53 protein-coding genes, 2 tRNA genes, 1 pseudogene and 1 other annotated feature (2 of these 57 only partly in view) are annotated in these 57,671 nt (G+C 30.7%); of the genes and pseudogenes, 14 read left to right on the top strand and 42 right to left on the bottom strand.

What is annotated here, in order from left to right:
• The 14 genes and pseudogenes from rpoB to MARPI_RS08380 form a co-directional block, all read right to left on the bottom strand.
• Window positions 1–2,252 carry the 5' portion of a DNA-directed RNA polymerase subunit beta gene (gene rpoB / locus MARPI_RS08445; protein ID WP_014297176.1) on the bottom strand. 1,357 nt of this gene lie to the left of the window's left edge, so the window shows 2,252 of its 3,609 coding nt (coding positions 1–2,252); its start codon is at window positions 2,250–2,252; the stop codon falls past the left edge of the window.
• A gap of 110 nt (window positions 2,253–2,362) precedes the next feature.
• Window positions 2,363–2,746, bottom strand: coding sequence for a 50S ribosomal protein L7/L12 (gene rplL / locus MARPI_RS08440; protein ID WP_014297175.1), 384 nt, complete (start codon window positions 2,744–2,746; stop codon window positions 2,363–2,365).
• Between the two features lie 28 nt (window positions 2,747–2,774).
• Window positions 2,775–3,323 (bottom strand): 50S ribosomal protein L10, encoded by a 549-nt coding sequence (rplJ, locus tag MARPI_RS08435; RefSeq protein ID WP_014297174.1) that lies wholly within the window; start codon window positions 3,321–3,323, stop codon window positions 2,775–2,777.
• Between the two features lie 11 nt (window positions 3,324–3,334).
• Window positions 3,335–3,477: a sequence feature (ribosomal protein L10 leader region), on the bottom strand.
• Between the two features lie 19 nt (window positions 3,478–3,496).
• Window positions 3,497–4,198, bottom strand: coding sequence for a 50S ribosomal protein L1 (gene rplA, locus MARPI_RS08430; RefSeq protein WP_014297173.1), 702 nt, complete (start codon window positions 4,196–4,198; stop codon window positions 3,497–3,499).
• A 14-nt stretch (window positions 4,199–4,212) separates the two neighbouring features.
• The gene (gene rplK, locus MARPI_RS08425) at window positions 4,213–4,641 is read right to left on the bottom strand and encodes a 50S ribosomal protein L11 (RefSeq protein WP_014297172.1); all 429 of its coding nucleotides are present in this window, start codon (window positions 4,639–4,641) and stop codon (window positions 4,213–4,215) included.
• Window positions 4,642–4,686: 45 nt separating this feature from the next.
• The gene (locus tag MARPI_RS08420) at window positions 4,687–5,745 is read right to left on the bottom strand and encodes a transcription termination/antitermination NusG family protein (RefSeq protein WP_014297171.1); all 1,059 of its coding nucleotides are present in this window, start codon (window positions 5,743–5,745) and stop codon (window positions 4,687–4,689) included.
• Between the two features lie 21 nt (window positions 5,746–5,766).
• Entirely contained in the window at window positions 5,767–5,994 is a 228-nt protein-coding gene (gene secE, locus MARPI_RS08415; RefSeq protein ID WP_014297170.1) for a preprotein translocase subunit SecE, read from the bottom strand.
• A gap of 70 nt (window positions 5,995–6,064) precedes the next feature.
• Window positions 6,065–6,229, bottom strand: a complete 165-nt coding sequence (rpmG, locus tag MARPI_RS08410) for a 50S ribosomal protein L33 (protein WP_014297169.1) — start codon at window positions 6,227–6,229, stop codon at window positions 6,065–6,067.
• Window positions 6,230–6,265: 36 nt separating this feature from the next.
• A tRNA-Tyr gene (locus MARPI_RS08405) sits at window positions 6,266–6,352 on the bottom strand.
• Window positions 6,353–6,377: 25 nt separating this feature from the next.
• Window positions 6,378–6,453: transfer RNA gene (locus MARPI_RS08400), tRNA-Thr, on the bottom strand.
• A gap of 120 nt (window positions 6,454–6,573) precedes the next feature.
• A complete protein-coding gene (locus MARPI_RS10815) occupies window positions 6,574–9,540 on the bottom strand; it encodes a DEAD/DEAH box helicase (RefSeq protein WP_014297168.1) in 2,967 nt (988 codons plus the stop codon).
• 18 nt (window positions 9,541–9,558) lie between these two features.
• A pseudogene (locus tag MARPI_RS08390) lies at window positions 9,559–11,145 on the bottom strand (ATP-binding protein).
• Window positions 11,146–11,229: 84 nt separating this feature from the next.
• Window positions 11,230–11,901, bottom strand: a complete 672-nt coding sequence (locus MARPI_RS08385; protein ID WP_014297167.1) for a thioredoxin family protein — start codon at window positions 11,899–11,901, stop codon at window positions 11,230–11,232.
• A 5-nt stretch (window positions 11,902–11,906) separates the two neighbouring features.
• A complete protein-coding gene (locus MARPI_RS08380; RefSeq protein WP_014297166.1) occupies window positions 11,907–12,593 on the bottom strand; it encodes a cytochrome c biogenesis CcdA family protein in 687 nt (228 codons plus the stop codon).
• 208 nt (window positions 12,594–12,801) lie between these two features.
• On the opposite strand from MARPI_RS08380, the gene MARPI_RS08375 reads away from it, so the two are divergent.
• The 4 genes from MARPI_RS08375 (at window position 12,802) to MARPI_RS08360 (ending at window position 17,689) form a co-directional block, all read left to right on the top strand.
• Window positions 12,802–14,013 (top strand): YgeY family selenium metabolism-linked hydrolase, encoded by a 1,212-nt coding sequence (locus tag MARPI_RS08375; RefSeq protein ID WP_041638591.1) that lies wholly within the window; start codon window positions 12,802–12,804, stop codon window positions 14,011–14,013.
• Window positions 14,014–14,077: 64 nt separating this feature from the next.
• On the top strand, window positions 14,078–15,073 hold the full coding sequence (locus MARPI_RS08370; protein ID WP_014297164.1) for an ornithine carbamoyltransferase: 996 nt from the start codon (window positions 14,078–14,080) through the stop codon (window positions 15,071–15,073).
• Between the two features lie 19 nt (window positions 15,074–15,092).
• Entirely contained in the window at window positions 15,093–16,406 is a 1,314-nt protein-coding gene (locus MARPI_RS08365) for a dihydroorotase (RefSeq protein WP_014297163.1), read from the top strand.
• Window positions 16,400–17,689 carry an amidohydrolase family protein gene (locus MARPI_RS08360; protein ID WP_014297162.1) on the top strand — a complete coding sequence of 430 codons (1,290 nt, stop codon included), beginning with the start codon at window positions 16,400–16,402 and terminating at the stop codon, window positions 17,687–17,689. The genes MARPI_RS08365 and MARPI_RS08360 overlap by 7 nt, the downstream gene beginning before the upstream one ends.
• A gap of 31 nt (window positions 17,690–17,720) precedes the next feature.
• Here the strand turns inward: MARPI_RS08360 and rpsO are convergent, their stop codons facing one another.
• The 9 genes from rpsO to MARPI_RS08315 all read right to left on the bottom strand — a co-directional run bounded on the left by rpsO (window position 17,721) and on the right by MARPI_RS08315 (window position 24,637).
• Entirely contained in the window at window positions 17,721–17,996 is a 276-nt protein-coding gene (rpsO, locus tag MARPI_RS08355; RefSeq protein ID WP_014297161.1) for a 30S ribosomal protein S15, read from the bottom strand.
• A gap of 114 nt (window positions 17,997–18,110) precedes the next feature.
• On the bottom strand, window positions 18,111–18,995 hold the full coding sequence (locus MARPI_RS08350) for a DUF1385 domain-containing protein (RefSeq protein ID WP_014297160.1): 885 nt from the start codon (window positions 18,993–18,995) through the stop codon (window positions 18,111–18,113).
• Window positions 18,973–19,227 (bottom strand): hypothetical protein, encoded by a 255-nt coding sequence (locus MARPI_RS08345; RefSeq protein WP_014297159.1) that lies wholly within the window; start codon window positions 19,225–19,227, stop codon window positions 18,973–18,975. The genes MARPI_RS08350 and MARPI_RS08345 overlap by 23 nt, the downstream gene beginning before the upstream one ends.
• A gap of 17 nt (window positions 19,228–19,244) precedes the next feature.
• Window positions 19,245–19,541 (bottom strand): stage V sporulation protein S, encoded by a 297-nt coding sequence (locus MARPI_RS08340; RefSeq protein WP_014297158.1) that lies wholly within the window; start codon window positions 19,539–19,541, stop codon window positions 19,245–19,247.
• Window positions 19,542–19,675: 134 nt separating this feature from the next.
• Window positions 19,676–20,836 (bottom strand): 2-oxoacid:acceptor oxidoreductase subunit alpha, encoded by a 1,161-nt coding sequence (locus tag MARPI_RS08335; RefSeq protein ID WP_014297157.1) that lies wholly within the window; start codon window positions 20,834–20,836, stop codon window positions 19,676–19,678.
• Window positions 20,829–21,050 carry a 4Fe-4S dicluster domain-containing protein gene (locus MARPI_RS08330; RefSeq protein WP_014297156.1) on the bottom strand — a complete coding sequence of 74 codons (222 nt, stop codon included), beginning with the start codon at window positions 21,048–21,050 and terminating at the stop codon, window positions 20,829–20,831. The genes MARPI_RS08335 and MARPI_RS08330 overlap by 8 nt, the downstream gene beginning before the upstream one ends.
• Window positions 21,051–21,078: 28 nt before the next feature.
• The gene (locus MARPI_RS08325) at window positions 21,079–22,215 is read right to left on the bottom strand and encodes a sodium ion-translocating decarboxylase subunit beta (RefSeq protein ID WP_014297155.1); all 1,137 of its coding nucleotides are present in this window, start codon (window positions 22,213–22,215) and stop codon (window positions 21,079–21,081) included.
• 169 nt (window positions 22,216–22,384) lie between these two features.
• Window positions 22,385–23,608 carry a peptidase T gene (gene pepT, locus MARPI_RS08320; protein WP_014297154.1) on the bottom strand — a complete coding sequence of 408 codons (1,224 nt, stop codon included), beginning with the start codon at window positions 23,606–23,608 and terminating at the stop codon, window positions 22,385–22,387.
• A gap of 39 nt (window positions 23,609–23,647) precedes the next feature.
• Window positions 23,648–24,637 (bottom strand): hypothetical protein, encoded by a 990-nt coding sequence (locus MARPI_RS08315; protein WP_014297153.1) that lies wholly within the window; start codon window positions 24,635–24,637, stop codon window positions 23,648–23,650.
• A gap of 48 nt (window positions 24,638–24,685) precedes the next feature.
• Between MARPI_RS08315 and MARPI_RS08310 the strand changes: the two genes are divergently transcribed.
• The 7 genes from MARPI_RS08310 to trxB all read left to right on the top strand — a co-directional run bounded on the left by MARPI_RS08310 (window position 24,686) and on the right by trxB (window position 32,965).
• A complete protein-coding gene (locus tag MARPI_RS08310; RefSeq protein WP_198029610.1) occupies window positions 24,686–25,669 on the top strand; it encodes an alpha/beta hydrolase in 984 nt (327 codons plus the stop codon).
• The gene (locus MARPI_RS08305) at window positions 25,659–26,675 is read left to right on the top strand and encodes an alpha/beta hydrolase (RefSeq protein WP_014297151.1); all 1,017 of its coding nucleotides are present in this window, start codon (window positions 25,659–25,661) and stop codon (window positions 26,673–26,675) included. The genes MARPI_RS08310 and MARPI_RS08305 overlap by 11 nt, the downstream gene beginning before the upstream one ends.
• Window positions 26,676–26,685: 10 nt before the next feature.
• Window positions 26,686–28,344, top strand: coding sequence for a GGDEF domain-containing protein (locus MARPI_RS08300; protein WP_014297150.1), 1,659 nt, complete (start codon window positions 26,686–26,688; stop codon window positions 28,342–28,344).
• Between the two features lie 12 nt (window positions 28,345–28,356).
• Window positions 28,357–30,789, top strand: coding sequence for an HD domain-containing phosphohydrolase (locus tag MARPI_RS10965; protein WP_014297149.1), 2,433 nt, complete (start codon window positions 28,357–28,359; stop codon window positions 30,787–30,789).
• 158 nt (window positions 30,790–30,947) lie between these two features.
• Window positions 30,948–31,307 carry a PadR family transcriptional regulator gene (locus MARPI_RS08285; protein WP_014297148.1) on the top strand — a complete coding sequence of 120 codons (360 nt, stop codon included), beginning with the start codon at window positions 30,948–30,950 and terminating at the stop codon, window positions 31,305–31,307.
• Between the two features lie 20 nt (window positions 31,308–31,327).
• The gene (gene pdo / locus MARPI_RS08280; RefSeq protein WP_014297147.1) at window positions 31,328–32,008 is read left to right on the top strand and encodes a protein disulfide oxidoreductase; all 681 of its coding nucleotides are present in this window, start codon (window positions 31,328–31,330) and stop codon (window positions 32,006–32,008) included.
• 3 nt (window positions 32,009–32,011) lie between these two features.
• The gene (gene trxB / locus MARPI_RS08275) at window positions 32,012–32,965 is read left to right on the top strand and encodes a thioredoxin-disulfide reductase (protein ID WP_014297146.1); all 954 of its coding nucleotides are present in this window, start codon (window positions 32,012–32,014) and stop codon (window positions 32,963–32,965) included.
• A 110-nt stretch (window positions 32,966–33,075) separates the two neighbouring features.
• Here trxB and MARPI_RS08270 read toward each other — a convergent pair whose 3' ends face one another.
• The 10 genes from MARPI_RS08270 to MARPI_RS08225 all read right to left on the bottom strand — a co-directional run bounded on the left by MARPI_RS08270 (window position 33,076) and on the right by MARPI_RS08225 (window position 46,041).
• Complete coding sequence (locus MARPI_RS08270) at window positions 33,076–33,798, bottom strand: N-acetyltransferase (RefSeq protein ID WP_014297145.1); 723 nt, start codon at window positions 33,796–33,798, stop codon at window positions 33,076–33,078.
• Between the two features lie 66 nt (window positions 33,799–33,864).
• Window positions 33,865–34,659 carry a cyclase family protein gene (locus MARPI_RS08265; RefSeq protein ID WP_014297144.1) on the bottom strand — a complete coding sequence of 265 codons (795 nt, stop codon included), beginning with the start codon at window positions 34,657–34,659 and terminating at the stop codon, window positions 33,865–33,867.
• Between the two features lie 12 nt (window positions 34,660–34,671).
• Window positions 34,672–36,075 (bottom strand): YlbE family protein, encoded by a 1,404-nt coding sequence (locus MARPI_RS08260; RefSeq protein ID WP_014297143.1) that lies wholly within the window; start codon window positions 36,073–36,075, stop codon window positions 34,672–34,674.
• Window positions 36,072–37,613, bottom strand: coding sequence for an acyl-CoA synthetase FdrA (fdrA, locus tag MARPI_RS08255; protein WP_014297142.1), 1,542 nt, complete (start codon window positions 37,611–37,613; stop codon window positions 36,072–36,074). The genes MARPI_RS08260 and fdrA overlap by 4 nt, the downstream gene beginning before the upstream one ends.
• Window positions 37,576–38,307: an oxamate carbamoyltransferase subunit AllH family protein gene (locus tag MARPI_RS08250; protein WP_014297141.1), complete on the bottom strand. Its 732-nt coding sequence runs from the start codon at window positions 38,305–38,307 to the stop codon at window positions 37,576–37,578. The genes fdrA and MARPI_RS08250 overlap by 38 nt, the downstream gene beginning before the upstream one ends.
• Entirely contained in the window at window positions 38,300–39,601 is a 1,302-nt protein-coding gene (locus MARPI_RS08245) for a uracil-xanthine permease family protein (protein WP_014297140.1), read from the bottom strand. Before MARPI_RS08245 ends, MARPI_RS08250 begins: the two co-directional genes overlap by 8 nt.
• 45 nt (window positions 39,602–39,646) lie before the next feature.
• On the bottom strand, window positions 39,647–41,995 hold the full coding sequence (locus MARPI_RS08240) for a xanthine dehydrogenase family protein molybdopterin-binding subunit (RefSeq protein WP_014297139.1): 2,349 nt from the start codon (window positions 41,993–41,995) through the stop codon (window positions 39,647–39,649).
• Window positions 41,995–42,465 (bottom strand): (2Fe-2S)-binding protein, encoded by a 471-nt coding sequence (locus tag MARPI_RS08235; protein WP_014297138.1) that lies wholly within the window; start codon window positions 42,463–42,465, stop codon window positions 41,995–41,997. Before MARPI_RS08235 ends, MARPI_RS08240 begins: the two co-directional genes overlap by 1 nt.
• Window position 42,466: 1 nt before the next feature.
• The gene (locus tag MARPI_RS08230) at window positions 42,467–43,333 is read right to left on the bottom strand and encodes an FAD binding domain-containing protein (protein ID WP_014297137.1); all 867 of its coding nucleotides are present in this window, start codon (window positions 43,331–43,333) and stop codon (window positions 42,467–42,469) included.
• A 287-nt stretch (window positions 43,334–43,620) separates the two neighbouring features.
• On the bottom strand, window positions 43,621–46,041 hold the full coding sequence (locus MARPI_RS08225; protein ID WP_014297136.1) for a hypothetical protein: 2,421 nt from the start codon (window positions 46,039–46,041) through the stop codon (window positions 43,621–43,623).
• A 299-nt stretch (window positions 46,042–46,340) separates the two neighbouring features.
• Between MARPI_RS08225 and arcA the strand changes: the two genes are divergently transcribed.
• Entirely contained in the window at window positions 46,341–47,549 is a 1,209-nt protein-coding gene (arcA, locus tag MARPI_RS08220) for an arginine deiminase (RefSeq protein ID WP_014297135.1), read from the top strand.
• A gap of 28 nt (window positions 47,550–47,577) precedes the next feature.
• On the top strand, window positions 47,578–48,987 hold the full coding sequence (locus MARPI_RS08215) for a basic amino acid/polyamine antiporter (protein ID WP_014297134.1): 1,410 nt from the start codon (window positions 47,578–47,580) through the stop codon (window positions 48,985–48,987).
• A 42-nt stretch (window positions 48,988–49,029) separates the two neighbouring features.
• Here the strand turns inward: MARPI_RS08215 and MARPI_RS08210 are convergent, their stop codons facing one another.
• The 9 genes from MARPI_RS08210 to rplU form a co-directional block, all read right to left on the bottom strand.
• On the bottom strand, window positions 49,030–51,006 hold the full coding sequence (locus MARPI_RS08210; RefSeq protein WP_014297133.1) for an ATP-dependent helicase: 1,977 nt from the start codon (window positions 51,004–51,006) through the stop codon (window positions 49,030–49,032).
• Window positions 51,007–51,018: 12 nt separating this feature from the next.
• Window positions 51,019–52,260 carry an RNA polymerase sigma factor RpoD gene (gene rpoD / locus MARPI_RS08205; RefSeq protein ID WP_083635711.1) on the bottom strand — a complete coding sequence of 414 codons (1,242 nt, stop codon included), beginning with the start codon at window positions 52,258–52,260 and terminating at the stop codon, window positions 51,019–51,021.
• Window positions 52,261–52,277: 17 nt separating this feature from the next.
• On the bottom strand, window positions 52,278–54,002 hold the full coding sequence (dnaG, locus tag MARPI_RS08200; protein ID WP_014297131.1) for a DNA primase: 1,725 nt from the start codon (window positions 54,000–54,002) through the stop codon (window positions 52,278–52,280).
• Between the two features lie 88 nt (window positions 54,003–54,090).
• Entirely contained in the window at window positions 54,091–54,498 is a 408-nt protein-coding gene (gene rpsI / locus MARPI_RS08195) for a 30S ribosomal protein S9 (protein ID WP_014297130.1), read from the bottom strand.
• 14 nt (window positions 54,499–54,512) lie between these two features.
• On the bottom strand, window positions 54,513–54,959 hold the full coding sequence (gene rplM, locus MARPI_RS08190; protein ID WP_014297129.1) for a 50S ribosomal protein L13: 447 nt from the start codon (window positions 54,957–54,959) through the stop codon (window positions 54,513–54,515).
• 17 nt (window positions 54,960–54,976) lie between these two features.
• On the bottom strand, window positions 54,977–55,507 hold the full coding sequence (locus tag MARPI_RS08185; RefSeq protein WP_041638581.1) for an ECF transporter S component: 531 nt from the start codon (window positions 55,505–55,507) through the stop codon (window positions 54,977–54,979).
• A 12-nt stretch (window positions 55,508–55,519) separates the two neighbouring features.
• Window positions 55,520–55,795 carry a 50S ribosomal protein L27 gene (gene rpmA / locus MARPI_RS08180; RefSeq protein WP_014297127.1) on the bottom strand — a complete coding sequence of 92 codons (276 nt, stop codon included), beginning with the start codon at window positions 55,793–55,795 and terminating at the stop codon, window positions 55,520–55,522.
• Entirely contained in the window at window positions 55,792–56,088 is a 297-nt protein-coding gene (locus tag MARPI_RS08175; RefSeq protein ID WP_014297126.1) for a ribosomal-processing cysteine protease Prp, read from the bottom strand. Before MARPI_RS08175 ends, rpmA begins: the two co-directional genes overlap by 4 nt.
• Before the next feature lie 8 nt (window positions 56,089–56,096).
• On the bottom strand, window positions 56,097–56,408 hold the full coding sequence (gene rplU / locus MARPI_RS08170; protein WP_014297125.1) for a 50S ribosomal protein L21: 312 nt from the start codon (window positions 56,406–56,408) through the stop codon (window positions 56,097–56,099).
• 302 nt (window positions 56,409–56,710) lie between these two features.
• On the opposite strand from rplU, the gene MARPI_RS08165 reads away from it, so the two are divergent.
• Window positions 56,711–57,671, top strand: the 5' portion of a protein-coding gene (locus MARPI_RS08165; protein ID WP_014297124.1) for a DUF1858 domain-containing protein. It continues 911 nt past the right edge of the window; the window shows 961 of its 1,872 coding nt (coding positions 1–961); it begins with the start codon at window positions 56,711–56,713; its stop codon lies off the right edge, out of view.

Raw genomic sequence — 57,671 nt, 5'->3', positions numbered from 1 at the left:
ATTGGTCTTTGATTTACTGTTGTATCCTGGTTTGATCTTATGAATTTCCATAATGTATATTTGTCCTGAACTGGATTTCCATTTTTATCTAATATTTCATTTCCTTCTTCATCTATTCTATTTATTATTATTGTTTTAGCATCTACGTATGAAACCTTTCCTCTATGTTTTGCCTTAATTACATAACCTGAATCCCTTGCTGCTAACCATTCAACACCTGTCCCAACAAATGGTGCTTCTGTAATCATTAAAGGTACTGCCTGTCTCTGCATGTTTGAACCCATCAACGCACGGTTAGCATCATCGTGTTCAAGGAATGGTATTAATGATGTTGAAACAGATACAATCTGTTTTGGAGTTACTGCTATAAATTCTACATCTTCTCTATGAACATATGTAACTTTACCGGCATGCCTAATTTCAACATATTCAGCTTTAATCATTCCATTTTCATCTATTTCAACAGATGCAGGAGCAATTATTTTTTCTTCTTCCTGATCTGCAGTTAACCAATATACTCCTTTATCATATAAAACCTTACCATCTTTTACTTTATAATATGGTGTTTCAAGGAATCCAAATTCATCAACCCTTGAAAGAATTGCCAATGAAGTAATTAAACCGATATTGGCACCTTCTGGTGTTTCAATAGGACACATTCTTCCATAATGTGAATGGTGAACGTCCCTAACTTCAAACTTTGCATGTTCTCTCTTTAAACCGCCCGGACCTATTGCTGATAATCTTCTTTTATGTGTTAATTCAGAAAGGGGATTTACCTGGTCCATAAACTGCGATAACTGACTTGTTGCAAAGAATTGATTTATTGTTGTCATAATAGCTCTTGAATTAACGAGAGTATTTGGATTTAATTTTTGTATATTTTGAACTATACTTAATTTTTCATTCAACACAGGAAGCATTTTTGAGAATGATCTTTCAAATTCAATTTGCATTAATTCCCCAACTGATCTTACACGTTTATTACCAAGATGATCTCTTGTATCAAGGAGTTCCGGGTTATTTTTCATTTCAAGTAAATGTCTTGATGCAAGAATTAAGTCGAGTTTTGTTAATGTTTTTTCATCTTTATGAGGATATTCTACATCTTCACTTTTATCTATATCTTTTCCCTCTACTTCTATTAAATATTTCCTGTATACATCGCCCATTCTGTTGACGATTTTCTTTCTACCAATTAATGAGAAATCGAATGTATTAGGATTAAAGTAGAGATTATTTATGTAATCTGTAGCTATATTAACTCTTGGAATTTCACCAGGTCTGAGTTTTTTGAATAATTCTTTATAAGCTTCTTCAGGAGTTAATAAATTTCCATCTGATTCATATGATTTTTTAAACATTTCAAGTGTATTTTGCGCTACAATATGTGCAACTTTTATTTCTGTTACATTTAAATCTAAGAGCATTTCAACTATTTTTTCTGTTAATTTTACTCCTCTAAATGTTTTTGTTTCTTTGTATAATTCTGAGCCTTCTGGAACTTTTATGTCTGAAAGGATTGTTACGCCTCTTTCAATATATTCTGTTAGATCATAATTTAAACTAATTGTTTCTGGATAGAGATCTAACAAAGCTAAATCTGAGTCGTAACCCAAAGCCCTTAAGAATAGGAAGTAATTGAATTTTCTTTTTCTATCGATTCTAATTTGTAAGAAATCTTTACCTGGATTTGGATTGTATATTATTTCAAGCCATGCCCCTTTTACAGGAAGGAAATGAGCTACAAAATGTGGTCTTGTTTGTTTCACGCTTTTTTGTTCTTCACTAACAAAGTATACACCAGGCGATCTAACAAGCTGGTTAACTACTACCCTCTCCGCACCATTGATAATAAAGGTGCTTCTATCTGTAATCTTTGGAATATTCCCAAAAAATAACGAATCACTGGGTTCAATGATTTCCCCAGTACTGTGATCTGTTATTCTTATTTTTGCTTTTAGAGGAACTACGTAAGAAAGTCCTTTTTCCTTACATTCCATTTCCTCAAAAAGCGGATCTTCAATCCATACATCTGTAAATTCAAGCGAGATTTTTGCTTTTCTCTTCCCTTTTAATTCAACGGTAATTGGTGCATATTTATCAAGCACCTCTTTAACTCCATGTTTAATAAACCATTCATAGGAGTTAAGCTGAATCTCCAACAAATCATGATAAAGGTTTAAATCTTCCTTTACCTTACCAAAAAAATGCCTTTCTCTTTTACCCACTTTTAACACCCGGGTGTTCACAAAGAATCACCTCGTCTTCCTGAAATTTTATTAGCAAAACAATACCGCATCAGACGTTAGTCTGATGCGGAACAATTATATCATATAAAAGTTTATTTTTCTTTAAGAAATTACTTCAATTCTACTTCTGCGCCAGCTTCTTCTAATTTTTTCTTTAATTCTTCTGCTTCGTCTTTTGAAGCTCCTTCTTTAACTACTGCGTCTGGTGTTCCTGCTTTTTCTACTAAGTCTTTTGCTTCTTTAAGACCTAATCCTGTAATTTCTCTAACTACTTTAATTACGTTTATTTTCTTTGCACCGAAGCTCTTTAATACAACATCAAATGAATCTTTTTCTTCTGCTGCTGGAGCTGCTCCACCTGCTACTGGTGCTGCTGCAACTGCAACTGGTGCTGCTGCTGATACTCCAAATTCATCTTCTAATGCCTTTACTAATTCTGCTAATTCTGCTACTGTCATTTCTTTAATTGCTTGAATTAATTCTTCTCTTGTCATTCCAAAACACCTCCTGAAAATATTTAAATTATTGTTTTTCTTTTTCTTCTTTAATAGCGTTTAAAGCATATACGAACTTTCTCAAGATACCGCTTAATGCACCAACCAAACCTGAAATAGGAGCATTTAAGCCACCAACAAGCATAGCAAGCAACTGTTCCTTTGATGGAAGTTTTGCCAATTCTTCTGCTTCTTCTGGTGTGAAGAGTTTTCCTTCAAGAATACCTGCTTTAATAGCTGGTGTATCCTTCTTTAATTTTTTCTTGAATTCTACCAATACTTTTAATGTTTCAATTGGATCAGCTTCCTTTGTGTAAAGTAAAGCTGTGTTACCATTTAAGAATTCTTCATAGTCTTCAAGGTTTAAACCTGCATTTTTAATAGCTGTTTTTATCAATGCATTTCTATAAACCCTGAATACAACCTTGTCTTCGAATTTTTTGAACAAATCTGTTCTGAAATCATTTGATTCAGCAACAGACATACCTTTAAAATCTACGAAAACAACTATTGAAGAATCTTTAAATGCACTTTCTAATTCTTTGAGCATTTCTGCTTTTTGAGCTCTTGTTAACACCGAATCGCACCTCCTCCAAAAAAAATCTGCGGTCCTGACGAGGACCGCAGAAGGACTAAAACATTTATTGTTTTATCTTCAGCGTACCTCGGCAGGCGGGTTTTCACCACATTATAATATTACCTGCTGTCTTCAGTACTATTTATTTCCTGAGGTATTATAACCAATAATTATTACTTTTCAGTTAAAAACTCTGAAACGTTTATTTTCATTCCAGGACCCATTGTAGGTGCTAAAGAAACTTTTCTGATAAATTTACCTTTAGCTGCTGATGGTCTCATTTTTTCTATTTGTTGTAATGCTTCAACGATATTTTCTTTTAATTTTGCTGGTTCAAATGATTTTTTACCTACAGCAACATGTAAGTTACCTGTTTTATCGTTTCTAACTTCAATTTTACCAGCTTTAAATTCTTTTACTGCATCAGCAACATCATTTGTTACTGTTCCACCTTTTGGTGATGGCATTAATCCTCTTGGACCTAATACTTTACCTAATCTTCCAATTTCTCTCATCATATCAGGTGTTGCAATTGCAACATCAAAGTCTGTCCAACCTTCGTTGATTTTCTGAATTAATTCGTCTGATCCTGCATAATCAGCACCAGCATCTAATGCTTCCTTAACTTTTTCACCTTTAGCGAAAACAAGAACTCTTACATTTTTACCTGTTCCATGTGGTAATGAGATGTTACCTCTTACCTGCTGATCACTTTTTCTTGGATCAATTCCAAGAATTATATGTAATTCAACACTTTCATCGAATTTTGCAGTTGCAATTTTTGGTAATAATTCTAATGCTTCATCAAGTGAATAGAATTTTTCTCTATCAATTAATTTTCTTGCTTCTAAGTATCTTTTACCATGTCTTGACATTCACATACACCCCCTTAACCTTCTACTACTTCGATGCCCATGTTTCTTGCTGTACCTTTTATTATTTCCATTGCAGCTTCAATTGTTCTTGCGTTTAAGTCGGGCATCTTGATTTCTGCGATTTCTTTTACCTGTGTTGTTGTGATCTTTCCAACAATTTCTCTTCCTGGGTTGTTTGCACCTTTTTTAAGTCCAGCTGCCTGTAAGATCAAGAAGGAAGCTGGGGGGGTTTTCAATGTAAATGTAAATGATCTGTCTTCAAATACTGTAATTTCAACAGGAATAATCATTCCAGCTTTATCAGCTGTTGCTGCGTTGAATTTTTTACAGAATTCCATCAAGTTTACACCATGCTGACCTAATGCAGGACCAACTGGTGGCGCAGGTGTGGCTTTACCTGCAGGTAATTGCAATTTAACTACCCTTGCAACTTTTTTTGCCATAATGTTCCCTCCTTCGTGGTATTAGCGGGATAACCCTCCCACTTATTAGCTAATTTTTTCTATTTCAGTTAAACCTAATTCTACATCTGTTTCTCTACCAAACATATTAATTGTTACTTTAACAGTTTGTTTATGTAAATCAATTTCTGTAATTTTACCTGTAAAGAATTCAAATGGACCATTTATTATTCTTACATGTTCTCCAACTTCATAATCAACTCTTATTTTACTTTCTTTTACTTCATATGATTCTTCACCTGTTAATCTTAATAAAGCTTTTACTTCTTTATTTTTCAATTGCACAGGCGTTCCGCCTATATTTATAAAGTTTATTACATATGGAATATTTTTTACCATTTCCTGTGTTTCTTTGTTTAAAATCATTTCAATAAACATATAACCCGGAAATAACCTGGATATTCTTGTTTTTAATATAATTATCTGTTTCCATGATCCAAAATCTCTAATTTCAACCTTACCAGAAGATTTTGCTTTAAATTCTTTTTTATTTGATAACATTTGACCTTTTTCTACATATGTCCCTTTTCTAAAAGCAGCTGAATCAAAATTATCTTTATATATATAGTATAAATCTTCACCATGATCATCAGTACTTACAACTATTCTTTTTAATTTTTCAACAGCTACAACAGTACCATCAAAAGCTGATTCATATCCTCCCTCTGCTGCAAGAGGCATTCCTATCTCTACAGGAGTATTAATTTTTAATCCTCCCATTATTTTTGCACTTTCTGGTATTGTATAATCTTTTAAATACTTTCTATCTTTTGTTTCAATAATTATTCTTCTAAAATTTTTTATTTCAGAAATAACTCCTGATCTTTTTACTATTACTTCCGGCTCTTCAGCAATAATATCACCTTTTTTGACATTATCGCCATTTTTTACATGAATTATCGCATCTTTTTCAACAACAATTCTATCAACTTTTTTATTTGTTAAGTCTATTTCACTTTCTTCAGGAATAAGAATTTTACCAAAGAACTTCTCCTTTTCAAACAATCTGGCTTTTTCTTCAATTAATTCTTTTACTTTATTCTCCATTCCTGAAAAAGTTTGCAAAATATACCATTTTTTACGCATTATTATCCACCTGCTTTTTTATCATTGAGTTGATCCGGTTCCCATTCCTGTCTTTATACCAATTAAGGGATATATGAATTTAGTAAATAAGTTTAAGAACCCATAATCAATTAAGAACAAATAAACTGATACAAATATCAATATCGCAACAACTATTAATGTTGATGTTAATGCTTCTTTTTTATTTGGCCATTTTACTTTTTTTGCTTCCTGCCATACTGAGCTAAGGAATATCCAGAACTTTGACATCAAAACACCCCCAGAATTTAATCATGACCCCCTGTTAAGGGGGTTAATTTTCTTCGAAATTTCTTTTAGTTTATATCTTTGATTCAACATGTAATGTGTGCTTGTTACAGTGTGGACAGTATTTTCTGAATTCCAATTTCTTTTTAAATGTTCTTTTTCTTGTTTTGTAGTAATTTCTTCTATTACATTCTGTACATTTTAATGATACAGTTAAAACAGGACTTTTAGCTGCCATTTTATTTCACCTCACATGCCATTATAATTGATAAAATGGTGGTGAGGGAAGGATTCGAACCTTCGAAGGCAATCCGCCAGCGGATTTACAGTCCGCCCCCTTTGGCCGCTCGGGCACCTCACCACCGATAAAAAAAAGAAAAAAAATTTGGAGCCGACGAAGGGACTCGAACCCCCAACCTGCTGATTACAAGTCAGCCGCTCTGCCAGTTGAGCTACGTCGGCATCTCAACTTTCCGGAGTTTATTATAACAGATAATCAACCTTCTGTCAATTACCTAATGATTAAGAAGTTATTACTCCTTTGAAACATCATCCGGTGGTTACCCTTTTATGTTTGATAAATTATTCGAATAACTGATAAATATCTTCCCGACTCAAATTCTTTAGAACACCTTTTTCTGTGGATATTGCAAGATTGTATAAATCTTCCTTTGCTTCCTTTAATTTCATTATTTTTTCTTCTATTGATTCTCTTGTTATAAACTTGTATACAAATACAGGTTTATTCTGACCAATTCTATAGACTCTATCGGTGGCCTGGTTTTCAACCGCCGGATTCCACCACGGATCGTAATGAATAACATAATCTGCACCGGTAATATTTAATCCTGTTCCACCGGCTTTTAGACTTACAAGAAGTATTTTTATATTATTTGTATTATTAAATTCTTCCACTATTTCCACACGTTTTTTGGTTTTTCCAATTATTTTAAGATACTGAATTTTTTCCTTTTCCAGCCATTCTTCCATTATTTCAATCATTTTCACAAATTGTGAAAATATCACTATTTTATGATTTTCTTCCAATACTTCTTTTATAAAATTTTTAAACATATTAAATTTTGAGGATTCTATATTTACACCAAGCAATTTAGGATGATTTACAATTTGTCTTAGTCTTAGAAGTCCTTCAAGGACGCTAAAGTTTATGGTCCCCTGTGACATTGCAATTTTTTGCCTGTATTCTTCTGCTATTTGATGATAAATCTTTTTTTGATGTTGTGTCATTTCATTGAAAATATACTCTTCTGTTTTTGGCGGTAATTCTTTGAGTACATTTTCTTTTGTTCTTCTTAGAATAAATGGATGGATTTTCTTTTTTAATCTTTCAATACTTTCTTTATTTGCATAGTTGTATTTTCTCAAAAAATCCTTTTTATTTCCAAAAAATCCCGGCATTAAAAACTCAAATATGTTATATAAATCCGTCAATGAATTTTCAAGCGGCGTTCCTGTAAGTGCGAGTTTATGATTTGATTTGAGTTTTCTTATTGCCTTATATAATTTAGTTTCGTCATTTTTGATAAATTGTGCTTCATCAAGGATAATATAAAAATATTTTGTTTTCTTTAATTCTTCTATGGAATTTCTCAATGTATTATAAGTGGTTATAATTACATCTGTATCCTCAGGTATATCCTTTTGAGAATTATGATAAATGTAATATTTTATATTCGATGTAAATTTATCTATTTCATTTGCCCAATTGTATATAACTGAACGCGGAGCAATTATAAGGAATTTTCTGTCTTTTCTTTTTAATGATAGAATTAAAGCTATAGTTTGAAGCGTTTTACCAAGCCCCATATCGTCAGCAAGAATACCATTGAAATTATATTCTTGAAGATATCTTAAAAATCTATAACCTTCAATTTGATATTTTCTCATGGGAATTTTCAATTCAGGAATTTCATACTCTTTTATTTTTTCAAAACTCTTTACTTTTTCTATATATTTCTTTGTTTTTTCATCGAGAGTATCTATTTCTATATTTTCAGAATTTAATAATGAATATATGTTATAACTTTCAACTGTAATTTTTTCCTTTTTTACCTTTAAATCTTCAAGCTTTTCCAGTATATATTCTGGAATTTTAATAAAGGTTTCATCTTTAAGGACTATAAAGTTATTCTTTCTGTTTCTCAAATAACTTATATCTATACGTTTATTTCCTTTTAATTCAAGACTACCTTCCACATCAAACCAGCTATTTTTCATATTTAACTGCATTTTTATATTTTCAACTTCATGGAACTTAATATTCCTGTTCATTTTTATAATAATATTTTTATCCAGCTTTTTCATGCCATTTTCAAGGAATTCAAAGAAATCATTTATCTCCATTGAATATTGCCCTTTTTCATCGAGAAAAACATTAACCTCTTCAAGATTTTTTAATAACTTTCTTTCTAAATCATAATTTCTATATTTGTATTCATCATAAAAATTGATTTCCTTTCCATACAAAAACCTTCCTCTAAATGTAAATCTATCTTGAAGAAAATTAATATATAAATTTAATTTTGGAATAAATATCTCTTTTTTTATCCCAAATCTCTCGTCTATATCTATTTCAAATCCAAATCTTTCATAAGGTAAAAGAACATCTTTTATATAATTTTCAAGATCACTTTTATTTTCAAATGAAAATTCACTTTCTATATCCTTTAAATAAAAGGGGATATTTAACTGAGTCTTTATATCAATTATTGATATACTTTGTTTATTAAAATATGCCATATCGCTATATGTTTTCACAATCCTTTCCTTCTCTGGTATGGGAAATAATTTCATTTTACCTTTTTTACTTTCTAAATCACCTTCTAAAATTATCTTTATTTTTATATCTTCTCCCCATTTTAATTCTTTTTTATTTGGAAGAAGTATTTTACTGCTTTTTATTTTTTTTAATTCTCTAAAACTCATTAATCTTAATTCATAATCGTGTTTTCCATAGTAATTATCTATTTTCACAGGCACTATTAGTTTTTTTATCTCATATTCATCTTCCGGTACAGCTGTTTTTAGAAATTTCAATATATCATTATATGTTTCAATATCTTTTCTCAATTTTATTTTACCGTCAATTTTTTCTGCTAATTTTATTTTTGTATATTGTTCATCAGGATATACAAGATAATAGGTTTCTCCATAATCATAAATTCCAAGAAATTCCGCAATATCGCTTTCCACATGAATATTACTCTGTGTTTTACTTTCATTATTTAAATAATCTATTACTTTTAAGCTTAATGATACAAGATGCATACATGATGTGCTTTTTCCATAATTGCATGAACAGGAAAAATATATTTCTTCTGTTTCCTCATCAATACTAATTATAGGTCTAAAAAATTTTCCGCCATCATTGATAATGGCGGTAAAATTTGTTTTATTATTGCTTTTAAAAACAGAAAACTCTTCTACTAAATTATTTTCATAAAAGTCTTTTCCCGTTCTATATTCAAAATCATTAGCTTCTAATATCTTTTCATTTAATTTATCTATTATTTTATATATATTTCTCACCTTATCACCTTTTTTAATTTACAACTTCTCTATTATATATTCCTCAATATTCCTTTTTTCTGAATTTATATTTATTCCTATGAGATATATTTCTTTTCCGCTGTATTTTTCATAGTATTTCATTTCTTTTATTTGTTTTAATGCTTCGTCGCTACTTTGATCCAGTTTTATTTCAAATAAATATATCCTGTCGTCAAAATCTATTACTAAATCACTTCTTCCTAAGTTTGTCAATTCTTCTGCTTTTACATCTATTCCTGCTGAGGCTATTATTGTAAATATCAATACATTTCAGATAATAAAAAAGCAAATTCGTTCAAACAGGTAGAAAATTCTAATCCTCAAAAATTCTTGTTCCCGCCGGCCGTTGCAGACTCACATCCATGTTCGTCTTCACTCAAAATCACATCCGTGTGATTTTGTCCGGCTCCACTTCGAATTTTTTCAGGAATTTTCAAGTTTTCACTCATTTGCTTTTTTATTATCTTTATTTATCTCTTCAAGTATTTTAAGAAGACTTTCTTTCACTTCAAAATTTGGATAGTCCAGTATATATTTTTTCTTTAATCCATATTTTTTTATTCCTTTAAAGGTTAAATACCCTGCCTGCGTAAAAAAGATATTTGCTTTTGCATCTTCTATTTCCCTTGTTGAGAAATCTTCTGCACTTACAGGTATTTTTACTAAATCCTCATATTCTATCTTTTTTCCTTTTATATACTCATACAAAAAACTCGGTGAGCCACTTTCAAACCAGAAGTTTTGGAATTTTTTTTCTGAAAAAAATCTCAATATTGAATATGGATTATATACTGTATGTTCTCCGTCAAATGAAAATCCATTATAATATCTCTTCATTTCTTCAAGCAATTCTTTTTCTGTTATTCCCATTTCTTCTGATAATTCTTTTATGTAATCTTTGAAATAATATTCCAATTCTTCCTGCGTATATCCAAACATCTGTGCATATTTCCTGTTTAAAGATATATCGCTTAAATTATTTAATGCTGAGAATACTCCTGTTTTTGTGAATTTTGTTATTCCGGTTATGAATACAAATTTTATATGCTCGTCATTTGCTTTTATATTTAAATAGAAATTTCTTAATACTTCTCTGCATTTTTCTGCCATTTTTTTGTTTGTTATATTATCCAATATTGGTTTTTCATATTCGTCTACCAGTATTACTACCTTTCCTTTTTCTGATAGCTTCATTATTAATTCATCAAATGCGAAACTATAATCTGTTTCTTCTATCTTTACTCCATTTCTTTTTCCTTCCTGAACTATCATTTTTGTGAGGCTTTCTTTAAGTTTCTCTATACTTTCTGATTTTGCTTTTAATAGATTTAATCTTATTATTGGATATTCTTTAAACTCCAATTTGTCGTATATATATGTATCTTTAAATAATTCTCTTTCCCCTTTAAATAAATAATAGAATGCCGATATAGTTAAACTCTTTCCGAATCTTCGAGGTCTTGACATAAAATAAAACTTTCCACTATTTATTAAATCATATAGATACTTTGTTTTATCTACATATATATAATTTTCTTCTATTAACTCCTTATAATCTGATATTCCTACCGGTAATTTTTTCATCACTTCCACCTCCATATCAAAATTATATCATATTTATAATATAAAACGCTCCAGCATATTAGCTATTGCTGAAGCGTTTTGATTCTACTTACTATAAATTACTACATAAAATTTACTTTCTATTTCCTTTGATTTTTCTTTAACAATAACATTTACAAAATCATCTAAAGAATCATCTTTTTGGTATTCCACTGTATTTGGATCATTTTCAAGCAAATATTTTATCTCTTCATCTGTTAAGTTCAAAACTCTTTTTTCTATTGAAACCTTTATATTCTTTTTTACAAATGTACTATAATCTATATTGTGATTTGAAGAGTATTTAAAGTATTTTAAGATAGAAATAAAAGTTGTAGGATCTACATATCCTGGCAATTGAGCCTTTGCTTCTCCTTTGCTATCAAAGAAGAAAAATGTTGGTGTCCCTCTTACTCCAAACGCTCCAAATAAATCCCTGTAATTTAATGTTTTCCCTTTATAATTGGCAATCTTTTTCTTATCAGCATATATCTCTGCAAAGATATATTCAGTTCTTAACCACTTTTGTACCTCTTCATCATATAAAGTTTCTTTTTTAAACTTATTACAATAATAACAACTTCCTGAAGAAAACATAATTATAACCTTTTTCCCTGTTATTTCACCAATTTTCAATGCCACATTAAAATCATGAACAATAAATTTATCTGGAAGGATTGAACCATACATAATTACACCTGATATTATTAATAAAATAAAAAGACTTATTTTTTTCATTATCCTCACACTCCCTGTAAATTATTGAACTTTCCAAGTATTACCAGAATCCCCATTAAAACCAATAATAAACTCCCTGAAACCTTTAAAATCTTTTGCCATTTTGGTGTCCCAAATGTAATTCTGGATAATAATTTACTTACTACACCGCTGAAAAATAAAAATGGAATAGAAATCCCCAATGAATATAAGAAAAGCATAAATCCACCTTTAAATATGTTTGTTGTTGTAGATGCAAAGGTCAATACTGCTGCGAGAACAGGTCCTGAACATGGAATCCATATAAATGAAATTAAAATTCCCATTATAAAAGCACCTAAAAAAGTTGTTCCCTTATATTTTGATAAATCCAGCTTAAATCCTTTGAAGATCTCTTTATCAAGGAGATAATAAATACCCATTATTATAATAAATATTCCTGCAACCAGATTAAAGACGTCTTGATATTTTGAGATAAAAGTTCCCAAACTTCCTGCTAAAACACCCAGCATCGAGAAGAATATCGATAAACCAAGAAAAAAAGCTAATCCACGTTTCAAGGTAAGTTTAAAATCCTTCAAATCTGGCATTAGAATTCCAAAAAATAATGGAACTAACGGCAATATACAGGGACTAAAAAATGAGATTATCCCACCTAAAAAGGCACCAAAATATCCTATTGTTGGTTGAACAGCAACAGCTAAATTCTCCATATTCATCTCCTTTCTATTGATTATAACTAATAGTAGATTAATTATATCATAATTACAATTATAAATTATACTCCCTCAAAAATCTTTGAATAATTGAGATAATTAAAAATATTTAAAAATTCCAATTGCTAAAGTAATGTTAATTTAGTTTTTATGGATTTTAAATTTTAATATTAAAGTTATATAATGTTATATAAAGAATTTTCATATGGGAGGGATAGGATTGACAACTTTAGAATTGGCAGAAAAATACCGAGAAGACATAGTTAAATTTATGAGCAAACTCATAAAAGCAAGAAGTTATTCTGGTGATGAAAAAGAAGTAATTCAGGTAATTAAAGAAGAGATGGAAAAGGTTGGATTTGACGAAGTAAAAATCGATGGTCTGGGAAATATTCTCGGAAGGATTGGCAGTGGAAAAACTGTTATAGCTATGGACGCACACATTGATACAGTTGAAGTAGGAAATCCTGATTTGTGGGATAAGGATCCATTTAGTGGTGATTGGGATGAAGAATGGGTTTATGGTCGTGGTGCTTCTGATCAAAAAGCCGGTATGTGTTCTATGGTATATGGTATGAAAATACTTAAGGATTTAAATTTACTTGATGATTTTACAGTATATGTAACTGGTACAGTTATGGAAGAAGACTGTGACGGATTATGTTGGAGATATATTGTAGAAGAAGACAAGTTAAAACCTGATTTTGTAGTTATTACAGAACCTACAAGTTTAAATGTCTATAGAGGCCATAGAGGAAGAATAGAATTTAGAGTAAAAACAGTGGGGCTTTCAGCACATGCAAGCGCTCCAGAAAGAGGCGATAATGCTATATATAAAATGGCAAAGATTATAAATGAAATAGAAAAATTAAATGAAAACTTGCATTATGATCCGTTTTTAGGTAAAGGCACAATAGTTGTTTCTCAAATATTCTTTAAATCACCTTCACATAACGCTGTACCTGATGAATGTGTTATTCACATTGATAGAAGATTAACGGCTGGAGAAACAAAGGAAAGCGCATTTGAAGAGATAAGGGAAATATTTAAAAAGACTGGTATAGATGCTGAAATTGTAGAATTAACCTATTCAAAACCTGCTTATACAGGAGTAGAATATCCAGTTGAAAAATATTTCCCAACATGGGTTGTTGAAGAGGATTCTACTGTAGTTCAAGCTGCAAAAGAAACGTTTGAAAAAACATTTAATGATGAACCATTTATTGATAAATGGACATTTAGTACTAATGGAATTGCAACAGCTGGTGTTTATGGAATACCTACAGTTGGATTTGGACCTGGCGATGAAAAATATGCTCATGCTCCAAACGAAAAGGTAAAGATTGAACATCTTGTTAAAGCTGCAGCATTTTACGCTAATTTCCCAAAAACATTGGTAGAGAAACTTAAAAAGTAAATTTTTTTCAGTAAAAAAGAGAACGTTTTCAAATTAAAAAATTAAAACTAAGGGGGAGATATTTATGTCAGCATTTTTTAAGACAGAAAAAAGTAGACATTTCATTACAACACAGGATTTTACAAATGAAGAAATAGAAATGATGTTAGATCTTGCAAGGGATTTAAAAATCAAAATGGCATCCAACATACCAACACCATATTTATTATATAAAACTTTATTCTTAATATTCTTTGACCAATCTACAAGAACAAGAAACTCTATGGAAGCTGGTATTGCACAATTAGGAGGTCATGCTAATTTCTTAAACCCAAGTACAATGCAATTATCTCATGGAGAAACACCTGAAGATACTGCAAGAGTTTTAGCAAGAATGGGACACGGAATTGCTGTTAGAGCATGTGAATTCGGAAAAGGAAATAAATATTTAAGAGGAATGGCTTCTGTTTCACAGGTACCTGTTATGAATTTACAGGATGATGTTTATCATCCGTTCCAGGTATTGGCCGATGTAATGACAATGCAGGAAAGATTTGGAAAGAATTTAAGAGGCTTAAAGGTTGGTATAAGCTGGGCATATGCTGAAAGTCATTTAAAACCTTTATCAGTTCCTCAATCACAAATATTACTGTTCACCAGATTGGGTATGGACGTAACTCTTGCTTATCCAGAAAAATTCGATTTAATGCCTGATATTGTAAAACAGGCTCAGGAAAATGCAGAAAAATATGGTGGAAAATTGAATATTTCACATAAAATGGAAGATGCATTTGTTGATGCACATGTTGTTATACCAAAGAACTGGGGAGGATTCTTTGTGTCAGATGATCCAGAAGAAATTAAGGCTGAAACCGCAAAACATAAAGATTGGATTTGTGATGAAGAAAAGATGAAATTAACAAGACCGGATTCAGTTTATATGCACGCGTTACCCGCAGATAGAGGAAAAGAAGTTGTAGATTCTGTTATTGACGGACCACATTCAATAATATTTGATGAAGCAGAAAACAGATTGCATACAGCAAAGGCTGTAATGACATTATTAATGGGTGGAAGATAATAATCGGGATGTGATTGCCATGTTTGATCTTGGGATATTAAATGGCGAAATATATATAAATAATGAATTTATAGAAGGAAACCTTTATGTTAAAAATGGAAAGATATGTGATATTACTACATCATATTTAGAATCAAAGAAAGAAATCAATGCTTCCGGGAAGTTTATACTTCCCGGTTTTATAGATCCACATGTTCATTTTGAACTAACCGTTGGAAAATATACATCTGTCGATGATTTTAAAACAGGCTCAATCTCTGCAGCATATGGTGGAATTACTTCATATATCGATTTTCTCGATCCAATAACTACAATGGAAGAACTGGAAAAAGCTTTTGAAACTCGTATGAAATTAGCCCAAAAAAGTCATACTGACTTTGCATTTCATGCCACTATAGCAAATCCAACTGTAGAACCTCATAAATTAATCAAAAAATGTAAAGAATTAGGCGTAGCAAGTATTAAATTATTTACCACGTATGGACAGCGAATGACAAAGGATAAATATATATCAGAATTGCTTTCATTATCTTCTGAAGAAGGAATTGTCGTTACAGTGCATGCTGAAAATGATGAGCTAATAGAAAAGAAGGAAAAAATAAAAATGAAGGAACATTCCAGCGTTAGATCTACTCTTTCTGAAACTACAGAAGTTGTAAAATTAGCTGAAATGGCAGAATATTATGAAGGACAACTGTATATAGTCCATTTATCAAGTGGATATTCCCTTGATGTCTTAAAGAAAAAATTTTCTGATATCATAGGAAAAAATATGGTTCTTGAAAGCTGTCCGCATTATTTTTATTTTGATGACAGTTTATATGGAAAAAAACACGGATATTTATTCTCAATGACACCACCTTTGAGAAGCGAAAAGGAAAAGGATTTGCTCGTCGAAAATTTTGATTATTTGCAAACAATAGGAACGGATCATTGCCCATTTAATTCAAAGGATAAAAATAAACGATATACAAATATTATGCCTATGGGAATAGGTGGAGTGGAATTTTCATTCTCATTAATGTTTACACTTTTTGGAGAAAAAGTTATTGATAAATTCACCTCTAATGTTGCTAAGTATTATGGATTATATCCACGTAAAGGTAACCTTTTACCGGGCGCTGATGCAGATATTGTAATCTTCGATCCAGAAGTTGACTGGATAATAGAAAAACATCATTCTGCAGCAGATTACACAGTTTATAAAGGTCTCCCTGTTAAAGGCAAAGTTATAACAACAATATCAAATGGTAAAATAATAATTAACAATGGAAAATTTATCGGTTCAAGGAAAAAGGGAAGATTCCTGAGAAGGGAAGAGATAAGATGGTAAAGGTTATTGTTAATTGTAATATCTTTGATTATGAAACATATAGAGAAAATCAATATATTAGATTTGATAAAGAAATAATTGAAACAGGTTCAATGGATAATTTCAAAAAAAAAGGAAATGAAGAAATTATTGATTTTAAAGGAAAACTCGTTATGCCAGGATTTGTCAACGGACATACACATATTTATTCCACTTTTGCAAGGGGAATGGCTGTTGAATTTAATCCAAAAAGTTTTTCTGATATCTTAAAACAGTTATGGTGGCGAATGGATTCAAAAATTGATCTTGAAACTACATATTATAGTGGTCTTGTGAGCGGTATAGAATTTATAAAAAATGGAATTACAGGAATTATAGACCATCATGCAAGCGGGCAAGCAATAAAAGGAACATTGAACAAATTAAAGGAAAGCGTTACAGAAAAAATTGGTGTAAGAGGTGTTTTTTGTTTTGAAACCAGTGATAGATTTAATATTGACGAATGTATTGAAGAAAATACAGAATTTTTAAAGAATAATTCTGAAAAATTTGCCGGAATGTTTGGTTTACACGCTTCACTCTCTTTATCCAACGAAACATTAAAAAAGGTATCAGAAAATTTAAATGGTGCTCCCATACACATTCATGTAGCTGAAAGTTTAGAGGATGAGGAAGATTCAATAAAAAAATATGGAAAACGTGTTGTTGAAAGATTAGAAGAATTCAATTTGTTAACTGATAATTCCATATTATCCCATTGTGTCCATATTGATGAAAATGAAGCTGATATAATTTCAAATTACAATGTATATGTTGCACTTAATCCTACTTCAAATATGAATAATGCCATAGGAATGCCAAATTATAAATTACTCAAAGATAAAAATATAAAAACAATAATAGGCAATGACGGCTTAGGATTTAATATAACAAGAGAATATTTAAACCTTTATTTCACCCAGAAATATAGATATGAAGATCCAACATTCTTCAATTTTGATGATTTAAAGAATAATATTGATAATGTATATAACCTGTTTGGAAAAATATTGAATATAAAGGTTGGTAGAATAGAAAAAGGATACAAAGCCGATATGATTTCTTTTGAATATGCACCATTTACACCTTTAAATGAAAATAACATTTTTGGGCATGTGTTTTTTGGTATCTGGGATAATCTCGATGTTGTTGATACAATTATTGACGGTGAATTTTTAATGGAAAATAGGAAAGTAAATTTTGAAGTTGAAAAAATTTATAGCGAAGCAAAAGATGTTGCTGAAAATTTATGGAATATCATTTAAAAAACTCCCGCTATTGAGCGGGAGTTTGATATTATCCTCTGATTCCTAATTTTGAAATTAATTCTTTATAAACTTCTGGTCTTTCTTTCTTGAGGTATTTTAACATTTTTCTTCTTTTACCAACCATTTTCATAAGACCTCTTCTTGAGTGGAAATCCTTTGGATGTGTTTTTAAGTGTTCTGTTAAGTGTCTGATTCTTGCTGTTAATAAAGCAACCTGAACTTCTACTGAACCTGTGTCTTTGTCGTTAATTTTGAATTCTTCAATAACGTTCTTTTTTACTTCTGGATCTAATCCTCTTGACATCTTCTTTCCCTCCGTTTATATATTCCTCTGACCAAGATAAGGTCTATGCCATTATCTGAGTCAGGGTATTTATATTATATTATAAGTTATGTTAAATGTCAATTGATATTTTATTTAAATTTCAACAACTTCTTCTCCATCAAAGTCTTCCTTTAAAGCATATTCAAGGGATATTAATGCTACCTTTAATTGTTCTTCATCAGGTTCTGATGTGGTTATTTTTTGAAGCATTAATCCTGGAGAAGCTAAAATCTTACCAAGAGATGTATCTATTATTTTTGCTGTAAATCTTTGAAATTCATATGCAACTCCAGCTACCAACGGCAATAAAACTATTCTTGTTATTGTTTTTTCTAACAATGTTGTATAACCCATAGCTCCTGTAATGGAAAAAACTATTATCGAGGCAAAAACAGTTATTATAAGAAAACTCGTTCCACATCTGGGATGTAATGTTGTATATTTTTTTGCGTTCTCAACAATTAATTGTTCTTTGTTTTCGTAAGTATAAACTGCTTTATGTTCTGCACCATGATATTCAAAAACTCTTTTAACATCCTTAAATAATGAAATTACCCATATATAAAGTATAACAAATATTGCCCTTATTACACCTTCAGCAAATGAAAACCAGAATTCATTGTTTATATTGAATAATTTTGTCAAATACATCGGTGCCAATCCAAATCCCCCAACAGAAAAAAGTATAGCTAATAATATTGATATAATCATATCTTTTTTTGTTATTTCCTCTTCATCTGATACATTAGCCGAATAAGTTAAAGCTCCCATTCCTATTATCATCGCTTTTAATAATACAAAAAAACCCCGTATAAAGGGTATCTTTTCAAGAAAACCGAAAGAAAATTCATTTAATTTTTTTATCTGAACCTTTCCATCTGGCCTTTTTACAGCAACTACAGTATGTATTCCCTTCATCATTACGCCTTCAATAACTGCCTGACCTCCAACATATTTAGGCATTTTCTTTTCGTTCATTATTTATCCTCCTCAATATTTCCTCTGCTACACCATTTTCTGTAATTACAAAATAAAAGGTTAGAGCTTCCTTATCAACAGTTTTTTCTTTTTTCAATACCATGGAAGCCTTTCTTCGTATTTTTAATCTTTCATTTATATTTAATTTAGAAATTTCTTCAACTATAGAAAAAAGCCGCGCGTCATTTATACACGCGGTCACTATTTCATTGATGATTTTATCATCTATCACTTACAATTCTCCTCGTATTATTCTTCTGTAGCTTCGTCTGTTTCTTCTTCTGTTATTTCTGCAAAAACTCTGAATTTTATACCTGTTCTCTTTTCGTCACCAACAGTAACTTCAACAAATCCTGGTACTACAAAAATCTTTTTTCCTCTTGTTTCAACGAATCTTCTGGCAATAGCAATAGCTTTTACTGCCTGATTAACAGCCCCCGCTCCTATAGCCTGAATTTCAACTTCGTCTGTTTTGCTGAGAACTCCTGCGATAGCTCCAGCAACTTTGTTTGGAGATGAATTATGACCAACTTTTAAAACTTCCATGAATAGCTCAGCCCCCTTTATTATCATTATCACATTTTATTTTACCATAAAATTTCTTTTTTTTCAAATACAATTTTTAATTGTTAATATACATATACCAAAAAACAAATCCCCCTTTTGAAAAGGGGGATTTATTAAAATTCTATTATATGTCTCCATACCTGTGTTATTGAATCCAATATTTCTTTTGGTGAAATTAAATCACCATCTACTCTATTTACAAGTGCTATATGTTTTCCAAATTTATTTACCCTTGATATTTCAAGTGCAAGTTGCCCTAAATTCATTTCAGCCACAATTATAGCCTGTGATTTCTTCAAAAGATTTTTCATTTTTGATACTGAGAATGGCCAGATTGTAATGGGTTTAAATAACCCTACAGGTATTCTATCTTCACGTGCCATTTTTACAGCCTTCATTGCACTTCTAGCAACTGAACCATAAGCTACAACTATAATTTCAGCGTCTTCTGTCATATATTCATCATAAATAGCAATTTCTTCTGTATATAATCTGATTTTGGAATCAAGATGTTTAATTACTTTATCTGCTACTGAAGAAGACCCCACCGGGAATCCTGTTTCATCATGAACTAAACCTGAAACATGAAATCTTGCCTTTCCCATTTCTATTAAAGGATTTACAGGATAATTTTCTTCCTGGAATCCAAAAGGATGGAATAAATCTTCTTCTTCTATTTCTTCTTCACTCATTCTTGCCACTATTTCAGGATTTTCGTATTCATCACTTAAGTAAAAACTCTCTCTCATATGTCCTAATGTTTCATCCATTACAAGCACAACTGGTGTTCTATATTTTTCAGCATAATTAAATGCCGTAATTGTATATTTATAAACCTCTTCTACTGTTGAAGGATAAAGAGCTATTATCTGCTGATCGCCATGCCTTCCCCATCTTATCTGCATTATATCTCCCTGTGATGGCTTTGTTGGCAAACCTGTACTTGGTCCTCCCCTCATAACATCCACTATTACACATGGCGTTTCAGTCATCGTTGCGTATCCAAGAGCTTCCTGCATTAAACTAAAGCCTGGACCACTTGTAGCTGTCATTGACTTTACGCCTGCTAATGATGCACCAATAATGGCTGCAGCACTGGCAATTTCATCTTCCATTTGTATGAATTTTCCTCCAACTTTTGGTAATTCTCTTGCCATAACCTCTGCTACTTCTGAAGAAGGTGTAATAGGATATCCTGCAAAAAATCTACAACCTGCTTTTACTGCTGCTAATGCACATGCTTCATTTCCCTGCATGAATACTATTTTACCCATTGGCCTCAACCACCTTTTTCTCTGATATATCAATAGCAATATCAGGACATAATCTTTCACACATTAAACAACCTATACATTTGCTTTCATCAACTATTATAGGTTTTCCCATTTCTGCTGAGCCAAGGGCTTTTGTTGGACAAACATGATAACATATACCACAGTTTTTACAGTAAGAATAGTTAATGGTAATCTCATAGCTTTTTTTTGCCATTTAGGATTTTCACCTCTTTATAAAAGGATTAGAGTATTGATAAAAATACACCTGCTGCTACAGCTGAACCAATTACACCTGCAACATTTGGACCCATTGCATGCATAAGAATAAAGTTTCCTGGATCTTCTGACTGAGCAACAGTTTGTGCAACCCTTGCTGAATCAGGAACAGCTGAAACTCCAGCAGCACCTATTAAAGGATTTATTTTATCTTTTGTAAATAAATTCATGAGTTTTGCAAAGAATATCCCTGACATCATTGCAATAATAAATGCAACAGCACCAAGTAAGAATATTTTTAAACTTGTTGGCTTTAAAAATACATCTGCCCTTGCTGTACTTCCAACAGAAAGCATTAATAATATGGTAACTGAATCAAGTATATATCTTGAAGCAGCTTCAGCAAGCCTTTTTGTAACTCCAGATTCTTTTAACAAATTACCAAGCATTAACATTCCCACAAGTGATATAGCCTTAGGTACAAGTAACGCAACAACTATTGTTGTAGCAATTGGGAATATAATCTTTTCTTTTTGTGTAACATGTCTCATTTTTTTCATTCTTATTAATCTTTCTTCTTTGGTTGTCAATAATTTCGAGACAGGTGGCTGCAATATCGGTATTAAAGCTATATACGAATATGCAGCAATTGCGATTATTGCCAATAAATCAGGTGAAAATCTTGAAGCAAGATAGATTGAAGTAGGTCCATCTGCACCACCAATTATAGCTATAGATGCAGCGCTATGAATATCGAATCCCATCATATTTGCAACTATAAATGTTCCAAATATTCCAACCTGAGCTGCAGCACCTAAAAAGATTAATCTCGGATCTGCAATAAGGTATGAGAAATCTGTTAATGCACCTATTCCTAAAAATATCAATGGTGGATATATTCCTAAAAACATTCCCCTTTGTATATACCATAATAATCCTCCAACCTGGCCATCCATAGGTGGATTTAAAATACCGGTAACTTCCGGTGGAATATTCGCAAGAATAATTCCAAATCCAATAGGTATTAATAATAACGGTTCGGCATGTTTAACAATAGCAATGTAAATTAACACGGATCCAATAGCAATCATCAATAGATGCTGCCAGGTAAAATAGGCAAAACCACTGTTTGCAAAGAATGCGACAAAATTAGACAAATCCATTTCAAATCCTCCTTGTAAATATTTTCAAATTTAATTATAACCCTTTATGTTAATTAATTCAACCATCATTTTTTATAAGATTAACAACTTAAAGTTTAAAAAGCACAGGATTTTGGATTACTTTACTGCTAATCCTAACTGATTAGATTTAACAGGAAGATTTTATCTTTTAGTTTCTTGCAACCAATTTAGAAATTTCTATAATAACTTCCACAGCCTTTTCCATTGAAGGAATTGGAATGTATTCGTATCTGCCATGGAAATTGTGACCACCTGTAAAGATATTTGGACATGGCAATCCCATATAAGATAGTCTTGCACCATCTGTTCCGCCTCTTATAGCTTTTATAATTGGTGTTACACCTACATTTTCCATGGCTTTTTTAGCTATTTCAATTATTTCTGGATTTTTATCTATTATTTCTTTCATGTTGTAATAAGAATCTTTTAGGTTTAATTCAACTGTATTTCCACCATACTTTTTGTTTAAAAGCTCCGCATTTTTTTCACATAACCATTTTTTATTTTCAAATAATTTTTTATCATGATCTCTAACTATCATTACAACTTCTGCTGAATCACAATCACCTTTAATGCCTACTACATGAAAAAATCCTTCGTATTTTTCTGTATTCTGTGGAGTTTGTGCCTGAGGAAACATCATTATTAATTCTGCTGCTATTTCAGCTGCATTTATCATTTTATTTTTAGCTGTTCCTGGATGTATACTTTTTCCATTTATTTTAAAATGTGCTGTGGCAGCATTAAAATTTTCTGCTTCAAGCTCTCCAATTTCTCCCCCATCTATTGTATATGCAAATTTTGCGCCAAATTTTTCCACATTAAATCTATCGGCTCCTCTACCTATTTCTTCATCAGGAGTAAATCCTATTCTTATCTTTCCATGTTTTATTTCTGGATGCTGAATTAAGTATTCCATAGCTGTGATAATTTCAGCAATACCGGCTTTGTCGTCTGCACCCAACAATGTATTTCCATCTGTAACTATTATTTCCTGTCCAATATAATTATTTAATTTTGGAAATTCCTCAGGACTTAATACAATATTCTTTTCTTCATTTAATACAATATCTCCGCCCTCATATTTTATAATCTTCGGTTTTACACCTTTGCCTGTTAATGCAGGTGCTGTATCCATATGAGCAATAAAACCTATTACAGGAATATCTTCTTCTGAATTTGCCGGTAAAGTTGCATATACATATCCATTTTCATCTACTTCAACTTCACTCAACCCTATTTCTTCTAATTCTTTTTTTAAATAATTTGCAAAAACAAGCTGTTCTGGTGTTGAAGGACATGTTTCAGAATTTTCATCAGACGTGGTATAAAATTTTACATATTCCAAAAATCTTTCCTGTACTTTTTTCATAGTAATGCCCCTTTCTTTGGTATTCTATATTTATTATATTTATATAAACCTTTTGATTTCCAATATCTTTTCTTTATCAAAATCATATTCTTTAAATTTATCATTTGATAATACAAAATATCCATATTTTTTTGCTATTTCTATTATTTTTTCATCTGCCGGAGAATGTAAATATACTCTTTTTTTCAACAGAAAATTTTTTAATATTTTCCTTTCTTCTTCTTCTAAAATGTATTCGATATTTTTATCAAAAACAATATGAACAGGATAAAATACATATTTTTCTGTATACAGATTTTCTATTATTCCCAGCAAAAACTGTAAGGAATTTTTATTTTCATATCTTACAACATTGCTTCCATCAATAACCATCCCTTTTATTCCCGAAACATTGAATAGTCTATAATGATAATATGAAAAACTCCTTAACTGTAGATTAAGTAAATGTTGTTCAAAATCACTAAGACTTTTATAAATTTCCAAAAATCTTTTTAAGGTTGCATTTTTATCTTCAAGTGGATTTAATTTTAATATTTCATCTAACAAATTCTGAATAAAAATATTTTTTTCGTCAAGAGGAATATAAGTCATTAACGCGTAAAGATCTATATAATCCTTAAATGGAAGTTTTTTAAAAATAACTTTTGGTGTGTATAATTCTATACCATATTTTTTCAATTTTTCTTCATAACCACCTGGAGGAAATTTATCGGGAAACATTATAAATTTTATCATTTCTATATCTTCATCTTTTAATCCATAATATTTTTTCAAATCGTTAAATCTATTTTCTTTTGGTTTTTCTACAATATGAATTAATAAAAATTGCAAATCATTAATGTGTTTTGTCAGTATTTTTCTTTCTGCATTTTTACTTAAAAATCTAAATAGAGATATTAATTTTCTCTGATTTAATGTTCTTGGAGACAATAGATATTTTCTCATTTTCAATACGTCTTTTCTAATTCTATCGCTATGTTCTTTGTAGTCTTTTTCTTCTATAATATGCTTTATTTCTCCAAAACCCATTTAATATTTCTCCTTTTTTAAAATTTGGTGTATAATATTATAAAGAGGTTGCGAGGTGGTACTATAAATAAAAATATTTTAAAAAAAATTCTGGCTTTTTTTGTAATTATTGGAACGTTAACCTGGGGTGGAATTGTAATTGTATTTACATTCTTTTTATGGGCATCATTATATATTATAAACCTTCTAAGAAAAAAATTGCCCATTGACGCTTATGATTTTAGAGGTCCTTATACATATACATATAAAACTGAAGGAAAATTACAATTAAAGATGGATATTTATTATCCCAAAAATCACAATAAGGAAAAATTACCTGTTATATTTTTTGCGCATGGTGGTGGATGGGTTTCCGGGTTCAGAAATCAACCCAATAATGTTTCATGGTGTAAATTTATTGCTTCAAAAGGTTTTGCTGTAGTATCTATTGACTATAGATTTGGAATTTCACATACAATGGATGAAATATTATCAGATTATACAGACGCTTTAAATTTTATCAAAAAAAACGCCCAAAAACTGTATTTTGATAAAAATAATATTATTTTAATGGGACTATCCGCCGGAGGCCATCTTTCGTTATTATACTATTCTTATAACACATTTTTAAAAAAGAAAGATAAAATTTCTGGTATTAAAGGCGTGATTGCATACTATGCACCGTCCGATTTAATGGATCTTTTTGATAAAAATGTAAAATCGGTTTTTGCAAAGGTTGCAGTTACTGCAACTTTAAAAGGATTACCGGTAAAAGAAAAAACAGGAAAATATTTATATTATTCTCCTATATTCTGGATAAATGAAAATATGAATCCTGTATTATTGGTTCACGGAAAAGAAGATAAAGTTGTTCCTTTTTCGTCTTCTGTAAAATTGTATAAAAAATTAAAAGAAAAAGGTGTAAAGGTTAAGTTTTTTGTCCACAAATATGGTGATCATGGATTTGAATTTGAAAATAATGATATACAAACAATTAAAATTCTAAATGAAACAATAAAATTCATGAGGGGTTTGATTAAAAATGAAGGTTGATTTTACATATGAAAAGAAAGATTTTGATTATATTTCTGGATATATTTTTAAAGGAAAACATTATAGATGTAATTATATTCGATTTAAAACATTATACAGGAATCCTGCCAGAGGTACTGAAACTGTAGAATTATATAATTTTGAACCCAAAGAAGAAACTCTTGCTTCTGCATTAATTTTACACGGTCTTGGTAGTGCAAATGTAAAGTATATGATATGGCTTGCAAAACGTCTTGCATCTGTTGGAATAAATACCTCTATTTTAATCTTACCCGGTAATTATACCCGTGTTGATGAAAAATCTGTTAGTGGAAGAAATTATCTCTGGCCTGAAATAAGTGTAATGTATAGATTTTGGGAACATGGGGTTGTTGATACATTAAGTACAATTGATTTTTTAAAACAAAAAAAATTGTGGAAAAAACACAATATCCTGATTGGATATTGTTTAGGAGGAATGATAGGAACTATTGTAGAAGCTTTAAACCCACAATTAGATAAATTATTGTTAATGACAACAGGAGGATACTTACCGGAAATTTTATATAATTCTCCTGCAACAAAATTTGTTCGAAGAATGATAGATAAAGGTTTTAAAACAGATTTTGATATGCATAATATAGAAAAGATTTATAACATATACGAGGATCAATTCCAGATAGTAAAAAATATGAAACTTGAAGAAATATTAAATAGCAAAAAAATACATCCATTATTTAGAATAGATCCTCTTTCTTATGCTCATTTAATTAATCCAAAAAAGGTTACTTTTATTGAGGCAATATTTGATAAAACACTTTCTGTAAGAAGCAGAAAGATTTTATGGAAAGAATTTAAGAAAGGCGCAAAACATATTCACGCTCTTACAGGACATGTAATATGGCTACCATTTGAATTTATGTTAGCTAATTATGTTATTAAATTAATGGATATAGAAGATCTAAAGATCAGAGCAAGATTATATGGTTTTGATGAAATAGATGAAGTTTTAGATGAAAATTTTTAGGGGTGATTTTATGGAAAATTTCTTATTTAACGGAAAGTTTTTCAATAAACAGAATTTCATTTCTTTGTTCTTTTCAATTGTATTAATCTATTTTTTTCCTATTAATTTTTCATTTGAAATAAAAAAATTATTGGCTGTATTGTTGATTACATTTATATCCGATAATATTGATGTAAAATGGAAAAACAATATTAGACTTGTTACAAATATGACAGGATTTTTAGTTGCTTCTCTTTATGGAAGGCAATATATTTTAGTTGCTGCAATAACCACTTTATTCAGGCTTGAAAGACTTGGATTAAATAAAAGAGTTAGTAAATTTCTGGGCTATTTTTTCATGAATTATGGAGGATATGTACTTGCCGATTTAATTACTGACAATATTTATTTAAAACTATTTTTGTTTGTAACCTTTTCAAAGCTAATTAACACATTACATACAGATTTAGATCGTTTTGATTTCAATATGCTGCTTACAGAATATGTATTTTTCTTAACTTTGTTGCCAAGTATGTATTTCTACCTTTTATGCCAGAACCATGTCTTAAAAATTTATTTTATCTTTCAAAATTTGATTTTTATTATTTTATATTATTTTATAATGAAACATCTAACTGAAAGAGAAGAAGAAAAAATCAAAAATGAAAGGCTTAAACGTTTCAATGATATAATGCTTCAATTTTCAAACATTTTATATTCATATTCTATGAATGTTTCAAAAGAAAAGATTTCAAAAGATGTTGCCAACATTTTAAATAAACAGTTTGGATATAAATATGTCTTAATCTCAGAAATAGACTATGAAAACGATAAGATTAATAGAATTACATATGCTGGATTATCAGAAATTGAATTCAATAAATTAAAGGAAACAAAAGTTAAGGCTTCAGATATTTTAAAACTTTTTGCTAATGAATATAGATATGGAGAAGTATATTTTATCCCTGCAGAAAAAGGGGATTTTGACGAACAGAATTATTATTTTCAGTTTGAATCAAATATAACTTTAAATACATATACACAAAAGAAAAACCAATGGCATCCAAATGATTTATTGCTTATAACAATAAGAGATAAAGAAAATGAAATCATTGGATATATCTCATGCGACCAGCCTAAAAATGGTTTAAGACCTACTGAAGAAGATATGAAAATACTATCTGTTCTTTCAAAAATAGTTTCTATAATATTGATACACAGTAAACAATTTAAATATATTAAAAAATTAAGTGAAACAGATTACCTGACATCTTTATATAATTCTTCAAAGTTAAATAAAGATATTAAATTCTATAATATTTCTAATATTCCTATTTCTCTGGCTTTTATTGACCTTGATGATTTTAAGAAAATAAATGATACATACGGCCATGTAATTGGAGATGAAAAATTAAAAGAGTTTGCATTTACCTTAAAAAGCTCCGTTAGAGATATTGACAAAGTTTATAGATATGGTGGAGATGAATTTGTAATAATTTTTGAAAATTTAAATAAAAAACAGGCTAAAAAGATTCTGGAAAGAATAAAAAGAAAATTAATTGAAACTGGTTTAAGTTTCAGCGTTGGTATTGAAGATACATATGAAACTGATATCTCAAATTTAATAAAAATAGCAGACAAAAAAGCTTATGAAGCTAAGAACAGCGGAAAAAATAAAATTATATTATAGCGGGGCGAAAATATGAAAAGGCTCTTGATTTTTGTACTTATAATCGTTTCTATATCCCTTTCTTTTTCAAAAACACTTAAAATAGGTATATACAAAGATATACCTATTGTATTTGATGAAAAAAGAGGCTTTTTTGTTGAATTAGCACGGAATATGTTTGAAGATTTAAATGTTGACTATAAATTTGTTTTTGATACACAGGCAAACCTTATTGAAAAACTTAAAAATAATGAAATTGATATTGTTGCTGACCTGGCAATAACCCCTGAAAGAAAAAAATTCTTTAATTTTAACAGCGAAGCTTTATTTTTCGACTGGGGAGTAATATATGTTTCAGGAAAAGAAAATGTCGATAATATAGTTGATTTAAAAAATAAAAAAATTGGCGTAATGAAAACAGATATATTTTACGATGGACCTGGAGGCATAAAAGAAATTCTTAAATCTTTTAATATAAAAGTAGATTTTGTTGAAATGAATGATTATATGGAAATACTTGATGCCCTCGAAAAACATGAAATAGATGCTGGTGTAATGCCAAAATTTCTTGGTTTATATCTTGAGAACAAGCATAACATTAAAAAAACTTCCATTATTTTTACGCCTATAAGTATTTATATGATGTATAAAAAAGATAAAAGTCTGGATGAATTTTTTCAGAGGTTTGATCAATTATTAAAAAAATTAAAATCAGATCCCGATTCATACTATTATAGTATTTTTGATAAATATTTTAATACAAAAACTCTTGAAAAAATACCTGACTGGCTTGTTCCTGCAATTGCTATTTTAGAAACTATACTTATTTTTATAATTATTGTGCTATATATAAATTCCAATCAACTTAAAAGAAAATTACAGAAAAAAAATTCAGAATTAACAGATGCTTTAAATGATCTCGAAAAAACACTTTCAGAATTAAAAAATTCTACAGATTTAATTGAAAAAATTGTTAATCTTTCACCAAATCCTATTTATATAAAAACTGTAGATCAAACTATTATTTTTTCTAATAAAGCTTTTGCTGAATTTTTTAATATGGAAAAAGATGAAATTATTGGAAAAAATTTAAACGATATTATCGGCAATACTATTGATGAAAAAACCAAAGAAAATGCTGTTATAAAAGATATACAGATTATATTAAATCATATTGAAAAAACTGTTTTAGAAGTTAAAATGAAAAAAGACGGAAAAATACGTTATTTCAGAGTTTTCAAAACACCTATAAGGCAACAAAATGGTGAAGATAAAATTCTTGTTTTATATATAGATGTTACAGATAAAGTAGAGCAAAAACTTGAACTTGAGAAAAAAAATAAAATACTTGATTCCACAAACAAAAAATTATTTAAGATGATTGAACTGATTTCCAATTTTGAAACACAGGATATTGAAAATTATTATACAAATCTTTTAAAATTTGCCAATGAACTTGTTGATGCATGTGATTACGGAAGTATTTCACTTGCTGAAAATGATAAATGGAATTTCATTGCAGCAATAGGTCATGATATAGAAAAATTAAAACAACTTAATCTTAAAAAAGATTGGATGGTTCAAACAAATGATGAAATAAAAATATTTAAATCAGATGAATTAATTAAAATTGACAAAAAAGGAATGGATGAAAAAACATTTAATAAATTTATAAATGCTGTAAAAAATATAAAGGAAATAATGATTATAACCTCAGAATTAGAAAAAGGAAAAATACTTAATCTTGCACTGGATATAGACGCCAGTAATCCTAAATCATTTACTGAATACGATAAAACAATTATACAGGCTTTAATGAATATTGCTAAAACTGTAATTAATTCAAAATATACCATAGATAGAGTTAAAAGTGCCTATCTTAATTTTGCCAATAAACTCGCTTTAATTGCAGAAGCACATGATGATATTACAGGACAACATATATATAGAGTTGGAGAGCTTTCGTATTTTATAGCTCAAAAATTAAATCTTCCAGAAGACAAAATAATTGAAATAAAGGAATTTTCGACATTACATGATATTGGAAAAATCTTTATTCCACTTGAAATTTTAAATAAACCCGGTAAATTAACAGATGAAGAATATGAAATTATGAAAAAACATACCATTTATGCAGAACGGTTATTGGGTGATGACCCATACTTTGAAACTGCATTAAAAATTGCATTATATCACCATGAAAAATATAATGGTGGAGGATATCCATATAATTTAAAAGGCGATGAAATACCTATTGAAGCTCAGATTGTATCTATTGTAGATGTATACGATGCTTTACGTTCTAAACGTCCATATAAACCGGCTATTCCACACGAAAAAGTGATGAAAATAATCATTGAGGGTGATAATAGAACTTCGCCAAAAGATTTTAATCCAAAAATCCTTGAGATATTTAAACAATACTCAGATGAAATCAATAATATATATAATAAATTTTCTGATTAAAGCACCTTTTCATGGGTGCTTTAATTTTTTGACTTCAAATTTTAAAAAAATAACAATAGAACCTTTATATTTTTTACTTGACAAATATATACATAATGTATATAATATAATCATGGATGGAAAAATTGACTTTTTTAGTACTATTTGGAGGGTAATAAATGAATTCGGCAAATAAGTGTAAAATATTTCAAAAGAGCGGAAAGTTAATATGCGATTTATTATTGATATTAATAGCCGAAAAGCCCAGTTATGGCTATGAACTATCCAATAGGCTATGCGAAATGGGTATAACAATTCCAGAAGGAATTGGGCAAAAAGGAAGAGTATACAGGGCTCTTTCAGATCTTGAAAAACGTGGCGAAATAGAGTTTGATTGGGATACAACATCAAGTCCACCAAGAAAAATTTATAAGGTGACAGAAAAAGGAAAAGAAAGAATGAAAAGATTTATTTCTGAAATGGAAGAACAGATAATAGTTTTAAAAAACTTTATTAATAAAGCAAAAGAAAATATATAAAACTTCGGAGGTGTAGTAAAATGGAAAGATTATTAGATGACAAAACATTAGAACAGGTAAAGGATTTATTAGGGGAAATGAAAGGTAGAGTAAAAATAATTTTATTCGAAAAAGATGATTGCGAATACTGTGAAGTAACAAAACAATTATACACAGAATTATCAGAAGGTGTAGATAATGTTGATTTAGAAGTTGAAAATATTGACTCTCCACTTGCAGAAGAATATGAAATTGATAAAACATTAGCTCCAGCAACAGTTATTCTTGCATCAAATGGTTCAGATTTAGGTGTAAGATTTTACGGAATTCCTTCAGGACATGAATTCAGCACATTATTACAGGATTTAATTCTCATGTCCAAAAATGGCGAAGAAGTAGATTTCTCAGAAGACACAATTGAAAAATTAAAGGGTATAAACAAAAAAATAAGATTAAGAGTATTTGTAACTCCAACATGTCCATACTGTCCAAGAGCTGTTTTATCAGCACAGATGGCTGCAATGATTAATGAAAATATAAACGGTGAAATGGTAGAAGCTAACGAATTTTACGAAATTTCAATGAAACACAATGTAAGTTCTGTACCACACACAGTTATTGAAGCATTTGAAAATGGTGAATGGGTAGTTAAAGGTGAATTTATTGGTGCATATCCTGAACCAAACTTCGTTGAAGAAGTATTAAAAGCTGTGGAGGGATAAGCCATGTTCTTTGATCTTGGATCATCAAAAAAACATGATTTAAAAGAATATTATGATATGGTAATTATTGGCGGTGGTCCAGCAGGTGTTGCAGCAGGGATTTATGCTGTTCAGGGCGGAATCCAGCCATTAATTATAGAAAAAGATTTAGAAGGCGGTCAGATTAACTTAACAGAATATGTTGAAAACTATCCTGGATTTAAATCTATTACAGGAGAAGAATTAGCAACAAAACTTGGAGAACACGCAAGAGAATTTGGCGTAGAATTTTACGATGGTGAAGTTATTAATGTTGATTTCAGTAAAGATGAAAAGATAATATCACTTGATAATGGAAGTATTGTAAAAGCAAAAACAGTTGTTATCGCAACAGGTGCAACACCAAGAAAATTAGGTGTTCCTGGTGAAATGGAATTTGCTGGTAGAGGTGTTTCATACTGTGCTACCTGCGATGGACATTTCTTCAAAAACCAGAAAGTTGCTGTTATTGGCGGTGGCAATACAGCTGTTGAAGAAGCTCTTTATCTTTCAAAAATAGCAAAAGAAGTTTATATTATTCATAGAAGAGATAAGTTAAGAGCTGATAAAAGATATCAGGACAAAGCATTTAATACAGAAAATATTAAATTCATCTGGAATTCTGTAGTAAAGGAAATCAAAGGTGATAAGAAAGTAACTCAGCTTGTACTTGAAAACAGAGAAACTGGTGAAATTACAAACTTCGATGTAGACGGAGTATTCGTTTTTGTAGGACTTACTCCTGTAACAGAATTATTTAAAGGAAAAATAGAACTTGATGATTATGGATATATCCCTGTAGATGAACACAGAGAAACAAATGTGAAAGGTGTATTTGCTGCAGGAGATGTTATTCAAAAGGAATTAAGACAGATTATCACAGCAGCAGCTGATGGTGCTATTGCAGCATCTTTTGCTGTAAGAGAATACTTTAATTAATTAGCAATCAAAAAGGAGCTTTCCATAAGGAAGCTCCTTTTTTTATTTATTTTTTATTTATATTATCTTTTTTAAAAAAAGAGCAGGCCTTTTCGGCCTGCCAGCCCTATTTAAACGAGAGGACTTTCGGGGATTATTAATTCTTTGTTTGCTTCTGCAACTTCTGGTGTTGCAGGTACAAGATCTGTCTTTATATAATCGAGTAAATATTGTTTTACTGATAAATCCCAATATTCTCTTGTAATGTAATATACTTTTGCTCCACCTAATTCATGCTGTACATCTGGCCATGGATATGATGGTTGTGCCATACCTAAACCCCATCTCTTCCAACCATTATAACTTTCAAATGTTGACCACCATTCTTTTGCTCCCAGTTTTTCAAATGCATATTTAGCTTTTGCATAATACATAATAGCTCCTACTTTTAATCCTCTTACATATGCCATTGAGTGTAAACTAATATGAATTCCATTATTCATAACTCTTGCATTTGCAAAACCTGCTAATTTCCCATTAATTGTACCAATCATGAAATATGGATCCTTTAATCTATCTCTATACCATCCTAATAATTCGCCATATACTCTTACACCAACAATATCATAAAAGTCATGATCTACATCTAATAATTTCTTTATAAATGGTAATAATTGAGGTACTTCTTCTTTTTTCAATGGTCTGATATATAAATAATTTCCATCTTTTAATTTTGCCATTTCTGGTTCATATGGTTCTAATTTCAATGACGGTCCTGCTAACATTGGTTCTATTTCTCTAACATCAAATGTAATTTTTTCCTGTGATACTTTTTCCGGTATTTCTTTCCACATAATCTTTCCCCTCCATTTTTATCTTTTATCGTTTTCTGTTATTATTAATCAATTTTATCGTTTCAATTATCCTTCAATTTCAAATGCAGCTACACGAGCTATACTTGATTCACCATCAACAAGTTTCCATGGGAATATACCTATGTACATTCTTCTATTTAATACTTTATCAATTTCTCCACCAAGATTTTCAGCGTGTAAAATCAAGTGTGGGAATAAATCAATATGCATTAATTGATACGTTTCATCTGTAAAGTATTCATCTAATGGTTTTCCGTATTTTTTTCTAAAGTGTTCGTCTGCCATTTTAGCAAATTCAGGTCTGTATTCTCTTAATATTGTATTCATTGGGTGATCTGCAGAACCACAATCAACACCAACCCATTTAATTTCCATTTCTTTTAACCAATCAGCAAATCTTTGATCTGGTCCTGGGTGGAAGTAATAATATTTATTTTCATTTGCTTCTGGTTGATCCCATGCATATTTGTGATAACCAGTGTTAATAATTATAATATCGCCCTTTTTAATCTCGAGATTATTTTCTTTTGCAACCTTTAATAATGTTTCTGGTGTATAAATATCAAAATCTCCAACTTCTTTAGAAATATCTAAAATAACCCCTTCACCGAACAAATAACCATCAAGTGGCAATGAAGCTATATCTCTTCCGCCAGTCATAAAATGTCTTTGACCATCAAGATGTGTACCATTATGCATACTTGTTTGAACTATCTGTCCGTTAACCTTCTGAAGCATCATTCTCTTGAAATACCACAATTTCATTGGCTCATAACCTGGCCATGGTGGTGTTGTAATACCAATCTTCTGAGTTAAATCATACACTTTAATACCTGCCACAATAATCCCCCCTCAATCTGAGTATTTTTTTACAAATGCTTCCAATGCATCTATAAATATATTCATAGGTGGATAGGTTAAACCTGCTCCAACCTGCCCTATACCTGGTTCTTTATGGGCTATACCTGTATTAATTCTTGGTAATATACCCTTTTCAACAACTTTTTTAACATTTAATCCTGTTGGCGTTCCTCTAAAATTCAAGAATGGTATTTTATATGTGTTATTTTCTGCATCTGTAATTTCATACATCTTCTGTGTTGTTTCAATTGCTTCCTGAACACTACCTCCAACAAATTTAACTATAGCCGGAGCACCAGCCATTGCAAATCCACCAAATCCGCCTGTTTCTGTAATAGTACTATCTCCAATATCAGGATTTGCATCTTCCTTTGTAAATCCCGGGAAGTATAATCCTTCTACTTCCTGTGCTGGACCAACAAACCATTCTCCTGGTAACCCAGCTACTCTAATACCAAAATCAGTTCCATTTCTTGCCATTACTGTAACTATTGTACTTCCTTCAATACCTTCTGCTGCTAATGTTGCTGATTTTGCTGCTGGCATTGATAAATTAAGGAAGAAATGATCATTTGAATTAATAAATTCAATTACTTCTTTCTTTTCTTTATCAGAGAACGATGTATCAAGTATTGCAGGTGCAATTTCCCTGATAAACAAAGATGTTGCTGCTTTATTTCTATTATGACATTCATCGCCCATTTGAACTGCCTGAGCAATAAGATTCTTTAAATTAATTTCGCCTTTTATTTCAATAGCTTCTTTTAAAACTGGATATAACACTGATTCCATCCATTTAAGTCTATCAATTACATCAGGTCCATTTGCTCCATATCTTAAAACCTTTCCTAAACCTTCATTCATTGTACAATATGCTTTTATACCATATGTCTTGTTTTCAACTATAAACACAGGCATGGAAGGTGTTGCAACACCAGCCATAGGGCCTACACCATCATGATGATGCCATGGATCAAATTGAATTTCTCCTGATTCTATTAACTCAATAGCCTCTTTTTCATTTTTTGCTTTTCCTTCATAGATAAGCCCACCAATTATTGCGCCTTTTAATGGACCACACATTCTATCCCACGTAATTGGAGGACCTGCATGTAAAATCATATTTTCTTTCATTCCTGGAACTACATCTTTTGCCAATGCCATTCCAACAAGGGTTGGCTGTGAATTCATAATTCTTTCTACTGCTTTTGCATTTGCTGCTTCAACATCTACCTTAACATTTGAAAAGTCATTTAATATTTTTACAGCCTTTGAACCGCCAAGTGGTGGTTTCCAATCAACATGCACAACATGTGCTCCCTGTTTTTTTAAATCTTCATAGAATGATTTCAATCCGATATTTATGATTTTTAATTCTTCTTTAAATAAACTCATCTTCCCAACTCCTTCCAAACGCTAACTGCGAATTTTACTGCACTGGCATTACTTGGGAAGACAATAACACCAGCATCTTCGAGTTTTTTCTTTTGTTCATTATATTTTTGTGGATCCTCATATGTTCCACAAATATTTGCTATTACACATCTATACTTATCAGAAACTTCCCTGGCGTTCTTTACTGCTTCTGCAATTTCACCAGCAGGATCCATATGTGAACCCCAGCCTAACACTACGTCAACCAGTATTATTGCCGTATCTTTATCGAGATATTCTTTTACAAGTCTGGACTTTCTCATTGTAAAGTCAATCATAGGATGTGGTCTTCCAACTGTAAACTCGTCTTCACCCATATCCACTACTGTATTTTCCTTACTTTCATTTATATTCTCAAGCTTATATTCTGGATCTAATGGTGCTGGGGAATATATTGGACCTATCTCTTTTGCAAGCAATACCATTGCTTCATCAGCCAATGTTCCACCAGAATATAGTCCTCTTATATATTTTCCTTCTTTTATTTTTTCTGCTTCTTCTTTTACCTTTGTTTCAAAATCAAATGCTTCAAGGAAATCAAAATACGTATAAATATCTTTCTTTATTTCTTCGCCTTTACACAACAATGCAGCCTTTATAGCAGCATCTTCCAGAGTATGTCCAACTGTAATTGTGTCATCTTCCACTTTTCCGTTTACAAAATGAACGACATGTTTTTTATTTGTCTTTTTCAATAATTCAACAGCTTTTTCTACTACTTCTGGATATGGTGGTTTTGAAACAAGTACTATTATCTCTGTTTCATCATCTTCAATTAATCTCTTAATTCCTTCAAGGAACATTAATCCTCCAACATCTTTCTTTACATCTCTTCCGCCAGTTCCAATGAGCTGGGAAATGCCGCATCCAAGATTTGAGATGATAGAGGATACTTCTTGAGCGCCAGTTCCGGATGCGGCAACAATACCAATCTTCCCCCTGTTGACTACATTTGAAAATGCCATAGGTACTCCATTGATTATAGCTGTTCCACAATCTGGTCCCATAACAAGTAATCCTTTTTTAAGCGCATATTTTTTTAATTTTATTTCATCTTCCAGTGAAACATTATCACTAAATAACATTACATTAAGTCCTCTGTCAAGAGCCTTTTTAGTTTCAAGACCTGCATATTCACCTGCAATAGAGATTAATACCATATTTGCGTCTTTTACTTTGTTAAGTGCAGAATCCATTGAAGGATAGAATTTTTCCCCTTCATCTTCTTCTGTTTCTGTTTTTAGTAACTCTTCAACAGTTTTTTCTATTTCTTCCATGTCTATATTTTCGCCTTTTACAACAATCAAAAGATCATTTGGTGTAGAATTTTCAACTTCTTCTGACATCATATCCAATTCTTTTAAAAATTCCTTATTTGTGTCCGTCCCCATGCCAACCAAAGCTTCTTCAATACCTTCCATTTTTTTTATATCTTCGGTTATCAACATAAGGGTTACGGAATCATAATACGAATTCGGTTTTATCATTGTATAGACCATCCGCTATCCCTCCAAACTCAAAGTAATAGGTAATCCCCAATAACCATCCACTTCCAGATGTAGCTCCCATTTTTAATAAATCATCCTTATTACCGCTACTTAAATATTCTTTAACTGGCAATGGTGCTAATCCTTCGGCAGCATATTTCATTTGAAAATAAGAAATATCATTTGTTTTTTTTCTTGAAATAAAAATAATGTGATCTTTATCCACTAAATCTTTTTTAAAATAATGCTCCATTAAAAGAACTCCTGATAATATATCATCACCAAGTGGAGTTAATCCTGGACCAAATCCTATTAATGATTCATATTTTTTATCAAATAAACCTTTTATTATTTTCAAAGATATTCTGTTATCAACATTTTGTTTTATATAATTAATAGCTTCATCTATATTTACGTTTTTTCTAAAGTTTGTTATTGTTGGATCATACAATTTAAACTTGCTTAAAAAGAAAACGTTATCAAATACTAAAACCTTATTTTTGTTTACATATACTTTTTTGAATTTAAGGAATCGGGAGGGGGCTGTTAGCCCCAATGCCCCTACCCGGTTCGAATGAGTTGTCAGAGTCAATATATCCGAATCGTTAAATTTATAATATACTGTATGTTTTGTTTTGAAAAAGATTTTTGCTTCTTCATTTACATGTTTTTCAAAAACATTTTTTGAAACAATAATATCAGTCATCTGATGCTCCTGTTAATGATAATATTGCATTAGCTAAAATACCAACTATAGCTGCTAAACCCAATCCCTGTAATGCAAAGTTACCAGCCTGGAATACTGCTCCACCAAGACCTGTAACAAGCATTAATGACATAATAACAAGGTTTTTACCTTCTACTTTAACCTGATTGTTAATTAATGTTTTTGCACCTATACTTGCAATCATACCGAATAATAAGATTTCAATTCCGCCCATAACTGGAACAGGTATTGATCTAACAAGTGCTCCAACTTTTGGTACTAATGACATTAAAATTGCAAAAAATGCTGCTATTCTCATTATCCATGGATTAAATGCCTTTGTAAATGCAAGAACACCTGTGTTTTCACTATATGTTGTATTTGCTGGACCTCCAAGCAAACCACCTAATGATGTTGCAAGCCCATCACCCATTAATGTTCTATGCATTCCTGGATCTTCATAGAACTTTTTACCAACAACTGCTGATATAGCAAATACATCACCAAAGTGTTCTACTGATGGGGCTATAGCTACTGGTACAATTGCTGCTGCTGCATACCATGAGAATTTAGGTAAATACATTTCTGGCATACCAATCCAGCTTGCTGTTGATAATTCTGCAAAGTTAACATTACCTGTAATCAATGCTACAACATAACCTACTATAATACCCCAGATAACTGGAACAAGTCTATTAAATCCTCTCATATATAATCTTACAAATATTGCAGTAAATAATGAGATTAATGCTATTGTCCAATTACCGCTTGCCATATTAACTGCTACTGGACTCAAAATTAAACCAATAAGAATAATCATTGTACCGGAAATTACAGGTGGGAATAATTTTTCAAATCTTCTAATACCTATCCATTTTATTAATAAACCAAATACAAATTTAACAAGTCCTGCAAGAACAATACCACCTGTGGCATATGCCAGATAAGGTCTCAGATCTACCCCCGCTTGAACTGCATCCTGTATACTCTTGTATTCAAGTCCTCCCTGTTGCATGTAATAAGTTGTTACTGCTACTACTGGTGCAATATAAGCAAAACTTGATCCTAAAAATACTGGAACTTTCCATTTGGTAATCCAGTGGAATAACAATGTTCCTAACCCAGCTGTCAAAAGAGCTACATTAACTGGAATACCCGTTAAATAAGGCACCAATACTGTTGCGCCAAACATGGTAAATGTGTGTTGTAATCCAAGCAAAATCAATCCCCCAGTACTCATGTTCGCGCTTCTGTCTTCTTGAGGCGTAATGTTCAAATATTCGCTTTCGCCCATGCTTCTCCCCTCCTAAAAAAGATTTGGATAGACAATATCTAAATTTTAACTATTCTTTTCATCAAGTGCTTTTAATATTTTATCCGGTGATAATGGCAATTCATTTATATTTACTCCAAGTGCATCATAAATAGCTGCTGCTATTGCTGGTGGTATTGAAATCATTGGATGTTCTCCTACACCTTTAGCACCAAATGGTGAAGATTCTTCAAAGGTTTCAACAAAGTCATATTTTATTTCATCTGGTATGTCGGCTATTGTTGGAATCTTATAATCAGTAAACGATACAGTTAATGGATAACCTTTATCGTTATATTTAACCCCTTCAAATAATGCTGGTCCCATACCCTGAATCATTCCACCAACTACCTGACCACCTGCTGTAATTGGATTTATAATAGTACCTGCATCAAACACCCCAACCATACTCAATACTTTTATTTCACCTGTTTCTGTATCAATTTCAACCTCTGCAGCCTGAGCTCCAAATGTCCATTCAGCTGCTGCATTACCCTGACCTGTTTCAAGATCAAGATTTGTAAGCATTTCAGGAACAAAACTACCTCTTCCAATTACCGGGCCACCAATGGCATGCCCATCTGGGTAGGTGTATCCCATTACAACATCTTTTAACAATAAATATTTTTCCGGTCTATATTTTACATATACTCTATCATCTTCTACTTCTAAATTATGAGGTGCAACGCCCAATACCTGTGAAGCTATATTTTTGATTTGATTTAATGCATCTTCCGCAGCTCTGTATAATGCATTACCTACAGTCCATAATGCCCTACTTGCAACTGTCTGCCATTCATATGGATTTACATCAGTATCAACAGGCATTACAAAGTGTATTTTATCCGGTGAAATATGTAATGCATCTGCAGCCATTTGCGTAACTGCTGTATTGAATCCCTGACCAATTTCCTGAATACTTGCCTGCAATGTTACTGTTGCATCTTCATGAAATTTAATTACAACGGCTGATGCTGCATTTGTCGGCATAGCTGGAGCCTTTACAAGACCTGCTATACCTTTACCTCTCTTTTTCTTTGGATCTGCAGGTTGTTCAGGTTTTTTATCGTATTCTATTAATTCTGCTGCTTTTTTCAAACATGCTTCTACATCACCAGTATCATGATGTATAGTTTGACCCATTGAATTTGTTAATCCTGGCTTTAATACATTTTTCAATCTTAATTCAAGTGGATCTATACCTAATTTTTGTGCAACTTCATCGAGATTTCTTTCTGTTGCCCAATGCAATTCTCCATGTCCAAATCCCCTAAATGCACCACCAATAAAGTGATTTGTATAAACACCAAAGGAATCTGTTTTAAGGTTTGGAACATAATATGGACCTGGAAGTGTATATCCAGCAGCTCTTACAACATTTGTTCCATATTCTGCATATGCTCCTCCATCGAATATTAATTCAGCTTCCATTGCCACAATTGTTCCATCATTTTCAACACCTGTTTTTATATGAGCATACATTGCCTGTCTAACAACTGTTGCGACATCTTCTTCTCTTGTATAAACAAGCTTTATATGTCTTCCTTTTACTTTTTCAGCTAATGCAATTACTATACCCTCCATATTTATACCAGCTTTACCACCAAATCCTCCACCAACATAAGGAGCTATAACTCTAACCTTATGTCTTGGGATCTTAAATGCATGAGCTATTAAATTTCTTAATGTAAATGGAGATTGTGCACTTGACCATACAGTAAGCTTTTCGTTATAATCCCAGAAAGCTATTGCTGCATGTGGTTCAAGTGGAGCATGATACATTTGAGGTAAGTAATAGTCACCTTCAACTATAACATCTGCTTCTTTAAAACCTTTTTCTACATCACCTTTTCTTGTTTTATGGTGATGAAATACATTTCTTTCAGGTTCTATATTATATATAGGTAATCTATCATAATTTGCAAGATCAGGATGTATTAATACTTCACCTTTTAAGGATTCTCTTGGATCCTGAACTACAGGTAATTCTTCATATTCAACTTCTATTAATTCAACAGCTCTTCTTGCAATTTCCAATGAGTCTGCTGCTACAGCTGCCACTGGTTCTCCAACATATCTAACTCTATCAGGAGTAATTACAGGTCTATCAACAAGATAAATTCCCTGTCTATATGGAACATCTTTCCCTGTAACTATTGCTCTTACACCCTGCAAAGCTTCAGCTTTAGAGGTATCTATCTTTTTTATAATTCCATGAGGTATTGGACTTCTTTTTACTGCACCATATAACATATTTGGGAAAAACATGTCTGTTACATATTTAGCGTTTCCAGTAACCTTCTCAAAACCATCTACACGATTCATAGGTTTTCCTACATGTTCAAATTTAATAGGTGGTTGATATTCGTATTTCATTATTTTGCACCTCCCATTTTCTGGGCAGCTAATTTCACAGCATCAATAATTACTGTATAACCGGTACATCTACATAAATTACCTGCCAATCTTTCAACAATAACTTCTTTTGTTGGATTTGGAACTTTTTCTAACATTGCTTTTGTAGACATAATAAATCCTGGTGTACAATATCCACATTGGAAAGCATTAGCTTCAATAAATGCTTCCTGAATAGGATGTAATTTATTATCCTTTGTTAAGCCTTCTACTGTTTCAATTACTGCGCCTTCTGCTTCTGGTGCTAAAACAAGACATGAATTTACAGGTCTTCCATTATATATAACTGTACAGGCACCACATTCGCCATTTCCACAACCTTCCTTAGCACCTGTAAGGTATAATTTTTCTCTTAATACATCAAGGAGGGTTTCATTTGGCTTTACATCAACTTCTACATTTTCATTATTTACTGTAAATGTAATTTTCATATTATATCCCCTCCTTCAACAAATTTAATTCTCTTAGCAATTTTATAGGTAATATTTTAGCCATTCTTTTTCTATATTCAGCTGTTCCCCTTGCATCTGTTATTGGAGAAACACTATCATGTATTATTCTTGCAAACTCCTCAACATTTTCCTTTGTTAATTCTTTACCCTTTATAAATTCTTCTGCTTCAAAAATTCTAACTGGTGTTGGAGCAACAGAAGCTAATGCAACTCTTATATCTCTCTTTCCTTCTGGATCAATTACAGTTAATGCCATTCCAATTGTTGAAAGGTCAACTGCTTTAATTCTTGAAATCTTGTAATATCTTCCTATACTTTCACCTTCAAAAGGCAAATGGATTGATTTTACAATCTCTCCTTTTTTCAATACAGTTTTTCCTGGTCCTACAAAGAATTCTGTTAATTTTACTGTTCTTTCGCCTTCCTTGCTTACAAGATTTAATTCCGCATCATATGTTAATAATGCTGGAGCTGTATCTGAAGCAGGTGAAGCATTACAAATATTACCAGCAACAGTTCCTCTGTTTCTGGTTTGATACCCTCCAACTACTCTTGCCCCCTGATACAATGTTGGATAATATTCTTTTACAAAATCAAATTCTTCAACCAATACATTGAGTTTTATTCCAGCACCAAAGGTTAATCCATTTTCTTTGGAAAAATCTACTTTAAATAATTCATCAATTCCTTTTAAATCTACTACAACTGTTGGTTTAATTCGATTCGCTCTCATTTTTACAATTAAATCAGTTCCTCCTAACATAGGATAAGCCCCGTCTTTTTGCAATAATTCAAGGGCTTCATCTAGCGTTTTGGGTTTTGCGTAATCATAAGAAAACGTTATCATAATTCCCCTCCTTTTACAAGAATAGACATACATAATATATTTAAAACTTTTTCAAGTTTTCTTCAAAAAATTATTAACTTAATTTCAATATCTTTAATCATATTATATATTTATTTTCGAAATATTACAAGTAACATTATGTTATAAAAAAAATAACCTACTAACAATAATCAACCATAACTCTCGTTAATTATCCGTAATCTTTCCAAGAAATCATTTTCATAATTTTTAAAATAAAAATAATCCCCCAATATCGGGGGATTATAGCTAATTAATACTTATATCTATTAATTTGAAAAATCAATTATTTTTATTGGAATTGGAACATTTGCCCAGTAAAATTCTGTAAAATTAAATATCAGAGATATTCCACATGTTGTTTTGTGAAAAGGAATATTATAGGATATATTACCTGTTAAATATAAATTATCAAATCTAAATTTTCCATCAAATATTGAAATATCAGGATTCCATATTTTTTTTGAAAAAGATGTTCCTAAAACAAGATTTCCAGATGTATCGTAATATCCATATGGTGTTGTAACAAATGAAAATACATAGAATGGCTTTGAAATATTTATTGATGTATATGCATTATTAATGTTCATTGATACATTATAATTATATAACTGAATGCTGTTTATATAATACGGATTATTTGTTATATTTATACTAAAGGTATTTGATACAGGGGATATATTATGCAACTGAAGATTATTTGAAATTGTCAGATAATATTTTGATTTTAAATAAAATTGAAAATCTTTGGATATTGAAATGTCCGTATATATTCCTTCATTTCCTATTGTAGATAAAATAAAATTATTAGTATATAAATTCAAATATCCTCCAACAATCATTGAAGTATTATTGATATCCGTTAACACACCTGCACCAAAACCGTAATTCAAACCTTCGCTTAAAGATATATATCCCACACCTATTTTATTATTATAAACTAATGGTATTATATAATTATATTTTGTTTTTTCCTCATATTTACTATATTTGTCAGGTTTCATATGATAAATTAAAGGTGAAACAGCTATATATTCATTAAATTCAACAGTCTCAATTAATTTTTTTGATAAATTATCTAGATTTAATGTTGAAATATGATACCCATTTTCATCGTAAAAAATGAAATATAATTTTTCTTTTATGATTACAGGATTAAATGTTCCGTATATGTGATTTGTTATTTTTTCCAATTTTTTATTTTTTATATTATACCTATATATGTTGTATATATTATCCTCATAATCCGCTGAGAAATATAAGTAATCGTTATACAGAAATAAATCTCTCTCAGTATATTGGTTTCTTGTTAATCTCAATAAATTTCCTGTTTCTATTTCATATTTATATATATCAGTGGTATTGTCAAAGTTAGCTGAAAAATATACTTCTTTACCATTAGATGTAAAATTATTTATTACATAATATCCTTCTGATATTATTTTTTCTTTATTTCCTGTTCTTAAATCCATTATATATGTAGTAGTAAAACCATTTTTTATTGTTGTATATACCACTCTATTATTATCAATAAAATTAAAGGATCTAACTCTGTTTGCAATTATTTTATCAGATAACGGACAATCACATTTTAAATAAAGAATATTTCTATTTTCATTATTATTAGTAATACTTGAAAGGTATAATAGCTTTCCATCTTTTGATATGCTAAATTTTCTATAATTGCCTACATATTCGTCACCTTTATATACCCCTTTAATTTTATTTTCAAATTCTCCATAATAATACAGCTTTTCTCCATCTGTATTAAGATTTCCGGTATAATGAAATGCATTATTTAAAGGTTTATAATTATCTTTATATCCTTTTTCAGATCTACCTAAATAAAGATTTTTATATTTCACCTTTATATATAATAAAAAGTCTTTCCATTTTTCTCCTGTGACCTTTTCAAAAGAATATTTTATCGTGTTAAAAAACAATTTTGAATTCATATCCTGTATGATTTTTTTTAATGTTTCTTCTCCATATTTTTCAGAAATCTCTTTTGTAAATATTGCACCATACATATAATTAAATCCTGCTGGTGACCATTTATCTGTCATTGAACCAGAACCAAGATAATATTCTGGATATTTATTTGAAATAATTTCTGCCATTAAATACATATTAAATATACTATCCTCAAATCTTCCCTTAAAATATTTGCTTTCCATATATATTGAAAGTCCTTCATGCAAATAACTTGGTTGCCAATTCATTGATAATAATCCTTTTTTGATAAAATCATATGGAATCCAGTCTATATATTTATTCCTCATATTGCCATAAAAAACGTGATTAAGCTCATGAGAAAAAACAAACGGCAGCCATGTACGTACATTTTCAGTTAACCCTATTGAAGAATCTGGTTGATTTACATATAATCTTATAATATTCAAATGCGGAATAGCAAATGAATTTACAAAGTCTACATCATCATATACAAATACTGTTATACTTCCTGGTGACGTTTCATAAAAATCTTCATAATTTTCATATAATTTGTCAGCTACTTTATTTAATACAGGAAAGATATAAGATAAATTTTTCTCAAATATAAATTTAAAATATTTTGTTTCTGCAACTCTTGAATTGTTTTTTAAAGAATATTCGAAATTATAAATGTTTGTCGAAAAAATCATTACATTTAATAAAGCAATTATTACAATAAGAATTTTTTTACCCATTTTACACCTCCATAATTATATTTTTTCTATTATATTATAGCAAATTTTAAATACATTAAATAACACATATTAGAAGAGAATGTAAATAATAATATGTGAAATTTTTTTCACGTTAAAAAGGAGCATACTCACGCATACTTACGCATACTCACGCATACTCCTGCATACTGATAAAATTTTATAATAACCATGAAAAATTTTTCTTAGCAATAAAATTTGGCTAAAATTGGAATTTTTAAAAAATACTTTAAAAATGTATAATATTACTGGATAATAAAATATCTACGGGAGGTATGATCATGGGAATAAATGTATATTCAGAAGTTAAAAGATTGAGGCGTGTGTTATTACACAGACCAGGTTTAGAACTTGAAAATATGGAACCTGATTTACTTGAAGAATTATTATTTGAAGATATTCCATTTTTAAAGAAAGCTCAGCAGGAACACGATTATTTCGCTGATGTATTAAGAACAAATGGTGTTCATGTAGAATATGTAACTGATTTATTGGCTACATCTTTAAGCGAAGATTCTATAAAAGAGCAATTTGTAAAAGAATATCTTGAATTAAGCGAGGTTAAAAATGAATATATAAAGGAAGCTCTTGAAGAATATCTTTTAAGCTTTGAAACAAAGGAAATGATAAATAAAATTGTTGGTGGAGTTAGAATTAATGAATTTAAATTAAAGAAAGAGAATTTTTCAACAAAGGTAAGGCTTAACAAACAGTTTTATTTATTGCCATTACCAAACCTTTATTTCCAGAGAGATCCTGTTGCTTTTGTTGGTAAAGGTATTGTTATAAACAGGATGAGAACAAAAGCAAGAAGAAGAGAATCATTATTTATGAAATATGTTGTAAAATATAATAACGACTTCAAAAATACTCCTATTTACTACGATATGACATTGCCTTTTGCTATTGAAGGCGGAGATGTATTGGTTCTTACCGAAAAAGTTCTTGCTATAGGTATTTCACAAAGAACAGATCCCGAAGCTGTAGAAATCCTTGCCAAGAAACTATTCTTTGAAACAGATGAATCATTTGAAACTATTCTTGCTATTAATATCCCAAAGAAAAGAGCATACATGCATCTTGATACTATATTTACAATGGTTGATACAGATAAATTCCTCGCTCATTCGCAATTAGAATCCAGTTTATTGGTATATGTAATTAAAAAAGGAAAAGACGGTGATCTTGAAGTTATTGAAGAGAACAAATCACTTGAAGAAATATTACAAAAATACCTTGAAAATGGTCAGGTAAAAATATTAAAATGTGGTGGAGAAGATGAAATTGCAGCAAAAAGAGAGCAATGGAATGACGGTTCAAATGTTTTAGCCGTAAAACCTGGTGTTGTTATCGCATATGATAGAAATTATGTTACAAACACTCTTTTAAGAGATAATGGCATTAGCGTTATTGAAATACCTTCAAGTGAATTATCAAGAGGTCGTGGAGGACCACGATGTATGTCAATGCCTATGAATAGGGGGGATTAATTTATCCTATAAATATTGGAGGTGAAGTATGAGCAACAACAAAGTTTTAGGGTTATTTGCACTTACCATGCTGGTTATTGGTTCAATGATTGGCGCCGGGATTTTCAACTCACCAGCTGATCTTGGTAGCGTTGCAAACCCTGGAGCAATTTTAATTGGTTGGCTAATTACAGGATTCGGTGTTTTTTCTCTGGCAATGGTATTTCAGTTTTTATCCTATAAACGTCCCGAATTAGAAGGTGGTATTTACTCTTATGCCAGAGAACAATTTGGAGAATTTATAGGGTTTAATTCTGCGTGGGGATATTGGTGGAGTGCGTTGCTCGGGAATATTGCTTTCTTTGCTGTAATAATGAAAATTCTAAGTGGATATTTCCCAATTTTAGAACAAAATAAAATTATCGCACTTGTTTTTTCAAGTATTATTCTATGGGTTTATCACTTTTTAATTGTTAGCGGAATTAGAACAGCTGGTACCACAAATGCTATTTTAACTGTTTTAAAATTAATTCCTCTATTTCTTGTTGCTATAGTTTCAATTTTTGCGTTTAATCCTGATCTCGTAAAAGATATATTCTTTTCAACCAAAATTGCTGCAACTGGAGAAACAGCATCTATTTTCAAGCAGGTAAATGATAGTTTTGGAACTATGTTATGGGCATTTATTGGTATAGAAGGCGCAGTTGTTCTTTCAAATAAGGCGAAATCACAAAAAGACGTCGGAAAAGCTACTATAATTGGCTTTATTATTACACTTATTGTTTATATTTCAGTTTCTGTTTTTACAATGGGTGTTGTACCACCGGGCGAATTGGTTAATTCAACTTCACCTCTTGGTACTGTTTTAAGTAAAGTTATGGGTAAACCTGGACAATATATTCTCGACTTTGGATTTTTATTCTCTGTTTTTGGTGCTTTACTAAGCTGGTTATTACTTACTGCAGAGATACCGTATATTGCCGCAGTTAAAGATAATGTATTCCCTAAAAAATTTGCTCAGCAAAATGAAAATGCCACACCTGTATTTTCATTGACAATTACAAATATCATCACTCAGATTTTCTTATTATCTTTATTATCAGATACTTTACAAAATGTTTATAATACTATATTCTATATTGCTACAACAACAATATTATTACCATATTTCTTCTCCGCTGTATTTGGAGTTAAAGTAGCAAAAGAAGAAAATAGCGGATTGTATAAATTCTTTGCGTGGGTTGCTGTAATTTATACAGCATGGGTAATTTATGCAGTTGGATGGATATATATAATAACTGCATTGGTAATTTATTCATTTGGTATATTTGCATATCCTATAGCCAAAAAGGAAAGAGGCGAAGGTTTAACAGGTGGGCAAAAACTTACATATGGAGTAATGTGGGTTATTTCTATAGTTGTTATATTCCTCGTGGCAACAGGAAAATTATCTGTATAATAATAAATAAAATGCGAGAGATTTCTTTCTCTCGCATTTTATTTAATCTGAATATCCAATTTTCCAGTGTTCCACAAGTTCTTTTGGAATTTTATCTGTAAAATCTGGTAATTTCTGCCTCATGTAAAATGAATTGCCGTAATACGGCTTTGTCGTTCCAGTAAGCTGTTTTACTATATACAACTCATCTTTTGCTCGAGTTACAGCAACATAAAACAATCTTTCCTCTTCATCTATCTTTTTTTCTTTTAATGCCATTCCGTTTGGGAAATCTCCAGGGTTTACAGAAATTATTATTACAACCTTCCATTCCAATCCCTTTGCACCATGAACTGTAGTTAATGTAATTCTTTCATTTTTTCTATCTTTCTCGGCACTTTGTATTTCTATATTTTCACTTAATGCCAATTCTTCAAGAAAGGATTCTACTGACTTATATCTTGAAGCAATTTCCCCTAATCTTTCTATATCCTGTTTTCTTGAATATGCATCTTTAAAATTTAATTCCAGATATTCCCTATAAAACTCATTATATATATAGTCTATTAAATCCTGTGGATTTTCATCGCTATTTTCAAACAAATATAATATTATTTCTTTGGCTTTTGGATACTTTCTAAATTTAATCTGTTCAAATGCTCCATATGGTGTTGGATATTCCATAAGGTTTGCATAAAATTCGTTAACGATTTTTGTAAGTGTTTTTTGACCTATACCTGGAAACAGCTTTAATACACGTGTCCATGAAATATTATCATATGGATTTGCTAATATCTTTAAAAAAGCCATTATATCTTTTATATGTCTTGTTTCTATAAATCTCTTACCAGATAATAATTTATATGAAATCTTTTTTACGTCCAATTTTTGTTGTAGTACCATTGATAAACTATGGGAACGGTATAATATAGCTATTTCTTCTGGAGAAACACCTTCATCAAATTTATTTTCTATAAGTTGCACTATAAAATCTGCCTGTTCTAATTCATCATATGTTTTCACTATTACTGGTTTCATATGATAGGAACTTCTATATGGTTTTAATTTTTTTGGAATAGAGTGTGTTGGAATAAGATAATTTTCTAATTCAACTATTTCAGGAACACTTCTATAATTTGTTTGAATTTTAAATAATTTTACATCTTCATGTGACTGAAACTCTTCAACATTTTCAAATCTTGAACCCCTAAATGAATATATACTTTGCGAATCATCACCAACAACTATAAGATTTTTATGCACACTGGATAAAAATTCAACTATTCTCAATTGAACAAGACTGGTATCCTGAAATTCATCTACCAATACCCATTGATATTTTGAAGCTATATAATTTCTTATATCCTCATTTGTTTCTAAAAGATGCAATGTATTTATTAGCATATCATCATAATCCATTGCATTTATTTTTTTCTTCATTTCAAGATAATTCATATATATTCTTTCTATATCCTCTTGATAATCAATTAAATATGCAGCCATATCCAATATTGCTTCACGAATGGATTTTAACGTATTTGCGGCATATCCTATAATCTTTAAAATAACCCCTTCACCTGGAATTTGTTTGGCTTCTTCCTTTGTTAATGTTTCCTTATATTCATTTTTTGCTATTCTCATTAAATCCTTCGCATCTTCTGAATCGAGAATAGTAAAGTTATTTTCATATCCAATAACCTTTGCATATCTCCTTAAAATCATATTACACACATGGTGAAAGGTACCTGCAGTTAGTGAAGATGTATCTACATTGGTTACATTTCTTACCCTTTCTACCATTTCACGAGCAGCAGCTCTTGTAAAAGTAACCAATAAAATATTTTCCGGTTTTATGCCTTGAGAAAGCAAATATGCGATTTTATATGTAATGACCCGGGTCTTTCCTGAACCCGGGCCTGCAATTATTAATGATCTTCCTGTGGAGTTTATAACGGCATCAAGCTGTTCACTATCTAACTCTTCTTTGAAGAATTCTGGTATAGAATATTCACGTTTTATATTAAACACTTTTTCGTCCATATGAATCCTCCATTATAACTCTTTTCCAAGCATAGAACTTAATTCTTTTAATTGAGCGCTTCTGCTTGGATGTCTTAACTTTCTCAATGCCTTAACTTCAATCTGTCTTATTCTTTCTCTTGTTACATTAAAATACTGTCCAACCTCTTCAAGAGTCTTTACCTTACCATCAAGAAGGCCATATCTCATTTTCAATACCATTGCCTCTCTTGGCTGCAATGTATCAAGAATTTTTTCAAGTTCTTCTCTCAATAACATTTTCATAGCAACTTCTGCTGGTTTATCCAATGTATCATCTGCTATAAAATCACCTATTGTTGAATCATCTTCATCTGATGCTCCAAGCGGTGAGTCAGCAGATATTGTTTCCCTTGCTGTTAAAAGGATTTCATTTACCTTTTCAACTGGTTTTCCTGTTAATTCTGCAAGTTTTTCTGGTGAAGGATATTCACCATGTTCCTGCAAATATTCTCTGATAATTTTATTGAATTTGTTTATTGTTTCAACCATATGCACTGGGATTCTTATAGTTCTTGCCTGATCAGCAATAGCTCTTGTTATAGCCTGTCTAATCCACCATGTTGCATATGTACTGAATTTAAATCCCTTCTTATAATCAAACTTATTTACCGCTTTTATTAATCCTATATTTCCTTCCTGAATCAAATCCAGAAAGGATAATCCTCTTCCTATATATTTTTTTGCAATAGATATAACAAGCCTTAAATTAGCTTTTATCAATTCATCTCTTGCTTTTTTATTACCTTCTTGAGCTTTTTTTGCCAATCGTTTTTCCCTTTGAGGTGTTAACAACTTAATCTTCCCTATTTCTTTTAGATAAACCTTTATAGGATCTTTTAATGACATATTGTCAAAAATCTGAGTTTCTCCATCCCCTAAATAATCCATTAAATCAATTGCAGCAGCTCCTTCAGCTGCCATTACTTCTTCTATTTCATTTAAACTTTCATCATCAAGCTGGGTACCATCATCTATCATTATTCCTTCATTTTCAAGTGCTTCATATATCTTTTCTATTAATTCTGTATCCAGTTCAGCAGGAAGTGATTTATCAATATCCTCATACGTTAATACCATATTGTTCTTCTTAGCTTTTTTAACAAGATCCTTTACCATTTTTTCAAAGGTTTTTGGCTTTTTGTCTGAGGATTTTCTCTTTCGGGCTTTTACATATTCCTGCCCTTCGCTAACTTCGCCAATCTCCAGATTTCCTATTTCCTCAATGGTCTTCATCAAATCCTTATCTGCCACTAAAAACCACCTCCTCGCTTTTTGAGCGTAGCGAGTAAATCAAAGATTCTTTTCATTATTTCTTTTTTTTCTCTGTCATCTGTGGTATTCTTTAGTTTTTGTCTTAGCGCTTTAACCTCTCGCTCTTTACGCAACCTCTCCACTGTCTCTATTAGACTTGAAAAAACTTTATCTGGTTCTATATCATAATCAAAATTCCATGAAATTTTGATTAAATCTATTAACTCTTCACTTCCATTTTCAAGTATATAAGAAAGATCTTCTCCGTTTTTGGCAAAAGAAAAAAATTCCTTTCCAAGCCCTTCAAAATCTTCTGCTTTCAAATGCGTTAATAACATATCTCTATATTTTTTATGTTTTATCCATAACCATATTAACTGTTTATCAAGTTCATTATAATTTTTTTCGCTTTTTTCTTCAGCTTCAACAGATATATATGGAATAACCTTTTTATTGAACTTTTTATATTTTAAGATATTTTCTATTGCTTTTTTTATTGTATTTTCAGGTTTCAAAAGTATTATAGCTATTCTTTTTATAAACGCATCTGTTACTGCAACATGTTTTGATCGTTGAAATTTTATATACCATTCTGCCATTTTTTCAAGATATTGTTCCACACCAAATTCATCTTCAAGGTTGTATTTATCCTTAAAATATTCAGGTATGAAATCATAAAATTTTTTCGACTGTTCCAATGTATTTAAAATTCCATTTTCACCATGTTTTTGAATTAATTCATCAGGATCTTTTTCAGTATATTGCGCAATAGCAACCTGAAATCCATAGGATATGAGATAATCCAATGAACGTAATGTCGCGTTTCTCCCTGCTTCGTCCATATCAAACATGGTAATTATTTTATCTGTATATTTTATTAATTTTCTTGCATGCAATTGAGTAAAAGATGAACCTAAAACAGCAACGGTATTCTCAAATCCATTTATATGCATTTGAATTGCATCAAAATATCCTTCAACAAGAATAGAATATTTTTCTCTTTTTATTATATTTTTGGATTTATCAAATAAAAACAACAAATTAGATTTTTGAAAATACTTATTTTCAGGACTGTTTAAATATTTTGGTTTTTCATTGTTTATACTTCTTCCTGCAAAGGCTACAATGCGACCGTAATCATCTTTTATAGGAATTATTATTCTATTTGAAAAAACTTCGCTACCGTCTTTTCTGATAATTCCAAGAGATGCTCCTATATCTCTTGAAATATCCATTTTATCTAATATCAAAGATTTAATACTGCCATTTGAAAAACCAAGTTCAAACTTTATAGCATTATCTCTATTTATTCCTCTTTTATTTAAATATTTCCAGGCTACATGGTTATCTGGAAGGTTTAACAGGATTTCATGATATCTTTTATGATAATCTTCGAAAATTTGCAATTCAAGAGGCAATTCTCTTTTTTTCAAATATTTAGATACATCTATACCTGCCATAACAGCTGCCTTTTTTACAGCCTCTATAAAGGTAAGATGTTCATATTTTTGAATAAATGTTATGGGATCTCCATGCGCTCCGCAACCAAAGCAATGAAAGGTATTTGTAGCTGGAAAAACAAAAAAGGATGGAGTATCTTCAGGGTGGAATGGACATAAAGCAGTATAATTCTTTCCAGTCTTTTTTAAGGAAAGATAACTTCCAACTATATCCTTTATATCCAATCTTGAATTTATTTCATCAATAACTTCTCTTGGTATCAAAATACCATCTCCAGATAATCAAAAGTATGGGAACGGTAAAAACCGTTCCCTTATTAAATACAAAATTCTTCTCAAGCAGCGAACAAAATCATCTCTTTGAGAATTGTGGTGCTCTTCTTGCTTTCTTGAGACCGTATTTCTTTCTTTCTACTTCTCTTGGGTCTCTTGTTAATAATCCGTGTTTTCTTAAAACTGGTCTTAAATTTTCATCAAATTGAAGTAATGCTCTTGCAATACCCAATCTTATAGCACCAGCCTGTCCATTCATTCCGCCACCATTAACTGTAATAACAATATCGAATTTACCTTCATTTTCTGTTACTGTTAATGGTTCAAGTGCGTGTTTTGACCATACAGGATTATTGTTAAAGTATTCTGTTAAGTTTGCGTATTCTTTTTTGTTTACTCTTATTTTTCCTTCACCAGGTCTTAAGTGAACTCTTGCAACTGAAGCCTTTCTTCTACCTGTTCCGTAATAATCTATAAATTCAGCCATTTATTAATCCCTCCTTATAATTCCAACTTTTCTGGTTTTTGTGCTTCATGAGGGTGATTAGAACCAGCATAAACCTTTAACTTTTTGTACATATGTCTTCCTAATTTTGTTTTTGGAAGCATACCCTTAACTGCTTTTTCGATTAATCTTTCAGGGTATTTTTCAAGAATTTCTTTTGCTGTTTGTTCTTTTAATCCTCCTGGATATCCAGAATGTCTGTAGTATTTTTTCTGTGTTAATTTTTTACCTGTTAAAACCACCTTTTCAGCATTTATAACAATTACATAATCACCTGTATCAACATGAGGTGTATATGTAGGTTTGTGTTTTCCCTGTAAAATTCTAGCAATCTGTGCAGCTAATCTACCTAAAGATTTACCTTCTGCATCTACAACATACCATTTTCTTTCAACTTCTTCATTTTTAGCCAAATAACTCTTTTGAGTCATAATTGAAGCCATTTTACTGTCCTCCTTTCTTAGGAAAAGAAATTTTTTATTCTATTATATAACAAGTCTCCTAAAATGCCATTGGCAATAAACTTTATCATATTAAAAGCGATTATTGTAATTATCAATGTCCAGGTACTTAATCCAAAATACTTTGCTGCATCACTAAAAGACATCTTAAAATAGATTGGGATTATTACCATATTCATTAAAACCATCGCTATTCCAACCATTATAGAACTAATTATATATTTAATATATTTGTTCATATTTAATTTTAAAAAGGCTAAAACCGAAATAAAGGTTAAAATAGCTACAAAATCCATCGAAACTCCTATAATATCTCCGGACTTCACAAAATAAAACACTATATCTTTGGTTAATAATGAGAATACAGCTGTTCTCCAATCAAAAAGCAATAATGATGCAATTATCAAAAGAGCACTTGGATCATATTTCAAAAAACTTGCAAAAGGGAATATAGGAATTTCTATAAACATCAACAATACAGATAACGCTCCCAATATCCCTGCCGTGGATAACATTTTTACACGGCTCATTCTCTCACCAGCTTACTTTTCTGGATAAACGCTGATGTATTTTCTGTTATTCTTCATTTCAAACTTTACATAACCTTCTATTTTAGCAAAAATTGTATAATCTTTTCCCATTCCCACGTTATTTCCAGGATGGAAATGTGTTCCTCTTTGTCTTACAATGATGTTTCCTGGAATTACTTTCTGTCCATCACTTTTTTTAACTCCGAGGTACTTTGGTTTACTGTCTCTTCCATTTTTTGCAGTACCTCCACTCTTCTTTGAAGAAAAGAGTTGAAGATCTATTCTCATTTACTATTCACCTCCACTTTCAAGTTATCAGGATAACTTTCTTCAATGCTAATCAGTGCATAATAAAGATAATTAGCGAGTTTATCTATCATCTCATCTTTTGACCAATTGATTTTTAAATATCCGTCTTTCTTTATGTATTTACCGACTTTTTCACTTTTCACTATCTCTGCAATAAATTGCGTTAATACGCTTACAGCACTACATACAATATCTTTTCCATATTCATCAAAGTTTGCATGTCCTTTGATTTCAATTTCCCTTTTTTTTAGATTAAAACTTACTTTAATCATTTTTGGTATTAAGCTTCAATCTTTTTAATTTTTAAAGCTGTGTAGTGTTGGCGATGTCCTTTCTTTCTTCTGTAGTTTTTTCTACCCTGGAACTTTACAACTAATACTTTTTTGTCTTTTCCATGTTTTACAACCTCAGCAACAACCTTTGCGTTTTCTACATAAGGTTTTCCTATCTTTGCTGAGTCTCCCTTTACAAATAAAACTTTGTCAAGAACAACTTCTGCTCCTGGTTCGTATCCAACGAGCTTTTCTGTGTAAAGTTCCATTCCTTCTTCTACCTTGTACTGTTTTCCGCCAACTTCAATAATAGCGTACATAAAGTCACCTCCTCTTGGAATAATAATAGTGGGCTAAGGTACCATTCTGGCTTTAAGACCTTAGACCCGTTCCGAAATATTTTATCATATTTCTCACCCTAATTAATTAAAGTTATGTTAATTTTTAAATAAAGAATGAAAATATTATTCCAGTTTTGTTGTTCGACTTTTAGAAATAAATTCTTAACATAAATTTCAATTCCCTGAGTATTTCTTCACACAAATATATATACAAATGGTATATAATATAATTAGATAAAAATTATCGGAATTAATTTAAAAATATATAAGAGGTGATCTTTATGGAAAAATATAAGGTAATAAAAGAAAAATGCATTGCATGTAAGGCCTGTGTTAGAACAGCACCTGAAAATTTCAGAATCGAAGATGGAAAGGCTGTTGTTTTTAAACAACCTGAAAATGATGAAGAGTTAATCAAATCCAGGAAAGCTATGGAAATCTGTCCTACTGGAGCTATATTATATGAAAAGCCTGAACCAATTACAGGAAATTCAAACGTAAAAGAAACAATAGAAAAATATCCACAATTAAAAGAAATACTTGTAAAAATTTCGCCAAAATTCAAAACCATGCAAAATCCTGTAATGTGGAATACTGTTGCAAAATTTGCAACATTTAAAAATGCTGCTAAAATGACAGGCGTTTCATTGTGTGAAATATTACATACTGTAAATAAGGAATTAGGTCTTGAAAAAGAATTATACAAGCTTTTTCCTGAATGTATTAGGGAATCAGAAGAAGAGTTTAATAGCTCTGAAATTACCTGGAAAGAACCGGAAGAAATTATAAAAATACCTGAAAGTAATATTGAAAATCTTGGTGTTGTAATTGAGCAATTAAAAGACTTAAAATCCGGTGAATCCGTTGTTTTTGAAGGTAATATTGATTTAGAACCCGTTATAAAAATAATCGAAGATATGGAATACCTATATAACATAAAAAAATACAATACATTTAAAGTTAGAGTTTCTGTATATAATCCTTCAAAAGAAAGCACAAATATTGAAGATTATGAGGTTCTTGACGTTAGAATGATGCAGCAGGATCCATTTGATATAATTATCAAGAAAGCTTATTCGTTAAATCCAGGAGAAGGATTTGTTCTTGTTCAAACCTTTGTTCCAACGCCATTAATTAACATGCTTGATGGAATGGGTTTTGATGCGGAAATAGAACAGGTAAATCCATATGAAGTAAAGGTTTATTTCAAACGAAGAATTGAAGATGAAGAAGAAAATGTTG

Origin of the sequence: Marinitoga piezophila KA3, from assembly GCF_000255135.1 — a bacterium.
Classification (GTDB): Bacteria; Thermotogota; Thermotogae; order Petrotogales; family Petrotogaceae; genus Marinitoga; species Marinitoga piezophila.
This window is presented reverse-complemented; position numbering and strand designations above follow the sequence as displayed.

Excerpts from the sequence above, each read along its gene's own strand:
- rplK (WP_014297172.1), bottom strand. The coding sequence starts at position 4,641 with ATGGCAAAAAAAGTTGCAAGGGTAGTTAAATTGCAATTACCTGCAGGT.
- rplU (WP_014297125.1), bottom strand. The coding sequence starts at position 56,408 with ATGTACGCTATTATTGAAGTTGGCGGAAAACAGTACAAGGTAGAAGAA.
- MARPI_RS08270 (WP_014297145.1), bottom strand. The coding sequence starts at position 33,798 with ATGTGGAAAGAAATACCGGAAAAAGTATCACAGGAAAAAATTACATTT.
- rplM (WP_014297129.1), bottom strand. The coding sequence starts at position 54,959 with ATGGCTTCAATTATGACTCAAAAGAGTTATTTGGCTAAAAATGAAGAA.
- arcA (WP_014297135.1), top strand. The coding sequence starts at position 46,341 with ATGGGAATAAATGTATATTCAGAAGTTAAAAGATTGAGGCGTGTGTTA.
- rpmG (WP_014297169.1), bottom strand. The coding sequence starts at position 6,229 with ATGGCAGCTAAAAGTCCTGTTTTAACTGTATCATTAAAATGTACAGAA.
- pepT (WP_014297154.1), bottom strand. The coding sequence starts at position 23,608 with ATGAAAAAAGTACAGGAAAGATTTTTGGAATATGTAAAATTTTATACC.
- MARPI_RS08360 (WP_014297162.1), top strand. The coding sequence starts at position 16,400 with ATGGTAAAGGTTATTGTTAATTGTAATATCTTTGATTATGAAACATAT.
- secE (WP_014297170.1), bottom strand. The coding sequence starts at position 5,994 with ATGTCAAAGTTCTGGATATTCCTTAGCTCAGTATGGCAGGAAGCAAAA.
- rpmA (WP_014297127.1), bottom strand. The coding sequence starts at position 55,795 with ATGAGAATAGATCTTCAACTCTTTTCTTCAAAGAAGAGTGGAGGTACT.
- rpsI (WP_014297130.1), bottom strand. The coding sequence starts at position 54,498 with ATGGCTGAATTTATAGATTATTACGGAACAGGTAGAAGAAAGGCTTCA.
- MARPI_RS08235 (WP_014297138.1), bottom strand. The coding sequence starts at position 42,465 with ATGAAAATTACATTTACAGTAAATAATGAAAATGTAGAAGTTGATGTA.
- rpsO (WP_014297161.1), bottom strand. The coding sequence starts at position 17,996 with ATGTCAAGAGGATTAGATCCAGAAGTAAAAAAGAACGTTATTGAAGAA.
- MARPI_RS08225 (WP_014297136.1), bottom strand. The coding sequence starts at position 46,041 with ATGGGTAAAAAAATTCTTATTGTAATAATTGCTTTATTAAATGTAATG.
- MARPI_RS08385 (WP_014297167.1), bottom strand. The coding sequence starts at position 11,901 with ATGAAAAAAATAAGTCTTTTTATTTTATTAATAATATCAGGTGTAATT.
- MARPI_RS08365 (WP_014297163.1), top strand. The coding sequence starts at position 15,093 with ATGTTTGATCTTGGGATATTAAATGGCGAAATATATATAAATAATGAA.
- MARPI_RS08240 (WP_014297139.1), bottom strand. The coding sequence starts at position 41,995 with ATGAAATACGAATATCAACCACCTATTAAATTTGAACATGTAGGAAAA.
- trxB (WP_014297146.1), top strand. The coding sequence starts at position 32,012 with ATGTTCTTTGATCTTGGATCATCAAAAAAACATGATTTAAAAGAATAT.
- MARPI_RS10965 (WP_014297149.1), top strand. The coding sequence starts at position 28,357 with ATGAAAAGGCTCTTGATTTTTGTACTTATAATCGTTTCTATATCCCTT.
- MARPI_RS08350 (WP_014297160.1), bottom strand. The coding sequence starts at position 18,995 with ATGAACGAAAAGAAAATGCCTAAATATGTTGGAGGTCAGGCAGTTATT.
- fdrA (WP_014297142.1), bottom strand. The coding sequence starts at position 37,613 with ATGGTCTATACAATGATAAAACCGAATTCGTATTATGATTCCGTAACC.
- MARPI_RS08250 (WP_014297141.1), bottom strand. The coding sequence starts at position 38,307 with ATGACTGATATTATTGTTTCAAAAAATGTTTTTGAAAAACATGTAAAT.
- MARPI_RS08420 (WP_014297171.1), bottom strand. The coding sequence starts at position 5,745 with ATGCGTAAAAAATGGTATATTTTGCAAACTTTTTCAGGAATGGAGAAT.
- rplL (WP_014297175.1), bottom strand. The coding sequence starts at position 2,746 with ATGACAAGAGAAGAATTAATTCAAGCAATTAAAGAAATGACAGTAGCA.
- pdo (WP_014297147.1), top strand. The coding sequence starts at position 31,328 with ATGGAAAGATTATTAGATGACAAAACATTAGAACAGGTAAAGGATTTA.
- MARPI_RS08285 (WP_014297148.1), top strand. The coding sequence starts at position 30,948 with ATGAATTCGGCAAATAAGTGTAAAATATTTCAAAAGAGCGGAAAGTTA.
- MARPI_RS08210 (WP_014297133.1), bottom strand. The coding sequence starts at position 51,006 with ATGGACGAAAAAGTGTTTAATATAAAACGTGAATATTCTATACCAGAA.
- MARPI_RS08175 (WP_014297126.1), bottom strand. The coding sequence starts at position 56,088 with ATGATTAAAGTAAGTTTTAATCTAAAAAAAAGGGAAATTGAAATCAAA.
- MARPI_RS08260 (WP_014297143.1), bottom strand. The coding sequence starts at position 36,075 with ATGAGTTTATTTAAAGAAGAATTAAAAATCATAAATATCGGATTGAAA.
- MARPI_RS08300 (WP_014297150.1), top strand. The coding sequence starts at position 26,686 with ATGGAAAATTTCTTATTTAACGGAAAGTTTTTCAATAAACAGAATTTC.
- rpoD (WP_083635711.1), bottom strand. The coding sequence starts at position 52,260 with ATGAAGACCATTGAGGAAATAGGAAATCTGGAGATTGGCGAAGTTAGC.
- MARPI_RS08305 (WP_014297151.1), top strand. The coding sequence starts at position 25,659 with ATGAAGGTTGATTTTACATATGAAAAGAAAGATTTTGATTATATTTCT.
- MARPI_RS08380 (WP_014297166.1), bottom strand. The coding sequence starts at position 12,593 with ATGGAGAATTTAGCTGTTGCTGTTCAACCAACAATAGGATATTTTGGT.
- MARPI_RS08230 (WP_014297137.1), bottom strand. The coding sequence starts at position 43,333 with ATGATAACGTTTTCTTATGATTACGCAAAACCCAAAACGCTAGATGAA.
- MARPI_RS08215 (WP_014297134.1), top strand. The coding sequence starts at position 47,578 with ATGAGCAACAACAAAGTTTTAGGGTTATTTGCACTTACCATGCTGGTT.
- MARPI_RS08375 (WP_041638591.1), top strand. The coding sequence starts at position 12,802 with ATGGGAGGGATAGGATTGACAACTTTAGAATTGGCAGAAAAATACCGA.
- MARPI_RS08335 (WP_014297157.1), bottom strand. The coding sequence starts at position 20,836 with ATGGGTAAAATAGTATTCATGCAGGGAAATGAAGCATGTGCATTAGCA.
- MARPI_RS08325 (WP_014297155.1), bottom strand. The coding sequence starts at position 22,215 with ATGGATTTGTCTAATTTTGTCGCATTCTTTGCAAACAGTGGTTTTGCC.
- MARPI_RS08245 (WP_014297140.1), bottom strand. The coding sequence starts at position 39,601 with ATGGGCGAAAGCGAATATTTGAACATTACGCCTCAAGAAGACAGAAGC.
- MARPI_RS08370 (WP_014297164.1), top strand. The coding sequence starts at position 14,078 with ATGTCAGCATTTTTTAAGACAGAAAAAAGTAGACATTTCATTACAACA.
- MARPI_RS08315 (WP_014297153.1), bottom strand. The coding sequence starts at position 24,637 with ATGGGTTTTGGAGAAATAAAGCATATTATAGAAGAAAAAGACTACAAA.
- MARPI_RS08340 (WP_014297158.1), bottom strand. The coding sequence starts at position 19,541 with ATGGAAGTTTTAAAAGTTGGTCATAATTCATCTCCAAACAAAGTTGCT.
- rplA (WP_014297173.1), bottom strand. The coding sequence starts at position 4,198 with ATGTCAAGACATGGTAAAAGATACTTAGAAGCAAGAAAATTAATTGAT.
- MARPI_RS08185 (WP_041638581.1), bottom strand. The coding sequence starts at position 55,507 with ATGAGCCGTGTAAAAATGTTATCCACGGCAGGGATATTGGGAGCGTTA.
- MARPI_RS08330 (WP_014297156.1), bottom strand. The coding sequence starts at position 21,050 with ATGGCAAAAAAAAGCTATGAGATTACCATTAACTATTCTTACTGTAAA.